This window comes from Nitrospira sp. (assembly GCA_030653545.1).
GTDB lineage: Bacteria > Nitrospirota > Nitrospiria > Nitrospirales > Nitrospiraceae > Nitrospira_D.
In genome coordinates this window covers 57672-114618 of sequence record JAURZE010000022.1, presented here as the reverse complement: position 1 = coordinate 114618, position 56947 = coordinate 57672, and the positions used below count along the sequence as shown (strand labels likewise).

Below are 56947 nucleotides of genomic sequence, written 5' to 3'. Positions count from 1 at the left end.
GTCAAGACGGCTTCCTGTCGTGAAAAGCCCGGAGTATTGACGTTGGAGATGTTATGCCCACTGACCGTCAGCGCTTGCTGAGCGGTGTTCAGGGCAGTCCTGGCGATGTCAAAGAGGGAGTTTAAGCCACCCATAGGCTATCCCTGCTGGTAGAGGACGGCTGATGACGGGTGTGCGAGCGCAGGCTTCCCCGTCCGGTTGTACGCCTTGCCGTCCGTCAGAGCGGCTGCTCCGGCGGTCAAGGCGTGTTCGACAAACCCTCGAATGCCATCGATGAGGACCACGTTCTGCTTGATCTCTTCACGCACATGCTTGGCGGTGGCCATCAAGGTCTCGTGATGACGACGAACGGTGGACGCCTCCGATCCTTGCCAGCGATCGAGCAGGAGGTGCAACGACGCGGTGGAGTCAGGCAACGACAGCGCGAGCACAATCTGGCGGACTGTCTGGTCGCGCGCATCTGCAATGGATTGGAGCTGTTCGAGTATCGCAAGGCGGCGAACATTGATGGGGTGAAAGTCGCCGATGGCGAGTGTTTTGATCGCGTGACGCTCCGCCTCGACCGTTTCAAGGAGGGACTGGCAGGCGGCCAGTTCCCGGAGGAGGATCGTGACTAATTGTGCTGACAGTGCCGTTGAAACCGAAGGCATACGCGCTCCCTGCGAACTTGCTCCGGACGTGACGCCGCCATCCTGGCAGCGTGGTCGATGTGGACCGTACCTGCTACAACACCGCGTCGGTCAGAACTTGCTTGATGAGTGCGTCGCCGACTTTGCGACCACTGACATCATAGGTGCCATGTTCGATGGCTTTCTTGATCTGTTCGACGCGCGCGGTCCGTTCGTGATCGGGGGTCTGGCCCAGCGCGCGAATGCGCTGCAGCTCTTTGGCCTGATCCGAAATCTGGACCCGGTCATTCCCCGTCTCTTTTTGAGACGGTTGCCGTTGCGTCGACGGACCTTTTGTCTCCTGCGTGCCTAAGAGAATTTTGGCCAGTTGATCGGAACGACCTGAACCTGAGATCTGCATATCTCTCTCCTTCTTCTGGGAAACGGCTGAGCCCACCGGGGTTTTCCCCTCTCGGTTGCTTCAACCCCTGTCGCACACCTTATCGGTCTTCACTGTCCGGAACTTTAGCGGTTGGCGGATAATTCTTTTCGATATATTCCTGAACCATTTGGGTAATCCCGATGCCCCCTGACTCGGATGCCCTATTCCCAATCTCCTGGTCATAAAAGGAGTAAAAGTATGAGCCCATCTTGCCGGACATCTCTGATTCATGAACGGTTTCCCGCATGACCTTCATTAAATAGGACACAAAGAATGCTTCATACTGCTTAGCGGCCTTCAATAACTCTTGCCGATCGCCAGGACTCCCCTTTACTTTCAAGGAGTTGACTTCATTCTGGTTCCCCAGTGGATCGGTGAAGACCGGGGAAGAAAGAAACTGCGCCTGAGTCGAATCATGAATATTCATAAGGATTCTCGTATCGTACAACAGCGATTGCCAGCCTATAACTTACTAATACTTTCTAATACAATCATGGCTTTATCTATATAATCTCAAGCGTAGCTTGGAGTGCTCCGGCTGCCCGGAGCGCCGAGAGAATCGAGACCAGATCTCTGGGTGTCACACCAACCGCATTGAGCGCCCTCACAACTTCTCCCAGCGTCACGGTCTCATCCACGACGATTAACCGAGACTCTTGCTCCTTCACCTCAGTCTGTACATCTTCTGTCACAGTGGCTGGTTGATTGCCGGCAGAGCCGATCAGTGGTGCATTTGGCTGAGAAACACTCAAAGTATTCTTCACCGAAATCGTCAGATTTCCGTGGGAAATAGCACAGGTGGAGATTCGCACATGCTCGCCAAGTACGACCGTACCGGTTCGTTCGTTGACCACTACTTTGGCGGCCATATCAACCGAGACATCCAGGCCTTCAATCGAGGCAATGTATTCGACAACTCGACCATGGAAGTTTGCGGGAATCGTGGCCTTCACAAGACCGGCATTGACGGGTAAGGCACTACCTTTGCCGAAGACCCCATCGATTGCTTCAGCCGTCCGAATGGCAGTCGTAAAGTCCGGCTGCCTGAGCATCACCGAGACGGTCTCCCAGGCATCGATATTGACCACCAGCTCCTTTTCGATAATCGCTCCTGCCGGTATAACTCCAGCAGCCTGATGATTCTTGGTGACGGTCGCTCCTCCCGGTCCGCCTGTCCCACCCAGGAAGCCTCCCACTGAGACTGGGCCTTGGGCTACGGCAAACACTTGTTGATTGGCCGCTTTGAGAGGAGTCAGCAAGAGCGTCCCGCCTTGCAGGCTTTTCGCATTGGCCATCGAAGAGACGACGACATCCAGAGTCTGCCCCGGCTTGGCGAACGGGGGAAGCTTGGTCGTCACCATGACAGAAGCAATATTTCTTGTGAGCAACTGGATTGGATCAATCACCAAATTGATCCCCATCTTGTTCAGCATGGACATCATGGCCTGGATCGTAAACTGGCCGCCGATGACTTGATCGCCGGTTCGATCAAGCCCCACGATCAATCCATAGCCGATCAATTGATTTTCCCGAACACCTTCAATGGCCCCGATGTCCTTGATCCTGACCGCCTCCGCAGAAAGCGGCACACACAAGAATCCGACGAGCGCTCCCGCAATCCATGACTTGGTATAACGTGTCTTCATTGGTGCGACGATCCCCTCGTATTACAACTTGTGCGCTGACTGAATGGCCGACTTTCGACCTAAAAGCATTCTTGAAATCCATCCCTGTTCCGAGGCCGATTCTTGTGGAATGCTGACTCTGTTTTTTCCGCGGTGCCAATAGCCGGTTCGACCGGGGTCCTGAGGCGGGTCGAAGTCCGCTCGCCTCACCACGCCGCTCATCACCATCATCTGCAACGACTGGAGCGAGACCGCGCCACGCCAGACGCCCCATTTCGCCGAGACTTTCCGTTTAGGAATCGTTTTCACTCAGGACACCCTTCTTAGAACGGGTAAACCCAATCAAGAATGCGAACCAGCCATCCCGGCCGCTGCACATCGTCCAACACTCCCAACCCTGCGTATTCGATCTTGGCATCGGCGATCGCCGAAGACAGCACGGTATTCTTCGTATCGACGTCCACCCGCCGCACAATACCGGCAATCGTCATCAGTTGCTTCTCACTATTGACCGACACTTCACGACGCCCTTCAACGCGCAAGTCACCGTTCGGAAGCACTTCCATAACAATCACCGAAATCGTACCGGTTAAGGTCCCTTCCCGGCTCGTCGCTCCCTTTCCGGTAAACTTATTGCTTGCGGACGCGTCGACCCCGAATCCGCGTCTGGCTTCATCGCTGATTCTGAAACCAGGGATTCCAAAATATCCCACTCCGGATCCTGCCAGGGAGTTCGAGAGAGTCGAATCTCGTTGCGCTGCGGTATCCGCCGACTTTGACCCTTTGTGCTTCTCGACAATCTTGACCGTGAGAATATCCCCCACCCGCATGGCGCGCAGATCTTCGTAGAGATAGGCCCGACCATTCTCTTCTTGCCACAACGACCCCAGAGTCTTGGGAGGAGGCAGCGGCGGTACGGTCAGCTTGGTTGAGACAGATGGCGCGAGGTTACAGGCGCTTAGGATTACACCGGCCGCCACCACACCCCATGTGCGAGCGATTACACAACGCATGCGTGATCCTAAAAATCTACTTGGACGAGACCCGGAGCGATAATCTTCGCGCGCAGCTCTCGCCCCGAATCAAGGTTAGCCACCATCACGGTTTGTCCGACTTGTCCGCTTCCCTTCGTCACGCCTGATGTTTGAACGGAGAAGTTGCCACGCCGCGCTTCAATCATGACGTGGTCCCCCTTCTTGACCATAAACGGCTTTTTCAAGAAGGTCGGACGCAGCGGAGTATTCGGCTGGAGCGGACGAACCGTGCTCTTCCCAATGACGGCCTCCGGGTCCGTGATGAAGGGATGTTTCACATCGTAGGTGACGATCCGCGCGGTCGTCAGATCATCCGGTTCAATCGTTTCTTCAGACTTCAAGTAGCGGGATGGGACGACCACATCGATCATGGCGGATATGTCGGCCAGCGCCTCAACGGTTTTCCACGGGTTCCCGTTGACTGTCACCTGGATGGCAAAGCTTCTGCGCCCCATCGTCGTGGAGCCTCCGGCGACGGAAGGGATCTGCAATTCGATCACCCCCACCGGAATCTTGATCGGATCCAGCGGTTCCAGAAGGGTAACCTGCACCGATTTCACCCTGGTGCCCCATTCCCCTTCGAGAAATCTCTGAATGGTTTTCTGGATCTGCTCAAAATGCAGCTCCCGCATCGTCGGCCGGGTCGCATCCAGCTTGCCGAGGGCCGGTCCGTTGGGCCCTGGCCCTCCAATCGAGACCGGTTTGGCAAGCTTCTCCGCCGTGGCGCCGATGGCCTGATTGGCCCCGGCGGCGAGCATACATGCGGCGACGATGATGCGAATACTGTTCATGGCTTCTTCCTTATCGTCTGAGATTGTTCGCGATGGACATCATCTCGTCAGACGCTTGAATCGTTTTCGAGTTAATTTCATAGCTCCGCTGCGCAATGATCATATTGACCATTTCTTCGGCCAGGTTGACGTTCGAACTTTCCAGGAAGCCCTGCTGAATGGTCCCGAATCCGGTGGAGAATCCGCCGGTCCCTTGGGTCGGAGGGCCCGACGCAAAGCTGTCGATGAACAGATTGTTTCCCATCGCCACGAGTCCGGCCGGATTGTCGAATCGCGTCAATTGAATCTGGCCGACCTGGGAAGCCTGCGTCACGCCAGGGAGCAAGACGGAGACGGTCCCGTCCTGGCCGATATCCATTTTCAAGGCCCCGGAAGGAATGGTAATCACGGGATTCAACAAGTCACCGTCGCCCGTGACCAAGTTGCCGACGTTGTCGCGCTTGAATGACCCGTTCCTGGTGTACATGATGGTGCCATCCGGTCTGGAGACTTGAAAGAACCCCGGTCCATCGATTGCGATATCCAGGTCGTTGTTGGTCTGACGCATGTTCCCCTGGAGCCATTCCTTTGAGACGGTCGTGGGGCGAACACCGGCGCCGACTTGAATGCCCACGGGAAAGACGCCCACGTTGGATGCGCTGGTGCCCGGCAAGCGCTGGATTTGGTAGAGCAGATCAGCAAACTCCGCCCGGCTGCGCTTGAACGAGTTGGTGTTGACGTTGGCCAGGTTGTGGGCCACGGTATCCACGTTGATCTGTTGTGCCGTCATTCCGGTGGCGGCTGTCCACATTGCCCGAATCATAATCGCCTCCTAAGCCACTCGTCCGACTTCTTGAATGGCCGTTTCAGCCATCCGGTCCAGGGTTTGAATCAACTTCTGAGCCGATTCATATCCGCGCATGCCCTCGATCATCTTGACCATTTCACCGATAGAATTGACGTTGGAATCTTCGATGTGCCCGACCTGGACTTGGGGAGCTTTTGCAGGGAACCCCTTATCGGAGATGAACATGCCTTCCGCGTACTTTTGCGGCATGTTGGAGTCGGGAAAATCCATGACCTTGATGGTGCCGACGGGATTGCCGTTGACCTTGATTTCGCCCTGATTGGAAATATCCATTTTCCCGACGGGAATCTTCAATTCCCCCTTCGTGCCCATCACCGGATACCCGAGATTCGTGACAAGCCGGCGTTGGTTATCCAGAGAAAGCATGCCGTTGCGGGTATAGCGTGTGCCTTGAGGGGTTTTGACTTCTAAGAAGCCGCGGCCTTGGATGGCGAGATCCAGGGGATTTCCGGTCAGCCGAATGCGTCCCGCGTCATAGGTTGTTTTGACTGTATTGGGAGCCGCATACACGCGTTCAGTCGGGCCGAAGGGTTTGGCCACGATCTGATTGGCGAGAGACACGGTTCCTGGAATTGCGGGAATCGCAAGATGCGCCTTGGGGAAGACCGCTTTGAAGGTCTGCTCATCCTGCTTAAACCCGGCGGTGTTGACGTTCGCCATGTTGTTCGCAAAGACTTGCATCCGGCGTTCGTGCGCCAGGGCTCCTGAGAGAATTGGATAGATACCTCGATTCACGGTCTTGGCTCCTTGGTAGTTCGTTTCGCAAGGAGATACAGCAACGTGCATGCCAGGCCGTGACACTCAGACGGCGTAGGCCTGTTCGATGTGGGAAGTAAGAAATGCTGGGGAATCTGGCAGGCTGTCAAAAAGTCGACGGTCTGACGGAAAGAGAACCGGACACGGTCTCTCCTTCGATCGGCGAATACTTCCGCTGACGAGGTAGAAGTTGCCTAGTGCAAAAGGGATTCGCTGGGAGCTGATTGCATCGCCATGGAAGATGGGCTGGGTGCGGCAGTGAGGGAATCGGAAAACCGGATGGGATTCTCAGAGGTCGCGAGGGCGAGTGATTTGACGGCCTGACTCAGCAAGGTTTCTCCTGATGCGCCAGAGGAGGCATACATTGCTCCCCCAATCTGACAGGTCAACAGGACCTCCTGTCCTTCAATCATCAGGGGTAGCGACATCGTGCGATAAATATTCTGTGCGAGCGTATCGATCTCCTCCCGTGCGACCACGTTTTCAATCAGGATGGCAAAACGCCGGTCGCCGATCCGGGCAACGGTATGGTTCGAGGGCAGCGCGCTCTTGATGCGGGCGGCCTGCACGCGCACGATCAACGAGATATTGGAGATATTGGGAGTGGGTATGGAGGTCGGAAGCGGACGAAATTGATGAAGATCTGCAACGAGGACGCCGATACTGCGGCCCATATTCGATGCCCGAGTGAGCCCTTGTTCGAGAAGCACGGTGAAGAGGCGTAGCGTGGGCAGGCCTGTCACGTGGTCGTATGCCGCCAAACTGTCTTCACGGGGCTGGCGTCTGGTTCGCCGGCCAAACGGCCAATACCATATTCCGGCAAGGCTGAGGCTGATGCTTACGAACAGTCCTACTCCGCCAACGAGTAATTCGGGAGCGATGAGGGACGCACTGCCCAGAGAGCTGCCGATGCTCGTGCCGGAAGGGGTTCTCCCCGGTGAATTCATGAGCCATTGAGCAGCCACTAGGCCGGTCGTGAGGGCTAGCGCAAAATAACAGATGGCCTTCGAGCGAGACGATACGCTGACTCTTGAGCGAGAACGACCCAGGCGGGAGAGACCCAGGGTGAATGGCCCGCGGTATCCGACGGAAGCACTGAGGGTCGTCGAGCGAGTTGATGGAGGCTGTTCTCTATCCATGAATGAGAGGCGGAGACATCCTTCTAAGTGATGCCTCTGTCTCGGCTATTCAGAGAGAGAACTGAAGCCCTGCTAGGGGAAGGATGCAATCCGGCACCAACCGTCACGAACAATCACGGGAAAGGCTGCCTGAAGGCAAGCGAGTCGCTCCCCTGCGGTTTCCGTCGGGCCCTACCCGTCAGCATGAAGAAAGGCTTTCAGTCGGAGGATGGCCTTGGTGTGAATTTGGCACACACGGGACTCCGTGACTTTCAACAGCTCGCCGATTTCCTTCATCGTCAGTTCTTCATAATAGTAGAGGGTCAGGACCAGCCGTTCTTTTTCAGGCAATCCTTGAATGGCATCGCCGATCGCTTCGCGCTCTCGCTCGTTCACTAACGTGGACAAGGGATCCGGGTGATGCGTATCGGCGAGCATCTTGACGACTTTGTGTCCATCCGGCTCTTGAAGTCCCAGGTCGTCGATACTGATCATCACGGCCCCTCGGGCCCGCGAGATAAAGTCGTCGAGTTCCTCCAGGGGCATCTTGAGTTCGGACGCCACTTCTTCATCCAACGGAGGGCGTCCCAGTCGATTCAACAACGTGATATGGGTCTTTTGCAGGAGGCCGATGCGTTCGTGTACGGATCGTGGAATCCAATCCATCGAGCGGATCTCGTCCAACATGGCGCCGCGAATCCTGAACTCCGCATAGGTCTTGAATTTCGCTTCTCGATTGGGGTCGTATTTCTCCATCGCATCCATCAGGCCGATGGTCCCGACGGAGATCAAATCCTCGGCATCCAGGTACGCGGGCAATCGAAAGGCCAGGCGATGGGCCATTGCCCGAATCACATGCGCAAATTCTTTGATCAGTTGCTCCCGATGAGCATCGCCGCTGGGAATCGCTTGATGAACACGATGAACTGCCGTTTTACTCATAGTAAGTATGCCTTTGACTCCATCACATGACTGCGGTGGTCTGAAGTAAGCGTTGCCACAACAGCTGCACAGCGCTCTTAGGAAAATTCGGCTTCGGCCACTGCAAAACTTGCCCAGCGAGCCGCGTCAGCGCCAGGGCCGCCGGCGAGCCTGGAAACAGCTCCAGCAAAGCCTTTTGCTGCTTCACAGCGAGCGGAACATAATCATCCTGAGGGATATAGCCGACATATTCGAGGACAACATGCAGGAACCGGTCCGCTGCGGTGTCGAGCTTTCTGAACACTTCAGCCGCTTCTCTCGGGCTCTTGGCCATGTTGACCAACACCTTGAAGCGACGTTCCCGATATTGTCTGGTCAACACCTTAATCAGGGCGTAGGCATCTGTGAGGGAGGTAGGTTCGGGAGACACGACGACAATGGTATCTTGAGCCGCGGAGGCAAAGAAGGTGACATTCGGCGAAATCCCCGCCCCGGTATCGATCAGCAGGACGTCGACGTCCCGCGAGACCGCCTCCAATTGCTCCATGAGCAACATTTGTTGCGATTCACTCAATGCCGTCAGCTGAGGCACCCCGGAGCTGGCGGGCAAAACCCGGATTCCACCGGGACCGTCGACAATCACGTCATCCAAGCAGTGAGTCCCGGCCAGCACATGCTCGATCGTATGCTCAGGAACCAAACCCAGCAGCACATCCAGATTTCCCAATCCGAGGTCGGCATCCAAGACCAGGACACGCTTTCCTGCTTTACTCAGTCCCATCGCCATATTGGCCACGATGTTGGTCTTTCCCACGCCGCCTTTGCCGCTGGCCACGGCGATGACGTGCGTCAGCGACGAGGCTCGCTCCGACACGTCCCCTGCCGTTGGTGTATACGATCCGCTCTGCATAGTGTTTCCTCCTACCGCGTAACAGTGTCCATGGTCACTTCGTGTGCGCTGCGTAACGCTGACCGCTCCGCCGAAGCCTGAGAATCCAGCGACGATCGGAACGGAACGGTGTAGCGACGGCTGACGAGAAGCTCGGCCAGCCGTTGCGGCGTCGCGACTTCAAGATCTTCTGGAACCCGCTGACCGGCGCTCCAATAGGACAGTGGAATGCCTGATTGGTGACTCAATTCGTACAGGGCGCCGAAGGAGTCCGTCTCATCGAGCTTGCTGAACAGGAGTCGCAAGAGCGGGAGCGCATGGATCTGCGCCACCTGACGTTGCAAATCCTGCTCACGTGTCGAGGCCGAGACCACAACGTGCGTCTGCACTTCCGGTTCGGTCTTGAGGAGCTGGTGCAGGGTATGCACCAAGGCAAGATCTTTCTCTCCAAAACCGGCCGTATCGATCAGGATCAGATCGGCATCGGTATGCTTGTGGACATAGGCCGCAGCCTGCTTCGCAGACATCGCCGATTCGCATGGAATACCCAACACATCGGCATACATCCGGAGTTGCTCGACTGAAGCCAATCGATAGGTGTCCAGCGAGACAATGGCGACGGACTTCTTTTCTTCCAACTGATAGTGGGTTGCCAGCTTTGTGATCGCGGCCGTCTTGCCGGCCCCGTTTGTTCCGATCATCATGGCGATAGTCCGATCTCCCTGACCGGAGAGCAGAGATCCGCTCACGCGCATGTCCTGAGCCAGGCACTTCGCCAACGCATGCTGCAGGTCGTACGGCGCCGTCGAGTTGCGACGAGCCAGTTCCACGCCCACGGACCGTCCGATCCTGTCGGCGCTCGACGGGCGCAGCCCTTGTGCCACAAGATTGCGGCACAACGATGCGATGGCCGGCTCCGCATGTTGACTCAACGATTGTGAGGCCGCCGGCAAAGACGCGCCGATCTCCCGGCTTAACTCGCGTAAGTCTTTGCGCAGATCTTGTAAACGACTCTGTTTGATATCCGATGAACGCGGCGCAGTCGGGCGTGTCTGCCGAGGCGCAGGAGCCGTCACCGGCGGCTGATTCATGCCATACACATGAGATGCAGATGCTGGTTGCGCTAACATTCCCTGCAGGGTGTCACGAAAGACTTCCGGCCCGACCGGCTGGGTCCATGTGCTGGCCGAAGATGGCGCCTGCGAAGCTTTCCGTGGCTCGCTCGGGGCCGATGTATCCCGCGACGGCTTGATCCGGGGCAACGGATCATATTCGGCCGCCGCCATGACCTCCAAGACCGGCTTATTGAAATAACTCATCAACCGGCCGCCTTGATGCACTTCCTTGGATGAAAGAATGACGGCATCCGGCCCCAGCTCTTCCTTGATCGCTCGAATCGCATCCTGCATGGTCAAGGCATGAAACGTTTTCACTTTCATGATTCACCTCACGACGGTTGTGGGAGCTCTGAGTCGAGCCGGATGGTATCCAGCGACTGCAAGCGCACCATGGCATCGATTTCATTCAGTCCGATCACCGGAACAGAGTGCAAGAGCCGGTCCGTCAATCGTCGCAAGTGTCGTCGCACGGCCGGGGAACAGAGCAGAATCGGCTGCTGGCCGCGCGCAGCCACGCGTTCCGCTGATTGCTTGAGCGCTGTCAGAAGTTTGTGCGACAGCGCGGGATCCAGATTCAGCATGGCGCCCTGCGGCAATATTGACGCTTGCTCCGCCAGCGTTCGATCGAGGCGCGGATCGAGTGTAATGACCGGGAGCGAGCCGTCCGGCGCCTGATACTGCTTGGTAATGGTCCGGGCCAGTGATTGGCGGGCCATTTCCGTCAACAGTTCGGCATCCTTGGTCGTCATGGCATGATCGGCAATGGCCTCCAGGATGGACCGAATATCCCGGATGGGAATCCCCTCCTTGAGAAGATTGCCCAAGATCCGGACCACCGTACCCAGGGAGACCATGGTCGGAATGAGTTCTTCCACCAGCTTGGGATGCGTCCTCCCGACTTCGTCGAGCAAGGCTTGGGCTTCCTGCCGGCCCAACAATTCATGACCGTGCCGTTTGATGATTTCGGACAGATGCGTGGTGATGGCCGAGCTGGCATCGACGACGGTATAGCCGGCCATCTGGGCCTGCTCGCGCTGGTCCTCAACGACCCACAATGCCGGCAAACCGAAGGCCGGTTCCTTGGTGGGAATGCCTTGGACCATCCCACGTTGCGCCGTGCCGGGATCGATCGCCAGCACATGGCCCGGAAGCACTTCAGCCTTGGCGACTTCAACGCCTTTGAGCATGATCGCGTATTCATTCGGGCGCAGTTGCAAATTGTCCCGGATATGAATGGGAGGAACGACAAATCCCATGGATTCGGCAAACTGCCGCCGCAGACCCTTGATGCGCTCCAGGAGCGTATTGCCCTGCGTGCCTTCAACGAGGTTGATCAGGCCGTATCCCACTTGCACTTCCATGAGATCGAGCGGCGCGATGTGGGCGACCGGTTCTTCAACCTTTGCGGTTACGGGCGGAGGAGCCTGAGTCTCCGGCGTCTGCTCCCGTTGATAGAGATGGTAGGCGATCCAGCACACGCCGGCTCCGAGGACCAGGAAGGCCAGATGCGGCAGCCCCGGCACCAGGCCGAGGGCCAGCAGGATTCCTCCGGCCGTTCCCACAGCTCGGTGTGAATTGAGGAGTTGCTGTGTCATCTCCGCGCCAAGATCGTTCTCTGAGGCCGCGCGCGTCACGATCATACCGGTGGCGGTCGAGACGATGAGGGCCGGAATTTGAGCGACCAGGCCTTCGCCGACAGTCAAGAGCGTGTACGTTTGCGCCGCCAGGCCTGGGCTCATGCCCTGCTGCAGAATGCCGATGGTCAGCCCGCCGACGATATTCACCACCACAATGATGACGGCCGCGACCGCGTCCCCTCGCACAAACTTGCTGGCACCGTCCATGGCTCCATAAAAGTCGGCCTCTTCCGCGATATCCTTCCGCCGCCGTCTGGCTTCATCTTCTTTGATGAGGCCGGCGTTCAAGTCGGCGTCGATGGCCATCTGCTTACCAGGCATGGCATCCAACGTGAAGCGGGCGGCGACTTCAGCGACGCGGCCGGCACCCTTGGTGACGACGACGAAATTGATGATCACCAGGATGGCAAAGACCACGAGACCGACGGTGTAATTTCCGCCGACGACAAAGGTGCCGAACGTGCGGATGACTTCCCCTGCCGCCGCCGCCCCCTCATTGCCATGCAACAGAATCAGGCGGGTCGACGCAATATTCAGGGACAGCCGGAGGAGCGTGACCATCAGGAGAATCGAAGGGAATACCGAAAAGTCCATCGGCCGGCGGACCTGTAGTCCCACCAGCAAAATGATGATGGAAATCGTGATGTCGAAGCTGAGCAACAGGTCCAATAGAAACCGCGGAAGCGGTAACAGCATGACCATGAGCACACCGACGACACTCACGGACATGACGATGTCGGGATGCTTAAGGAGTGGTGGATGCTCGACTGGAGACACAGTTGTCGTGGATGCCATGTAATACAGCCCTTCTTATAACTGTCCGGGGTTGATCCCTCTGGCCCGGTAGACAAAGGCCAGAATTTCGGCGACGGCGCGATATAAATTCGACGGAATTTCTTTTCCGATATCGACCAACCGGTACAGCGTTCTGGCCACCAGCTTATTTTCGACCACCGCCACTCCATGATGACGAGCCAGTTCGCGAATACGCTCCGCGATAAAGCCAGCCCCCTTGGCCACCACGAACGGAGCGGCCTTTTGGGTGGCGTCATACTTCAACGCTACCGCCAGGTGCGTGGGGTTGGTGACCACGACATCGGCGGTCTTCACCGCCGCCATCATGCGTTTCTTGGCAAGATCGCGTTGCGCAGATCGGATACGGCCACGGACTAACGGATCGCCTTCCGATGCCTTGTGCTCTTCCTTCACTTCTTCTTTGGTCATGCGTAGGTCACGGGACCACTCAAACCGTTGGTATATGTAGTCCACGGCGGCGAGGACGGCCAATGCGCCCACGACACCCGTCGCCACTTTTAGCGTGAGGTGCCCGGCCATTTCGATCGCCGCCGGCAGGTCGTAATCCATGAGGCCTGGTACCATGAGCAGATCGCGACGGGCGGTAAAGAGAGCCACCGCCATGATGATGGCAATCTTCACGAGACCCTTGACGAGCTCCATCACCGACCTGGTGGAAAACAGTTTGCCCAACCCCTTGAGCGGATTGAGCTTGCCGAAATTCGGCTGCAGCGCGTTCGGCCGCCACATAAATCCTGTTTGCGCCAGTGATGCGCCGGTCCCCATGAACAGCACGACGCCGAGAATGGGTAGAATCAGAATCATCGTCGTCACACTGATCTGCACGACAATGGTATGGATATGTTCAACCGTCAGCGCTTTCCAGAACGTTTCATCGAACGACAACGACAGCCCGCGCCGCGTCACGTCGGTCAATTGGCGCAGTCCGATCGGCACACCGATTGCCAGAAATCCGACCCCTCCTATAAGGACCGCCGCAGTCCCGACGTCGCGGCTCATGGCGACCTGTCCATCGGTCCGGGCCTGCGACTTACGTTTCTCAGTCGCCTCTTCTGTCCGGCTGCTCTTATCTGACTCTGACTCAGCCACGTCCGAGACTCCTCAGTAAAGCTTCAATCGTGAGCTGGAGCTGTTCGAACTCCGACCCGATTAAGGCGACCGTAAAGGGCATTCCGAGACTGAGGACGAGCAATCCCCCGGCAATCGTAATAGGGAAGCTTAAGACAAAGACCTGGACTTGCGGAACAGCGCGACCGAGCAAGGCCATAAGGACATTGATGAGCAAAATCGTAATCAGCCCCGGCGCGGCCAATTTCATACCGATCGTAAACATTCGCTGTGACAGCAGGAGAATCTCTTCTCCCAGGTGCGAGGAGAGATGGGCGCCGAACGCCGGGATGGCCTCATAACTGTGGATGATGGTCGCCATGGCAAATAGGTGCGCATTCAATGAGAGGAAGATCAACGAGGCCAACATGGTGAAGAACTGCGCGATCATCGGAGTTTGGTGAGAGGTTGTCGGGTCGAACAGATGGACCGCCCCGAACCCCATTTGAATACCCAGCAGCTCGCCGGCCACCTCCAATGCGCCGAACATCAACCGCACCGCCAGGCCGATGGTGACGCCAATCGCCATCTCGCTGAGCATGCCACCGACCAAGATCATGGGATCGAGCGACAGGGTAGGCATCGGTATCGACGGAGCCAGCATCAGGCTCAGCGTCAGCACCAGGCCGAGCTTGACCTTGACAGGAATCGTCCGTCCGCTGAAGACCGGCAGCGCGGCCAGCAGCCCTCCAATGCGGGAGATCAGGACAAGAAACGCCTGGAACTGCGGAAGAAGGATGTGAATGGTCTGCGTCAGTCCCATACCGTCCTAGCGAATGTAATCAGGAATATTGGTCAGGAGATTCGTCATGAAACTCGTCATGATGCCCAACATCCAGGGTAAAAAGACGAGAATGGCGCCGAAGAGGGTTAAGACCTTGGGCACAAAGCTCAGGGTCGGCTCATTCAACTGTGTCATCGCTTGAAAAGCGCTCACGGCCAAGCCCACCAGCAAACTCAACCCCAAGATGGGGGCCGAGACCATGAGGGTCGTTTCCAACGCCTGCCGTCCGAGTTCCGTGACTAATTCCGGTGTCATAGGATTACTGGAAGCTCCTTACCATTGAGCCGACGACGAGATACCATCCATCGGCCAGGACAAATAAAATGAGTTTGAACGGCAATGAAATGACCGCCGGCGGCAAGAGCATCATGCCCATCGACATGAGAATGCTGGCCACCACCATGTCCACGATCAGGAATGGGATATAGATCAAGAAACCGATCTGAAAGGAGATACGGAGCTCACTGAGAATGAAGGCCGGGATGACGACATGCGTCGGTACATCCGCGAGCTTTTCCGGTTTCGGGATCTTGCTGAGCGTAATAAACAGCTCCAGGTCCTTGTCCCGGAGCTGGCGCAACATGAATCCTCTGACCGGTTCGATACCTTTCTTCCAGGCATCTTCATAAGAGAGCTGTTCGGCCAAGAGCGGTTGCAACGCTTCGCTGTACACTTGCTGTCCCACAGGGGCCATGATGAACATCGTGAGAAACAAGGCGAGCGCCAGCAGGACTTGATTCGGCGGAACCGACTGCGTCCCAAGGGCCTGGCGGAGGAACGAGAGGACGATCACGATCCGCGTAAATGACGTGACCATGATAAAGAGGGCCGGCGCCAGCGACAGCACCGTCATGAGGATCAGAATCTGAATGACGACGGCCGTCTGCTTGGGCGAATCCGATCCCAGATCGATGCTGACCGAGGGACCCGCTGCCCAGACCGGCTCCGGCGCCGCCAGCCCCAGGCCAAGAAGGATCAGAATTCCCATCAGCATGAGCCTGGTCCACGACGTTGCCACCTGCGTCAGGCTATACATGCGGTCCGCCTTGCTTTCCCTGCCCGAATACGTTGGCCACATGCTGCCACCAGTCAGCCGACAGAAGGTTGTGAGGAGAGATTCCGCACGACGTACCGGTCTGACCGGAGGCTGATACGAGGGTCGCCAGATGCTCTGTGGCTTCGATACGACCGAGCGGAATCAACGTCTCTGACGTCACTCCGACGGCAAAGTATTGACCGGCAATGGCCACGAGGGCGATCGATTGTCGTGGGGCTAGGTAACTGTTCGCGATAACCTGGATGAGGGGCGTGCCACCGGGCGTGCCGATGCGTTGCGAGAACACTCGCCGGGCAACCCAGGCGACGGCTCCCATGAGAAGCAGGACCGTCCCCAACGCCAAGATTGTTCGGCCCATGCTGTCCCACACGTCAACCACGGTATCGCTCCCCTATTGCTTAGGCCAGCTGCTTGACACGTTCCGCTGCGCTCACCACATCGGTGAGCCTGATACCGAACTTTTCATTCACCACCACCACTTCGCCTTTGGCCACCAGCTTATTGTTCACCATGACCTCCATCGGTTCCCCGGCCAACTTATCGAGTTCGATGACCGAGCCCTGCGCGAGCTGCAAGAGGTCGCGAATGGCCATCTTCGTCGAGCCGACATAGATGGATACCTTCATCGGAATATCGAGGATGAAATCGATATTCTTCGTCTGTTCCGCCACCGCGGTGTTCGTCACCGGCGGAAACGAGGCCGGCGTTGCGGCGACCGGCTCCTGAGTCGTGGTGTCAGCGGATTGATTGGCATCGTCGTCAGCCATACGGTCGTCTCCCCTACGTACGAGTTAAGTCAGCACCTTCGTGACGCGACAGGCGTGATTCCCCTTAAATACCCCAGGGCTTCCCAGAAACTTGAGATAATCCTCGACATAACACTCCAACGGATCACCGGGGCGCTGGTCCAGCATCACCACATCGCCGGGCGCGAAATTCAGCACGTCCTGGACGGTGACGGTGGTGGAACCGAGCTTCACGGCGATCGGCAGTTCGCACTCGTGGATCAAGTCGCGGAATTTGCTGTTCCAGGATCCATCCTGTTCCAACTGATCCGACACCAGCCCCGAGTAGAGCTTTTCCTTAATGGGTTCGAGCATCGAATAGGGATACACCACGAACAAATCCCGCGTGGTCTCGCCGATGATGACTTGCAGCGTCACCACGATGACGACCTCTGAGGCCGTCACGACCATGGCAAATTGGGGGTTGCTCTCGGAGCGCACATAGTCCACTTTCACCGGCATAATCGCCTGCCAGGCTTTCTCAAGATCGGCGAGCGCCAGCATGAGCAGCTTCTTGATCATGCGTATTTGGACGGCTGTAAAATCACGCCCCTCCGGCTTCACATGAGTTTGTCCCTTGCCGCCGAAAAAATAATCGACCAGGAGGTAGACCAGAAAGGCATCCATCACAAACAGCCCGCTGCCTCGCAGGGGAGCCATGTGAAAGACGTTGAGGGACGATGGCATCGGAATCTTTTTCAGAAACTCGCCGAATTTGATCACCTGCGTTCCGACCACCACAAATTCAATCGCTTCGCGCAACACGCCGGTCCACGCCACGGCCTGGCGTCGGACAAACCGGTCGTTAATCATCTCCAGGGTCGGCATGCGTCCCCGGATAATGCGTTCCTGATTGAGGAGATCGTACCCCTTCACGCCGGTGGTCGCTTCAGCCGCAGCTTCCGCCGGTGGCGCTGTTTCGACCTCGCCGGAGACCACGCCGTTCAACAGCGCATCGATCTCATCTTGTGAAAGAATCTTTTCCATAGTCTTCGATCTACTGGACGACGAAATCCGTAAAGTAGGCGGTTTTCACGCCTGGCTTAGGCAGCAGGCCGTTGATCCGCTGGGTAATCTCATCGCGGAGTTGGAATTTGCCTTGCGGACTCCGAATCGACGTAGAGTCTTTGCTCGACAGCAACACCAGGATGGTGTCGCGCAATTGAGGAATGCGAGCGGCGAGATTCGCCGAAACCCCTTCATTCTCCACCTCTAACTTAATAGTCATCTTGAGGTAGCGGATATCCGGCGCGTCGGCGAGATTGACAATGAACGGGTCCAGATCGAACACGACGCCTGGCGCAGCTCCGGCGGCGCCCTTTCCGGCCGGTTCGCCATGTCCCTCCGACTTGGCTACGGCTTCTGTCTTATGTTCATCCCCTGCCTCTCCTCCTCCGCTACTGTGACCGCCCATGAATTTCACGATCACAAAAGCGCCGCCGAGTCCGGCGACGAGCGCCGCGGCGACAACGATAATGAGAAGCTTAATAGGAAGCGCGGGCGCCGGTGCTGCAGGCTTGCCTGCTTCTGGGGTTGCTGCTGGTTCGTCTGACATGGAGACCTCCTCAATTCGCACGCACAATTGTCGTCACAGGGGTTTGTGCAATGGATATGCCATCTGAGATTGGGTCGCTCGTCATGGAGTTGGCGGACAACTCCACGCCAAATGCAGGTGATGAGTGGGCTATTCGGAAGAAATGATCAGAAGACCGCCCGTGAGGAGCCGGTCCCTTGACGCTGTCAGAAATCTGACGGTGAAGTGAGGTGAGGCCCCGTGGCCTGCTAGTGCTCTACGGGAGATTCAAGAATAGAAAGAGGGAGAGGGAAGCCGGGGTGAGTTCTTGTAGGAACTCACCCCGGCAGAGGCGTGCTATTTACCGTTTCAAATTCACGAGTTCTTGAAGGATTTCGTCTGACGTCGTGATGACGCGGGAGTTAGCCTGGAAACCCCGTTGCGCGGCAATCATATCGATGAAGCTTTGACCGAGATCGACGTTCGAGAGCTCCAGTGAATTCGCGAGCACCCGTCCCAGGCCCGCACTATCCGGAGAGCCTGTGACCGGCTGGCCGGAATTTCCTGATTCGGCGAAGGTGTTCTTGCCGGTCCGGGTCAAGCCGATCGGATCCGGGAACCTCGCAAGAACCACCTGAGCCAACGCGCGCAGTTGTCCATTGGAGAACCGGCCGCTGATGGTGCCGTTCGTATCGACGCTAAAGGCCTGAAGAGATCCGGCGGCATACCCGTCCTGGGTCTGCTGGACCAATGCGGAAGTGGAGCCGAATTGCGTCGATCCGGTGAGGCCGTTCCCTCCGTCCGTAATGACGCTGTCGCCGAAATTGAACGCTATGAGCTGGTCTTGCGTGGCTCCGACAAAGTCGATCTGAAGTTCTCCCGCTGTGGTTCCCACTGTCCCCGCGGCTGTATTCGTATCGAACCGAATCACCGGCCCTTCACGCTGTAGTGTCCCATCGGTCCCGAACGTCAATGTTCCGGCTCCGACTCGAACGATTCCGAGTGTCGAATCGATATTGCTGGAGTGGTAGTTAGCCGTATTGATATCAACGGTGGGTGACACCACATTATAATTCCAGGTGTTCGCTCCGACCTTGGTGAAATAGGTGGTCAGCAGATGGTCGTTTCCCAGTGAGTCGTAGACGGTGAGCGATGTGGTGAAGTTGGACGTGCCGACTGGATCGCTCACATTGAAATCTGTGCCGGTGGTTGAGGCGCCCGCGAGCATGTTCAAGTTTGCAGCCAGCGTGTTGGCGCCGCTGGCGGCGACCACCACAGTACTGGTATTGGTGGCTACATCGTTGGTTGTGCCCGAGATACCGGATCGGAATGTAAAGATATTGCTGGCGCCCACTGTGGCTTCAAAACCATCATAGGCCGATTGCAAGTACGGGTTCGTTGCCGTCAAGCTGCGCACGGCGCTCTGGATGGCGCTGGCGAGCGCCGACCCAGTCAGGCCGTTCGCAACCGTCACGGTCTGGACTCCATCGCCGTTCAGATTGATGGTAAAGGCATTATTGCCGGCTGCCGAGGTCGTCACCGAAGCGGACGATCCGATAATGTTGGCTCGGATGCCGGTCGTCGGCGTGCCGGAGTTCAAGTTGGCGGCCAGTAGTGCCGTGGTCGTGGGGTTTGGCGACGCCGTGGTGGTCGGCAAGGCGATGTCCCCGATATTGCCGGTAATGGTCCCGGTCGTGTCAGCGAGGAACCCCTGCAGTTTGAATCCGGTCGGGTCAACCACGACACTGTCTTTGTTCAAGCGGAAGAGGCCGTTCCGTCCATAGAACGTCCCGTTCTGCGCATCTTTCATGACAAAGAACCCGTTGCCGTCGATCGCCAGATCGAGCACGTTTGAAGAGGTCGCCAGCGAGCCCTGGGTGAAATCCCCCTGCACGGAGGTGAGGGCCACACCGATTCCGGTCTGCACTGAACCTGACCCTCCCGAGATCGAGGAACTGATCAAGTCGGCAAAAGTCGCACGACTCCCCTTGAACCCGACAGTGCTGAGATTGGCGATGTTGTTACCGATGACCGACAACGCCGTGCCGTTGGCATTGAGACCGCTGACACCGGCAAACAGGGACGACAGAATACCCATGGATCAGACCCTCCTTTGTAGCAAATGCTCTCTTGTTCGATTTATCGCAGTTCAATAATGTCTTTGCGGTCGATCACAAAGTCCCCGGCGGCAAGCTGCGGGGTTCCATTGACCATCCGCACACCGGAGATTTTCAAGATGGAACTCGGGGCCGCGATGACCGCTCCACCTTTCGCGTCCTTTGCCAGGACTTGATACTGATAGGTTCCGTTCGGCATCGCTTGACCGTTCTGATTGTGCCCGTCCCACTGTACTTCCTGCTTGCCGGCGCTCTGTGTACCCAAGTCGAGAATGCGAATGGCCTTTCCCTGCTTGTCCTGAATGGTCACCCGCACGGTGGTCGCTTCGCGCTCCAACGCGTAGGTGAGTTTTGCCGGTCCGTTGTTCAAGTCAATAAGCGAGCCTTCGACCTGCACGTTGCGCCCAATCATCGGCAACAAGGTGTACTGCATCGAATCCGTTTGTTGCGCAATACTCTTTTCCAACAGTTGGACTTGCTTGGTGCTCTGGTCCAACTGACTGAATTGGGCCAACTCCGCAACAAACGCAGTATTGTCCATCGGCTTCAGTGGGTCCTGATTCTTCAGCTGCGTGACCAAGAGCTTGAGGAAATCGTTCTGGCCCAGTTGTTGGTTCCCGCTCAACGCGCCGGCGATCCCGCCGCTCGCTGGGGTCGTGACACCGGGGGTCGTTTGTGATGTTGCTGGGGTAATGGTTGCCATAATCCGATTTCCTTATCGCTATGCCACAAGATTCAACATGCCGCGGCGCGGGGCAGTGTCGCGCGCCGCCTCTTCACGCCCCGGTCCTGAGTTCCGCCCTTCTCCCTGTGGCGTATGGCCATGAGACTGTCCCTGGGATGTCGGCTCTTGGAAGGACCGTCCGGCGCTCTGGCGATCAATGTCGACCTGGAATCGCCCCAGATCCAATCCTGACGCGTTCAACGCTGACTGCAGTCGGTCTTGCCCATTCATCAGATACTGTCCTAACTCGTTCCGCTCTGATACGAAATGCGTGTGCACGGTATCCTGATTGACCGCGACGCGAATATTCACCCGACCCAGATCGGCTTGAGAAAGCTCTAGCATCATCGACTTGGTCTGGTTCGTTGAAGGGCCTGGCATCCAATCGGTCGGTTGAACAGGAAGAGTTGGCGTCGCAGGCTGGGTGTCGGCGGGAAGCTTGGCCGAAGGCGCGGAAGAAAACGCCCGGTGATCCACCCCGTTGGTCATCAGCGAGGAGTGTGATGGCGTCGCCGGCGCAGAGACCTCCGGCGTAGCGGACTGTGCCATGGCCTGATCTGCCGCCTGGCGTTCGCGATGGTCGCGGCCGGACCATTCCATCCCGCGTTCATCATCCTGCTGTGTGGGCTCCTGCCAACCGGTCGAGGGAACCGCCAGCCGACGAGACACTACATCTTCTTTAGGTTCAGGGGCCTGTTGTGCCGGAATCGGGCGCTCCAGGACAACTGGTCGATTGTCTTCTGGCTGCTGAATCTGCTCGGCTGCGAGCGCTTTTACGGCATTCGGATCATCCCGCACTTGAGAGCGCTGATCATTCGGCTGGACCATGAACTCAGTTTGCACCTCACTGTTCGATGAAGCCTGCGGTCGTTCATCACGGGTGAGCGGGAATGTCGATTTCTCCTGCTGAAGATGGCGAAGGTCCTCGGGAGTCGGCTGAACCGGACTCCTCAACGTGGCATCCTGGTCCGTCGAAGCACTCTGCAGCATGTTCGTATCGTCAGCAGCGAGAAGGCCTGTCCCTGCTTGAATGGCTGTCGTGGGGTCTGCGGGCTTCCCCGTCATCTCTTTCTTCTCGATCTGTGGAAATGTGGAGGAGTCCGCCGCCGTGACCGGCAACGATGTCCCGTCCTCCATGACAGAAGGCATCACGGACTCCACGGGGTTGTTCGTCTGTTCATCCGATAAGGTCTGCATCATGGCCGTCCCCTCGGTTTCGGCAATGGGCTGGGCGATCAGAGCGAGTAAAACGCTTTGGGTCGTCACATCGGGCAATGGCGATGCGGTGACGGCATCGGAGTCGTGCCGGGAAGGTTCAGCCGACCTGTCGCCCGCCTGTTCATCCCTGGCTGCGCCGGAGGCCGGCGATGCCGTTGTTGTGGGCGCCGACTCGTCCGAAGACATGGGGACATCGGTCTCGTCGCTCTCTGCCTGGCTGCGCCCCATCTCGTGACGCGGCTCCTTAGCCGTACGAACCTCACGCAATTCAGACGAGAACGATTTGCCGGATCCGGCTGATTCTCGTTTGCCTCCCCCTTGTCCTGGGCGAGGAGCGCTCTGGGTGCCGGAGGCGCCGGATGTACCGGGAGTGGTGGAAGAGGCGATCTGAGGTAGTTGAAGGTCCATCATGGCTTCAGGTTTCCCTATGATTGTCAGATGACACGCACCGGCATAGTTCAAGCCTCGTGCCAGTTCGCCTCACCGAAAACTCTGCGCCAATTGATCGAAACGAACGGGGCGTGCTGACCGGGTCTCAAGGAGGAGGAAAGAACTTCCTATCCTGTAGGCAAGATGCATCCACCTGCGGGCGGAGAGGCCTAGGGGGCTTGAACGAGCAACTGCTCGGTGAGCTTTGCGGCCCGTTCCACACGGACCTGAGCGAGAATCGCTCCGGCGGTCTTCGGCTTGACGATGCGGAGAATTTCGATCGCCTTGTGTTCCGGCATCTTTTCGAGTCTGGCTGCGGCTTCTTCGGACGGCATGGATTCGTACATCTTGGCGAGCTGCGCCTGGCTTTGCGTCTTCTGATCCTGGGCATGCTTGGAGTACAGAGCTTTTCGATCGGCGATAAACTGGTCCTGCTGGACTTTCTGCTCCGTCGTTTGTTTCTGATGCAGTCGCCGAGACTCTTCAAGCTTCTTCTGCATCGCTTCATTCCGCGTAAGAATCCCCTCCAGTTCCGTCTTGAGGGCGAGGAGACGTTCTTCTTCTTGCCGGATGACGGCTTCACGGCGATCGAGATCCTTCTTACGCTGATCTAACATCTCGATGATTTCTCGTGGCGTCTCGATTGCCGGTCCTTGCGTGGCAGATGCGGCCGTCGTGTCGGCAGGCGTTTCGGCCCCCCCGGCAGGTCCCGGCGAGGTCGACGAGGCTGCCGCAGCCGCCGGCTTCGCCGGTTTCGGCTGCGGCTCAGACGAAGCCTGACCAAGCTGCACCATCACCCACAGCAGAAAGACCGATCCGGTGACGCCTCCGGCCAAGGTCCAGAGATTGGAGCGCCGCGCTGACACTCCCGGAGCCGGTCGAGACTGCACGACATGCCGGAATGTGATGCGATCTGAGACTGCACTCGCGGGTCTCTGTTTCATGACAACGCATCCCCCTGGCCGGCAAAGCGATGATGGGCTGACTCATCCGTCGCCAGTTGCTCGCGGCGACGCAGTTCCGTTTGTGCCGCCTCCCGGTACCGCGCGATCAGGCGATCCAATGTGCGGCGATCCTGGCTCGCGGCCACCAGCTTGGTGCGGGCCTCGTCCCATTGCAGTTGCCAATGCGCCATGGTTCGACGGGCCTGCTCCGTTGCGGACGCCTGCGCTTCAAAGCGGGATTGCCACTGCAGCAATTGCTCAATCGTCAATCCTCGGCGAGTCTCCTCATGGTACCGTTCTTCCTGCAGCCGCTGGTCGTCCGCCAAGCGTGCAAGCGATTGTTCGGCCTGGAGAAGTTGCTGAGTCACCTCTGCGAGCTCCATTTTGAGCTGCTCCTCGACTTGGACACGATAGTGCTGCAGTGATTGTACGCTCATGTCTGTTGTGCCAAGGTCAGAAGGTCCTGTCTCGACGAAGCGAAATCAGCCGGTTGTTCAACCGCCTGACGGAGAAACCCGTTGATGGCGTCTTGTCCCCGCACGGCCCGATCCAGTGCCGCATTCATCCCCTGCTTATAGGCGCCGAGAAGAATAAGATCTTCAGATTGCCGATACCTCGCCATCAACTCGATCGTTTGGCGCGCCGCGGCCTCATGCTCACGCGTCACAATGTCGCGCATGACGCGGCTGGTGCTTTGGAGCAGGTCGATGGCCGGGAAGTGGTTTTGCGCCGCGAGGGCGCGCGACAGCACGATATGTCCATCCAAGATAGAGCGCACCGTATCCGCAATCGGGTCGGATAGATCATCGCCGTCCACGAGGACCGTATACAGCCCTGTAATCGTGCCGACTCCGGGTCCCGTCCCCACCCGTTCTAATAGCTTGGGCAGCATGGCGAATACCGACGGCGTATAGCCTTTCGTCGTCGGGGGTTCGCCGATCGCCAACCCCACTTCTCGTTGGCTGTAGGCCAACCGAGTCAGTGAGTCCATCATCAGAAGGACCTGCCGCCCTTGATCGCGAAAGTATTCCGCAATGCAGGTGGCCACAAGGGACGCCCGCAACCGAACCATCGGCGGTTGGTCCGATGTGGCCACAATGACGACCGATCGCTTCAGAGCCTCCGCTCCCAGATCGCGTTCAAGAAACTCGTTCACCTCACGCCCGCGTTCGCCGATCAGCGCGATGACATTGACATCCGCTTGCGTATAGCGGCTGATCATGCCGAGCAAGACGCTCTTCCCGACGCCCGATCCGGCGAAAATCCCGACTTTTTGTCCGCGCCCGCAGGTCAGGAAACCATTGATCGCCCGCACGCCCAGATCCAAGGGGGTCGTGATCCGGTTCCGAGAGAGCGGATTCGGCGGACTCGTCCGGAGTGGGTAGTGCGCCTGTGCGACAAGAGGGCCTTTGCCGTCTAACGGCTCCCCCAATCCATTCAAGACCCGTCCGAGCAGGGCCGGTCCCACCGCGAGTCCGGCCGCTTGACCGGTCATCGCGATGCGGCTCGAAGGTCCGATCCCTTGCATTTCCCCAAGCGGCATCAGCAAGACACGATCCCCTCGGAAGCCCACCACCTCCGCCGGAATCACTCCTTTGCCGTCTTCTCTCGTAATGTGACAGATATCACCAACGGTCGAGCGGGCGCCGGTTCCTTCAATGACCAGACCGACGGCCTGAGCCACGCGGCCCGTAATATCCAATGGTTCAACCTGATCAAGCAGATCACTGAGCGACATGTGATCCTCGTGCGCGAAGCGCTTCGCCTAGTCGAGTCAGTTGCGTATCGAGCGACGCGTCCACCACGCGGTTGGCCGTCTGCACGATACACCCCCCCCTGGACAGTGTGATATCCGGCTCAATATGAAGCGAGAGCGTGAGATCGCCGACCTGGCTCAATTCGCCCCGCAGCGCTTCGAGCGTTGCGGCGTCGGCGGGATGCACCGTGATCGTCACTCGGCCGGACTCTTTCAACGCCGCCAGCGCCGTCTTGGCCTGCGCCACCACTTGTTCTTTGACCTGGTCGGCGCGGTCGTGAAGGACTTTAGTCGCGATGTGAAAAGCCAGGCTCACCACTTCTTCTTCCACCGTTTGATGCAAGGCCAACCAGGCTTGATCGAACTTTCTCACGGCATTCGAGAGGACCGTCCGTTCATGGCGCCGGCGCTCCTCGTCTCGGGCGCAGGCGCGGCGTTCGCCTTCGGCAATGCCGCGTTCAAATTCAGTGAGTCCGTCTTGGCCCCGTGTCACACCGTCTTCGCCGAATGATTGCAACACCATACTTTGCACGCGCAACCCGCCGGCTCGCACGACGGCGTGTTTCAAGACCGTGTTTTCCGCGCGCAATGCATGCAGTTCGAGCAACCGTCGAGCGGTCATCAGCACGACATCATTCTGAATCGGCTTCATGAAGAATTCGGCGGCGCCGGCTTTCATCGCCCGTACGGCCAGCTCGACGCTCGGCGACCCGGTCATCACGACGCTGATGACTCGCTGGTCACAGGCCTGGATCTGCTCCAATAGCTGAATCCCATCCATATCGGGTAATGTCACATCGACCATCACGAGAGCCGGCGGGGCTTGTTTCACCATTGCCAGCGCTTCTCCGGCGGTCCCGGCGACACGAATGGCCACTCCTTCCGATCGAAAGAGCTCGACAAAGAGATTCCGTATGATCTCATCGTCATCGACGACGAGAATGGAACCATGTAGTTTCGGAGACCCCGTCGCCGACGGCGCCGACGCTCTCGCAGGAAGTGAGACGCTCGTAGCCATTTACAGCATCTCCTCGCCGGCTCCGGCGACCACGATGCGGCCTTCTTCTTCCAGCTTGCGGCAGACTTTGAGGATGTTCTGCTGAGATTTCTCCACATCCGTAATCTTGACCGGCCCCTTGGACTCCATGTCGTCCTTGAGCATCTCAGCCGCCCGGCTCGACATGTTCTTGAAGAATTTCTCTTTAATATTCGGGTTGGCGCCACGAAGTGCCATCGGCAGATCTTCTTTACTGATTTCCTTCATCAATTCCTGCATGCCGCGATCATCGAGCTTGATCAGATCGTCGAAGACGAACATCAGGGCTCGGATGGCATCGGCCAGCGGCTGACTCTTCTCCGCAATTTTGGCCATGATGTTGCCTTCGGTATTCTTGTCGAGCCGGGTCATGATGTCGGCCATCATCTCCGTCCCACCCAGCGATTGAGCCCGCATCCCGGTGTTCGACAACAGCGCTTCCTGCATCGTGTTGCTGAGTTCCTCCAAGACGTCGGGTTGGACCTCTTCCATGGTCGCCAGCCGCAAGGCGACATCGCCTCGCAGGAACTCCGGCAGTTGGGCGAGCAACTGACTGGCTTGCTCACTCTCCAGATGCGCCAGAATGACGGCGATGGTTTGGGGATGCTCGATTTTGATCATGCTAGCTAACGATTTGGCTTCAACCCACTTCAACGCTTCCAGGCCGGGATAGGATTTCCGCGTCATCGATTCGATGATGGCTTTGGCCTTTTCTGGTCCCAGCGCCTTGATTAAGACACTGCGGATATATTCGTTCCCCTTGAATTGCACCTCTCCCGTCGCACTCGCACTTTCGAATTCAGAAATCACCACCTCTTCATCTTCTTTTGAGATGTTCGCGGTCCCATTCATGTAATGTCCAAGCTTCTTGATCTCTTTGGGATCGAGTTGCTTCATGACCTGGGCCGCCGCTTCTTCTCCGATGGCTCGAAGCAAAATCGCGGCCTTCTGTTCGCCGGACATCTGTTTGGGTTCACCGGCCATGGCTAGGCATTGCCTTTCAACCACTGTTTTACGACCACCGCAGTGCCATCAGGATTCTTCCTGGCCATATCGACGATTTGAGCGCGATTGGCACTCGCTTCCAGCGAAGCTTCTACGGCGCTGACAGGAGCGGGCAAGGCCGGCGAAGCGGCTTCCGCCGCCGTCGCATCCACCGCCGAGACGCCCAGCATTGCAATGAGGGGCCGGACGACAAAGAAGAGGATGAGCAGGAATAACAACGCTCCGACGCCATATCGCATATACGGCATCCAGGGTTGAGTAGTCTCGGAGACCGCCTCGACCGTCGCCGTCGCCGGTTCTTCAGGACCAAACCCGAATTGGACATTTACGACCTGAACCTGATCCTGGCGTTCGGTCGAATAGCCCATCGCCTTTTTGACGATGTCTTCGATGCGCTTGAGGTCTTCTTCAGTTCTGGGAATATACTTCTTGACGACCTCCCCGGTCGGCTTGTCGGCCGTCTCCCCTTCCCCGGCTTTAGGCGTTTCGTAGGTGCCATCCACCAGGACCGCCACCGAAAGTTTCTTGATGGCCCCGATCGGCTCGACGATGCGGGAGACGGTACGGCTGATTTCGTAATTGACCGTTTCATTCTTCGTTTGCGTCGCATTGGAACTCGTCTGCGTCGGCTCCGCTTCCGTTCCCGGAGGCACGTTGGATTGCACGCCCGGCACGCCGCCGGACAAGCCATTGACGCCATTGGCCTTCTCTTGGCCGCGCTGTTCGCTCCGGACGACTTGCCCGTTGGGATCGTACCGTTCTTCCGTCGTCTCCACTTTTCGGAAGTCGATCAGGCTGGAAACCCGGACCTCAGCTTTATTCACTCCGACGATTCGTTCGAGCATCGACTGAATCCGGCCTTCGATATCCTTTTCAATCGTGCGCTGATATTCGAGCTGGGTATTGGTCAGGCCGGCCGTTTCGTCCTGGGCCGTTGATGAGAGGAGATGGCCGTGGCCGTCGACGACGGTGATATCACGGGCCTGCAATCCTTCCACGCTGCTGGCCACCAGATGCACGACGCCCTGCACTTGCCCCTTGCTTAACGTTTGAGCATTTCTGAGTGAGACAACCACGGAGGCCCTGGGTCGCTCTTGCTCCGCGGCAAACAGCCGCCGTTCCGGAATCGCCAAATGGACGCGAGCGCGTTCCACTTCAGGCATCTGCGCAATCGTGCGTGCTAACTCTCCCTGGAGTGCGCGCCGGTAATTCAGCTTTTGAACGAATTCAGACATCCCGATGTTCGTGCGATCGAAAATCTCGTAGCCGACGCCGCCGCCTTTGGGGATCCCTTGGCTCGCCAACGTCAACCGCAGGTCATGGACTTGCGCGGTGGGAACCAGAATCGTGGCCCCTCCGCCCGTCGTGTCGTAGGGGGTCTTCGCTTCCTTCAATTTATCGATAATCGACGAGGCGTCTTCACTATTGAGATTCGTGAAGAGCACCTGCATATCCGGCTGTTGCGTCCACAGCGCGAGCGCAATCAGGCCGGCGACGGAGCCCGCCAGCGCAACCAGGATGATCATGCGTTGATTGATCGAGAATTTCGAAAACATACAGCTGGTTTACCTCATCCGCCTCAACAGGCTTCGGTCACACTTGCATCCGCTGAATTTCTTCATAGGCCGTCAGGAGCTTGTTGCGAATCTGCATCATCAGTTGGAACGAGACGTCGGCCTGCTGCAACGCGACCATCGTGCCATGGACATCCTGTGTTTGGCCGGTGACCAGGGCATCGACGGCCTGATTGGCTTGCATCTGCACGTCATTCGCCTTGCCGATGGCGTTCTTGAGCGTATCCATGAATCCGCCTGGTCCGGAAGCTTCCGGAGCTCCGACCGGGGTAATTCTGTCCGTGATTGATGGAATAACCGGCGAGATGCCTTGAATAGGTGTCATGGTCTACCTCCCGATCTCCAGCGCCTTCGTCTTCATCGTCCGCATCGCATTAATCGCTTGCACGTTCGCTTCGTAGGCCCGCGAGGCGCCGATCATATTGACCATCTCCTCCATCACATTGACGTTGGGAAGACGGACAAACCCTTTCGGATCCGCATCAGGATGATGCGGATCATAGATCAACTGGCCCGGCTTCTGATCCTCGACGACGCGCGCCACCGCCACGCCTTCCAAGGCATGAGCCGTCGTGCCCATGGCGACCTGTCGAAACGCTTTTTGGAACGCACTGGGCACCGGAGCGGAGTGAAACACCACATCCCGGCGCTTGTAGGGTCCACCGCCGGGTGTCCGCGTGGACTGGGCGTTGGCCAGATTGCTCGCAATGACGTTGAGCCGACGCCGTTGAGCGTCCAACCCGGATACCGACACCGCCATCGAATCAGACATATCCATCGTCGCGTCTCCTTTCTCAGTTAGCGGGCGTCGCGAATCGCGCTGAGGAGTTGGCGGAACCGTTGAGCGGCTATGGTGGCCGCCGTATTGTATTGCCCCGCGTTATCAGAGGACTTGGCCATCTCTAATTCCAAATTGACGGAGTTCGCATCCATAGGAAGATCGCCGGCCGGCACTTCCGTCAGTTTCCCCGTGACGGTCTGATATCCCTGCCCGCGCAATCCGATATGGTGTCCTTGTGTCATCGCCATCGTGAGCGGAAACCGACCCTTGTGGGCCGCTTGCAGTTGTTGGGCGAACTGCAGATCGGAGGCGCGATACCCCGGCGTTTCCTCGTTGGCCAGGTTGGACGCAATCACCCGCTGCCTGGCGCTATGCAGATCGAGACTCCGATGTAGCAACTGCATGGTCTTATCGAGCAGTTCCATGGCCGCCTCCTCCGGTGTGAATACCCATCTCACGTTCTATAGCAACGTCGATGCCTAAGAATGCACCGTCTATCGCCCGATCATTTCGCCGGCCTCGGCAAGGATTGCCGGGGCACAAGATGCCGATGGGAAGATCTGGCACCGGTTAGTGCTCCAACATCGTCAGCGGCTGTTCCGTCTCACGATATTCCCGAAGTTTATTCCTCAAGGTGCGGATGCTGATTCCCAGCTCTTTCGCCGCATGGGTCCGATTATCCTTTACCCGCGATAATGTCTTGAAAATCAGCTCCCGCTCCATTTCCCAGAGCGATCCGTTCACCGGTGTAGGCGCGCCGGCTGGAGCCGGGCTGGTGGATGCCACCTGATCCTGACGGGCCTCGGGAAGGTGCATCGGGAGAATGGTTCCCTGTCCGGCGAGCAAGACGGCGCGCTCCATCACATTTTCGAGTTCCCGTACGTTCCCTTTCCAGGGCAGGGTTTGGAGATGCGCCACGGCGGCCTCAGACAAGGCCGGTTGAACGACGCCATTTCTGACGGCGGAGGCGCCAGTAAAATGACGAGCCAGCAAGGCGATATCGGCCGGCCGTTCTCTCAGCGGCGGGACGGTGATGGGGAACACGTTGAGCCGGTAATACAAATCTTCCCGGAAGCGCCCCTGTTCCACTTCGCGATACAACGTGCGGTTCGTGGTCGCAATGACCCGGATGTTGACGGCGACGGGGTCCCGTCCGCCGATACGGTCGACTTCCCGTTCCTGCAAGACCCGCAGAAGCTTTGCCTGCAAGCCTAAGTTCATTTCGCTGATTTCATCCAACAGAATCGTGCCGGTGTGCGCCATTTCAAACTTGCCGATCTTCTTCATCATGGCACCGGTAAACGCGCCTCGTTCATGTCCGAAGAGCTCGCTTTCCAGCAAACCATCCGGCAGGGCGGCGCAATTCACCGCAATGAACGGCCGGTGGGCACGAGGGCTGCGCGTATGGATGAACCGGGCCAGCAATTCCTTTCCGGTGCCGCTCTCCCCATTGATCAAGACGGTGGCTTGGCTGGCCGCCACACCTTCCACGGTGCTCAGCAATCGGATCATGCCCGGATCTTGGGTCAGAATCGCGCGCCCTTCGACGGCCGTCGACGTCCCGGGAGATTCGAGATCCCGTCCTTCTTTGAGGTTGGTGATGACCCGTTCAAGTAAATCCATGGAGAACGGCTTGAGTATGTAGTCACTCGCCCCGAACTTCATGGCATCGACAGCCGTCTCTACGGTCCCATAGGCCGTCATTAGTACAATCACCGTCTGCGGGGCGCGCGCCTTAATGTCTTTGATCAGATCCAATCCGGTGATGCGCGGCATCTTGAGATCGGTAATGACCAGCCAGGGACGGAAGCGAGTGACCCGTTCCAACGCATCGGCCCCATCGATCGCCCCTTGCACCTCATATCCCAGTCGTCGCACGGACTCCATGAGCGCCGTACGCATCGAGGGTTCGTCGTCGACGATCAGAATGCGGTCATGGCTCTCAGAGCCTTCTATTGCGGTCTCACGGTCATTCATGGGCGCGTTCCTCCATCATTTCGATATGAGCGACAGGCTCCAGTTCAGGAGAGGGTCTCTCCTCTTGACCAGTCCATGCTTGCCACTCGTCATTTGTCCTGGTGGGTTCCATCGGATGAGGCAGCAGGATCGTAAACGTCGTGCCTTCTCCCTGCCGGCTCTCGACATCAATCCGCCCATGATGGGCATCGATGATCGCATGCACAATCGCCAGACCTAACCCGGTTCCCTCATCCTTCGTCGTAAAAAACGGATCGAATATTCTGGACCGATGGGCCGGATCGATCCCGGGGCCGTTATCGGTGACCGTCATGCAGATCGCGTCCGTGCTAAGGGACTGATCGTCCGCCTTCACGAGCTTGAGCGTCAGAATGCCTCCGGCGGGCATGGCTTGAATGGCGTTCAGGATCAGATTCAACACCACTTGCTTGAACTGCCCTTCGTTGCACCAGATCGCCGGAATGCGGGGATCGAGATCCAGCCGAATATCCACGGGAGTCTTGGTGATGGCGTGGGCGGCTAAGGTCAAGGCATCCAACACCAGCGTTTCAACGGTCTGCCACCCGCGCGCGGTCCGTTCGGGTTGGGTATAGATCAGCAAATTCGACAGCAAACGATCCAGGCCATGGACCGCCTGCGAAATCTGTTCAGCATAGGTCAGGCTGGCAGGCTGCTCTTGCAGGTCGCGCCGCAACATGGACGCGAACAGCTCGATGCTGCCCAGCGGGTTGCGAATCTCATGGGCGATGCGGCCGACCATTTCACCCATGGCGACCAGGCGGTGCTGGCGCTGCAGGCGTTCCTCCAATTGACACATCTTCGTGACATCGTGAATGAGGATCAGTTGACCGGACGACTGTCCCGCAGAGGTCTCCAATGAACGTTGGGCAATGGTCAGCACATGAGACTCGTGCCGCTGCGGCTGTTCGCTCACGGTGAGCTGGAGGTCAGCCAAGAGCTCGCTGGCGGATTGCCCCCGAAGCGTATCGGCGTGGCGACCGAGCAGCACACTGGCCGCCGCGTTGACTCGCGTCACACGACCGCCAAGATCCAGCACCAAGACGCCCGTCGTCAGGGAATCCAGAATTCCGCTCAGGTGAGTCCGCATCGCTTCATTGTCCTGAAGCTGCTGCCGCAAGGCGGCATTGCTCTGCGAGAGTTCGGCATCCATCTGCTCAATGCGATCCGTCAACGTGGAGTAAGACTGTTGCAGCGTATGCGCCGCTTGATCAAACGTGTGAAAGGCCTCTTGAAGCAGGTCTCGCTCAGCGGGATGTAATGCGGTTGACATGGTCATAGTCCCTCCTGCGGCAACTGCCGCTCCTGTTTGATGCTTTCATGGAATGAGCTAGAAAACCTGGTTACGAGAGAGTCATCGGTCTGTCCGAGTTCCGCGAGCGCCACCGTGGCGCGGTCGTATTGCTTCAAGGCCTGCCAGCCACGGACAATCTGCAGGCGAGCCCATTGGAGCTGAGATTGATCGGGCTTCTTATCGACGACGGTGTGGTAGACGTCGATGGCCTCTTGATATCGCTTCATCTGCGCCAACAGATCGGCATAGTTGAGCAGGGCGACGATGGTCTTCGGTGCCCCGGCTTTAAACGCTTCTTCCGTCGCAATCACCGCTTCCTCATGCTTATTGAGACGCAGAAACACGGTGGCCATCTGCTGATACATCCAGGGCCGCTCCGGGTGCTTGGGATGGTGGAGCATCCAGGCCCGACAGAAATGCAGCAGACCGGCCAGATCCCCTTCTTCCGCCATGGTCTGGACAAGCAGATGAAGCGCTTCCTGCTCAAAACGGCCCGCAGGATACTCCAAACGATAGCGCTCCAAGACTTTTCTGGCCGCCGAGGCATCGCGTTGCGCGAGATACACCTTTGCCAGCCCCAGGAGCGCCTGTTCAGTGACCAGAGGGCGCTTGGTCCCTTTCGCCATGAGTTGATAGAGCCGACCAGCTTCTGTCGTAAATCCTAGACGATCGTGCGCCTCGGCAATTTCGAGCAAGAGCGGAGACGACAGATAGTGCCGTTCAGCAGCGGGCCCATGGCGATGAAACAGCGTGGTCAGCGTCAAATCGTCGTGTGATTTCACCGCGGCTTCCATCCAGGGATGCAAGATGACGGCGAGCCGATCGCCGGCTTTGGTCGGCCAGGGATCGTCGGGTCCCGCACTGCTCCGATTGGCGACTTGCTGATAGGCAATCAACGCCGGGGCAATCTCGTCAGACTGTTCAAGACGCGCGGCCACATGAAACAGCGCTTCGCTCCCGATAGCATCGTGATCGTGTTCTGCGGCAATCGCCTGCATGTGTTTGATATAGTCGGCCACATTCTGATCCGGAGAGGGGGTGTCATACATGAGCCCCGCAGTATTCCGCGTCACCGGATTGTTACCGGCTGCGACCTTCTGCTCCACTCTCAGGGTGGCCAGGCGGACAGTAGCTAACGCCGCTTGTGGGCTGTCTGCGTAATGGGTCGAAATAAATCCGTAAAATAATTCCGCGCTTGGCAGGTGCTTCGAGGACTGAAGACTATCCGCCAATCGCAAGAGCATGGTTGACGCATCCTGGTGAGCGGGATAGAGATTGTAAAACTGCAGCAGCAAGCCCCGGCCGATTACCTCACGGTGCAAATCCAGTTGAATCCAGGCATAGCGTCCCAGGGCAAGTGGATTCATTCGCAGGGCCTTTGGCCAGCGTCGATACGCCAAGTCATACATGGCCGAAGCATCGTGAACCCGTCGTTGATGGAACAGAGAAGCGGCGAGTCCCACGGTGGCATGCAGAAGAATTTGATCGTGATTGCTTCGCTTCCGCAAATCCTCGAACGTCAGCTCAGCATCCCTCCATTTGGCCAGAGCCAACGCGGTATAGCCGATCCCTAACAACGCCCGCTCCCCGTCGGGCGTTTGCGCATTATGCGACAGCGCCCGTTCGTATAAGGATTGCGCTTCCTGATGCCATCCTTGCGAGAGATACACATCAGCCATACGCCATTCCGCGCGTTTCGCGTTGAGGGATTGAGGATAATCGCGTATCAGCGTCTTGTATCGGTCAAGCGCTTCCAACCGGTTGCCATTCGAGGTGTTTTCCTTCAACGCGGTCTCGGCGAGGAACGTCATCGCCGTGGGAGTCAGCGCGCTTTCCGGTTGTTGAGAAACCACTTTTTCGAATAGCCGGCGCGCCTGAGGCCACTCCCCCTTGCCATACGCGTTGAGGCCCTCCTGCAAGGCCAACGCATCCATTCCTTGCGATTGCCCTTCGAGCCGCGGTCCGTCATCCGGCAAGATTGCGAAAGCGAGTTCAGTCGATTCAGACGTGTGAGTCGGAGTGGAGGCAGCTGCTACCGGAGGGCCGGCATGGACCAGCGCGAGATTTCCGGGCGCCAGCGGGCGCAGGCAAAACCAGGCCAGAAGAAATAGGGTCAGTTGTGTCCAATATCGGTGTGATGAGTACACGGCAAGGCTACTTCAGCAAAGACCGTGCCTTTAGCCTCGCGGAGCGGATTTGTTTGAATATCCGGCAGGACGGACGGGATTCAGCTGATAGAACGAGTCGACCGTCAATTTGGTCGCCACGTATTCATGAGGGTCGTCAACGATTTGACGGCAGCGAACGGATTAATTCGGCAGCGCTTCGACGCGGGATTTCGAGTCGATCCCTCTGCGCTTCAACTTCTCAACAAGTGTCGTACGATTGACGTGGAGCAGCTGCGCGGCGCGTGCGGTGACGCCATTCGCCTTCCGCATGGCTTCGCCGATCAATTGATTCTCGTATTGCTCCACTTCATTGGATAGATGAATTCCGTCTTCGGTAAAACGGATGAACTGGTCCTTCATCTCGGGCTGACTTGCCGTCTTCTTGTGCAGCTTCTCGGGCAAGTCGGCCACGGTCAAGAGCCCCTGTTTCTTGAGTACGACCAAACGCTCGATCATATTTTCCAGCTCGCGAATATTCCCGGGCCAATGAAACGCCGTCAACACCTCCAGCGCCTCAGGGGCAAACCCCGTGATGGCGGTTTGTTTCATATGATTGAAGCGCTTCAGGAAATGTTCGATCAGCAAGGGAATATCGCTTTGCCGATCGCGCAATGGCGGGGTAACGATCGGAATGACGTTGAGGCGATAAAAGAGATCTTGCCGGAACCGCTTCTCCTCGACCATTTTCTCCAGGTCCTGGTTGGTAGCCGCGACAATTCGGACATCGACCTGAATCGTCCGACTTCCCCCCACCCGCTCAAACGATCGTTCTTGAATTACTCTGAGGAGTTTAACCTGAAGCGAGAGACTCATTTCGCCGACTTCGTCGAGAAAGATCGTTCCGCCATTGGCGAGTTCGAATCGGCCCATTCTGGTCTGGGCTGCGCCGGTGAAGGCTCCTTTTTCATGCCCGAACAGTTCAGATTCGAGCAACGTTTCCGGAATGGCGCCGCAGTTGACCGGAACCATCGGGCGATCTTTGCGGGAACTGTTGAAGTGGAGCATCCGTGCCACCAACTCTTTTCCCGTTCCGCTTTCTCCCTGAATCAAGACGGTGCTGTCGCTATCAGCGACTTTTTGGACAAAGTCCAAGACCTGCTGCATTGGTTCGCTGACGCCGATCAATTGCTCGAGGCGGTACTGCTCGCGCACGGCTTTCCGGAGAAATTGGTTTTCCTGGCGAAGACGTTGGAACTCGATGGCTTTTTTCACCACCACCACGACGGTATCGGGATCGAAAGGCTTCGTCACAAAATCGAATGCGCCCGCTTTCATGGCCTGGACCGCACACTCAACGGTTCCAAATCCGGTCATGACGATAGGAATGATTTTCGAGTCAATCCTGGTCACTCGCTCAATGACTTCGAGACCGTTAAAGTCGGGCAGCTGGAAGTCCGTGACCAGAATCTGAACAGGATGCTCTTTGACGACTTGCATGCCGGTCGTGGCATCGGCGGCGACTGAAACAGTATATCCTTCAGAAGACAGGGTCTCCTGCAGAACGTCGCGCACCGCTTGGTCGTCATCAATGACTAAAACATGAGGAGCAGTCATCAGGTGTTTATTCCGAGGGACGGCCAGAAGTATCGCGCATAGAATAAAGATCCTGTGGCATCATTGCAAGCATGACCAAGCATCAATAGCTGAATCGTCAGCCGCACGTTTCTCGGCCTATTCCTTGACAGAATATTTGGTGAGTTGCTAGGGTGCGCGTGGTGGCTTGCCCTGTGGTATCAGGGGTCTCTCATGTGGCTGGCGTAGCTCAATGGCAGAGCAGCGGTTTTGTAAACCGCAGGTTGGAGGTTCAATTCCTCTCGCCAGCTCCATAAAATCCGCCGACGATTCGACCGCTTTGCGACTTGCGAATTATTGCTCTCCCCTCCCACTTTGAGGAACACAGGCTACTCAGGGCCTTACCATTAATGGAAGGCTGAAGCTGAACGTGCTTCCCTTCCCCAATTCAGACTTCACCCCAATATGTCCCCCATGCGCCTCCACGATCCACTTGGCGATAAACAGTCCCAGACCCAGGCCACGGCGGTCGTTCCTATTAAGCTGCGAGAACCTTTCAAAAATCTGGTGCTTCTCATCTTCGGGAATCCCAGGCCCATTATCGGCTACTGAAAGTTCCACTTGAGCATCCTGTTTCTGCACAGAAAGCTCGATGGTGCCACCATTGGGCGTGAACTTCAGTGAATTGCCGATCAGGTTGGACAACACCTGAAGAATCCTGTCGTGATCCATATCGGCGAATATCGGCTCAGGGGCTGTGCGAAGGGTCATGGAAAATGACTTACTTGAAACGATCGGAGCAAATAGGTCTATGCACTCTTGTAGCAAAGCGCGAACGTCGATCTGTTCAGGCTTAAGTATGAGCTTCGTATGTGAGAATTCCTCCACATCAAGGATATCGCTGATCATCCGGTCCATACCTGTGGCGGCCTGCTCGATTAATGTAAGGTGTTCAAGCACACTGCCAGCCTCCACTGCACCTTTAGAAAGCCCCCCCCGCATCAAACGAGCGCCGATCGCAATTGCGACGATGGAATTTTTCAAGTCGTGACTGACTATTGCGAGAAATTGATCCCGCGTAATCAACTCTAGATCCCCGTGGAGCCGTTCTTCGAAGAGAGTGTTGTCCGTTTTCTTACGCTCCCGTTCAAGGAGCGTCTCGGCAATGACTTGCTTTTGTTTCCGTTCATTTATCCGAGCACGATCTTCTGCTTCTCGCTCAAGCGCCTTCGATTTGTCTGACATTTCGCGCTCTTGAACGAGAAGCTTCTCGGCCATGTGTGAGGGCGGGATGCCGGTTACTTCACGCTGATGCTCTTTGTTGAGATCTACTTCTTCACGTTGACTTTCGACAGCCTTATCGGTGGCCTGCCGAATCGACTGGACTTTCTCGGTAGTCTTTTTTTCGACCATTGCAATAGTTTGATCGAGAAATTCGTCAGTTTTTTCCCGCTCCTCCTCTAAGCTCTGATCGGTGTTATCGCGCAGCTCCTCGGCGGATTCTTTTTTGTCAGTGTCCATAATGGTTAGACTCCGCTTTCGGATTGGAAATATCCACCAGGCATCTGTGTAAATGTTTGCAAATTATCCGACTGGGTCCTATCACATTGCAAGCGTGCCCCACAAATGCGAGAGGCCGGCCACGGTCAGTATTGTCCTGTAATCGAGTAATTCCATATCTTCGCCCACTCTCTATTGCGGAGTATGCGGCCGAGTTGAAACATGACAGATCCAGCACACTGCTACCTGGACAGGTAACCCATCCCTTGCCGCCGGGAGGATGGGTCTACCGAATCGTCAGTTTTCGTGGGTTCACTTGCAAGATAACACAGGGTAAACTTGGCTTCGGCTACCAGCTCTTTCATGAGAGGACCCTCTTTTGGGAGCACTCCTAAGTTGCCCACACTGTTCCTCAGTGGAATGCCGTCGGTCCATTCGGCGTAGCTGGCGAGATTTTGTCTTCCGACTGTTAGGCATGTTCCCATGGCATTGCCATGCGTGCAAGAAGCGCTTTTATCGGCGGAAGCGGTCCCTGATCTGATAGCAGACATGATCGAATGCCATAGTCTCTGCGGCTGTTAATGCCTCTAATCTTGTCCGCTACACCACATTCCGTTGAGCAATCGGCACTGTAAAGGCTTTATAGCCTTGGTGAGGGACCCATTGCGCACAGGGGGGGATGGACGCAAGCTGGGGTATGAACTTAGACGATGCCTCCTCTCCCAGTATAAAAAGAAAAGGGCTGCGCCGTCGAAGGCGCAGCCCCCTTCTCTATTCTCGCCGGTGTAACCGTTTCGCAGTTACAGCCGCACACATAAAGTAATCAAACAGAATAGCCGGAAGTAGCCATTCTCATGATGACGCGAGCATGCTATCGGTCCGCTTCCATCAGAGTCGACTCATCCTCCATCTCTTCGATGTCAGCCTCAATCTTCCCCTTCGTGGTCGAGGGGTGCAGTCCGTATTTTCGCAACATCTTATAAAAGTCTGCCCGATAGCGGCCGGCAAACTGGGCGGCGCGGGAGATATTCCCACCGGTCAGCTGAAGAACATTCTTGAGATATGTCCGCTCGAATTCTTCTTTCGCCTCTGTCAGAGGTTTCAGCGGCGTATCCGGAGACACGCCGACGGACGGCAGAAGATCAGGCGTAATCATATCCTGCCTGGTCATCACCACGGCTTTCTCGATGGCATTTTCCAGTTCGCGCACATTTCCCGGCCAGGGATTCACCATCAAACGATGCAATGCCGTTGGCGTGAAACCACGGACGTCTTTATTCGCCCGCTGGTTGCTGATCTTGAGGAAATGTTGCGCGAGCAACGGAATATCGTCGCGACGGTCGCGCAGCGGCGGAATGAAGAGAGGCACCACGGAAATTCGATAATAGAGATCGTTGCGGAAGCTGCCGTTCTTGACTGCTTCGCCGAGATCTTTGTTCGTCGCAGCAATGATGCGCACATCGATCTTGGTCGAGAGTTCAGAGCCGACTTCGCGGACTTCCCGCTCCTGAACCGCACGCAACAACTTTACCTGCATCGACAGCGGCATTTCTCCGATTTCATCAAGGAAAATTGTGCCGCCATTGGCGCTCTGAAAGAGTCCTTTTTTAGCCCCATGCGCGCTGGTGAAAGCCCCGCGCACATGCCCGAACAGTTCGCTCTCGAATAGGGTTTCAGGAATGGCTGCGCAGTTTAACGCGACGAAAGGCCCTTTGCTGCGGCGGCTGTTGGTGTGCGCCACCCGCGCCATCACCTCTTTACCCGTGCCAGTTTCACCGAACAGAAGAATGGTGGCATCGGAATCCGCCACTTGGGCAATCTGCTGAAAGAGTCGCTGCATCGCGGGGCTGCGCGCGACGACGTTTTCAAGGCCGTAGAGTTCCTTGACCAAAGACTTGAGCCGCTGAATTTCCTTGCTCATGCGCTGTTGCGACAGAGCTTTTTCGATCGTGGCTTTCAGTTCTTTGTCGTCGAACGGCTTCGTCAAATACCCGAACGCTCCGCGCTGCATCGCTTCGACGGCATTCGGAATGCTGCCGTGCGCGGTCAGGATAATCACCGGCAACTGCGGATGAATCCGCAGCAGTTCCTCCGTCACGTCGAGACCATCCTCCCCGCGCAGTCGCAGATCCGTAATGGCCAGGTCGAACATCTTCTTCTTCGCCTCCACCAGAGCCTCGTGCCCGGTGGTGCAGGAGGTGACGGCAAATCCCTCAGCGGAGAGCCGCATCTTCAAGAGATGCAGCAATCCTTCATCATCATCGACGACTAAAATTTGTTCCTTGTCCATAGGCTCCTTACTGCGCAGGTGCGGGCTCCGGCACAGGAACAGGCGCACTCGCTGATGGCGGACGAATCGGTCGAACCTTCTCCCGCATTTCTTGATCGATCCGCTTCAACGCCTCCAATTGGCTAGTAAGCTCTTCGATCTTTTTATCTCGTTCGATGACTTGCTTCTGAAATGATTGGACTGTGCCTTGCTCGGAAGGCGGTTTTGATCCGTCTTTGTCCTTCTTCGATGTCAGCGTCTCGATCTTTCGTTCCTGGTCGGCAATCTGCCGTTGTAGCGCTTCAATCGCTTGCGAATCGGCATCCTTCATCCCCCGAAGTTGCTGCATAATCACTTCTCGATCAAGCAAGTCCCGCACCAGGCGGTCTATCGCTTGATTTAAAGAGCTATTCGCATCCGCCATGGAAGGAGCCGTTAACACAGCCTGCACCCAGGAGGGGTCCTTCGAGCCATTCCAATCCTGCAGCACTTTTAGCCATGCTTTGCTGGAGGTCGCTAACTGACTTTTGGGCGCAACGGCGAGAACCTTTCCAAAGTATTTTTCAGCAACTTCGCGGCTTTCGTACAATCCTAAGAGGCCACGGGTAAAATAGGCATGATCGCACGAACTCGTTTCGTTGCATTTCTGGACTATGGCCTCCTGCTTCTTTGCAAGTGTCTGATAGAGCTTGGATTCTCCTGAATCAACATGAAAAAAAGGCTGATTCAACGGCAATGGAGAAGTCCAGCTCGCACAGCCGCTTACCGCGATAGGAATGATCCACAATATGGCACTCTTCATAGTCACCCTCAGCTTGTCCCGCCAGGTTTGGTCAACCGTAGGATAAACCGTACAGTCGTTCCCTTTCCAGCCTCACCTTCAATCCAGATCCGCCCACTATGGGCTTCCACAATTTTCTTTGCCAGCGCCAATCCAAGCCCGCTCCCTGCGGAGGCATTCTTGGCCTTATTTCGTCCCTGATAAAACCGTTCGAAGATATGGGGAAGATCTTCCGAATCGATACCGGGTCCGGCATCGGATACAGATATCTCCAAGACCCCCGCCTTAGGATCGGGAGCCATGTGCAGCTTGACGATGCCTCCTTCAGGGCTGAATTTCAAGGCGTTTGACAAGAGATTATCCAGTACCTGTTCAATGCGCAGCGCATCGGCCTTCACCCAGAGACGTTCTTTCGGGTGTTCCGTCAGGAGCTGAACGTGTTTGGAATCAGCCAAAAGTCTGACTTTGTTGACTGAAATATCCGCAATGCGATTCAGATCGATCGGGACAATGCGATACTCCATCATTCCGGCTTCCATCTTTGAAAGATCGAGAATGGTCGAGATCAGATGAATCAACCGTCGACTGCTATCGGCCATGATCCGAAGCGTGGTTCGCTGCTCTGCTAGGAGCGGTCCGGGAATTTCATCGAGGAGCAGATGAGTCCCTTCCTGAATTGAAGCCATCGGCGTGCGTAGTTCATGCGACACGTGGGCGAGAAATTCCGACTTCATGTCGTCCAGCTCCTGGAGCTTCCCCCCCATCCAGTTCACAGTGTCGACCAGATCGCGAAGTTCCGAAGGTGCGGTAATCTCCAACGGTGTGCCGAATTTTCCTTGCCCGATCAGCTTGATATGTCCCTGCAACTGACGAAGCGGACGCAGAATACTATAACTGGCAATCCCCGCGAGTCCAAGTCCGAATACCAAGGCAACCAGCACTAACTGCTCCGTGACGGCTTCCGCCCGCGCGGCACTCGCACGTGATTCGCTGACCCCCACACTCACCCGTGCTTCATGTACGTCGATATAACTTTGAATCGTCGCAGACATCCGATCCATGATGGCATCTCGACGGTTCTCGTATCCTGCCTCATGCCCGCCCACCCGATCGCCGGGTTGCTCGAATTCGTCATGAAAAAGAACTAGGCGCTCTTGCAGGAGCTGCCCGGCCTCCTGAAGCAACGTGATGGCATGAGGCGCGATTTCTTGATCACGAAGATGCTGAAGATTTCGCTGGAATTCTTCAACCTCTTCATTGAAATTCGTGAGAAACGTTCCATCTTTCGTCGCCAGATATTTTTTTTCACTATTGAGTTGGGCAAACAAGGACTCCTGCAGTCTCTTGGCGGCCTCAACGGCCGGATAGTGAAACGAAGCCATTTCTGTACTGAGCGCCGTGAGCTGGCGAAGCTGGAATAAGGCATAGAGATTCACCCCTGCCATGACCACAATAATCACCAGGCAGGTGAGAACCAATCGCCAAAATATGGAAAGTCTCATGATCCGGGATGCCTTCGTCTGATGAGCAGGAATCACTCAAAGAGCAAGTGTAGGTAAAACCATACACTATTTCACTCTTCGCTACAACCGTTGCGGTACTGTTTCCAGTGAAATCCAGAATGTTTTATGAAGTCGCACGCTCTCAACCATGAAATCTGAGCGAGTATCGCACCGGCAGTCGCAATCCGACTAGCTATCGCCCGTCATCAAATCGACGGGCGAACGCGCGCTGCCGGTGAGATGAGCCATGGAGTAATGCAAAGAGATGGCCGCGGAACAGAAGGATGCTCATGGCCACAGGAGGAGTCAGAAGAATCGCCAAAACCCAGTAGGCGTCGGACGGGATTCCCAGATAGCCGAACCACCCGCCAAGGACAGTGAATGGGAGAATCAAGAGTTGGAAAAAGTCGAGCCCGGCTCCTCGACCCAGACGACTGGACAACCGGACAAACTGTTCAAGCCCGGAGGGCGATAGCACGACTGGAAGTATCAGCAGTCCGAACGGCAAGAACCATTCGATCCAATTTTCCAGCACAAACTCATAGCAGGTCTTCAACACATCCAGCGGTGAATCCTGCCGTACCTGATAAATCACCTCAGGCGCCGGATTCAGTAAAATGAAGAGCAACAGGAGCGCCGCCGACGAGAGAAATTGCCCATAGGGGCTCGCCTGTGTGCCAAGATCGAGCGCCATGATGGGGAGCCACAAGACAAACCCTACCCCGATCACTTCCCAAAAGTAGCAACCCAGACTTTCCTGGATGTCATGCAGTTGAAGGGAACGCGCGCCGCCGAGCGAGTGCTCGATCAAAGACAGCGTCGCTCCCACCAACAGCGCATTGAGCGCCCCGAGCAGAAAACCGCCGGCGATCCCTAATGCGCCTGCAACCTGCGACACCCCGGCAAACAGCAGCGCAAATCCCACCAACGCAAGCATGGCGATCCAGCCATGACGGAGCGAACGTACGGTGGACCGAATCGCTTGCCGATAGAGTTCAAACAGTGAGGAAACGTGGCTGGGCATCTGTAACTATTACCGCCTCATCCTATCTTCTACCTTGCGGACAGGCCGGCTTTGCCGGCCCATCGACTATTTGACGAACACAATACTGCACGGGTCCGCACCTTAATCCTGAACGGCTGGCCGGTCAAGAACCGATAGGCGAAAGGAGAATCTCCCCTCTCATGCCTTGACACGTGTTGACCGATGATTATTAGAGATTCATCAGCAACTCGCGCACCTGTCGAGGAGGAATTCCCGTGGATATGAACACAATGACGATGAAACTCCAGGAAGCCCTGCAAACGGCTTCATCGCATGCCATGCGCCGCAGCCACCAGGGCATCGACGTTGAGCATTTATTGCTCGCGCTCCTCGATCAGGAAGGCGGAACCACATCCACACTACTTGAGCAAGCCGGTGTGGCACTCCCCGCCGTTCGTCAGGCCACCGATCAGGCGCTCGGTAAATTGCCTCAGGTACAGGGTGCGAGCGGTGGTCCCGGACAGGTGCATGTCACCAATCGCTTAAGCCAGGTCCTCAGCAAAGCCGAAGATGAAAAGGCCGCACTGAAAGATGACTTTCTCAGCGTCGAGCACGTATTGCTCGCCATGGTTCAAGAAGGCGGCATTTTCAAAAAGCTGGGGGTGACGCGCGATCGTCTCCTGTCCGGCTTGCAACAAGTACGGGGCAATCAACGGGTGACCACGCAAGATCCCGAAAGCACCTATCAATCGCTCGAAAAATACGGCCGTGACCTGACGCGGGCAGCGGGTCAGGGAAAGCTCGATCCGGTAATCGGACGGGACGATGAAATTCGCCGCGTGATTCAAATTCTCTCTCGACGGACCAAGAACAATCCCGTCCTGATCGGCGAGCCCGGTGTGGGCAAGACCGCCATCGTCGAAGGATTGGCCATCCGGATCATCAAGGGAGATGTTCCGGAAGGGCTGAAACAGAAACGAGTCATCACCTTAGATATGGGGTCGCTGGTCGCGGGCGCGAAATTTCGCGGCGAATTCGAAGAGCGGCTCAAGGCGGTGCTCAAGGAAATTCAATCCTCGCAGGGACAGATTCTGCTGTTCATCGACGAGTTGCACACCGTCGTCGGAGCCGGCGCGGCCGAGGGCTCGATGGATGCGGCGAACTTGCTCAAGCCTATGCTCGCGCGCGGAGAGTTGCACCTCATTGGCGCCACAACGCTCGATGAGTACCGTAAACATATCGAAAAAGACGCGGCGCTCGAACGGCGGTTCCAGACCGTCCTGGTCGATCAACCGTCGGTCGAAGATACGATCTCGATCCTGCGCGGCCTGAAGGAGCGATACGAAGTTCACCATGGCGTGCGTATTAAGGACGGCGCCCTGGTGGCGGCGGCAAAGTTATCGAACCGATATATTGCGGACCGCTTCCTGCCCGACAAAGCCATTGATTTGGTCGATGAGGCGGCGGCGCGGTTGAGGACCGAGATCGATAGCCTGCCGGCCGAGCTGGATGAAGTCTCCCGCAAAGTACTGCAACTGGAGATTGAACGCGAAGCGCTCCGGAAAGAAAAGGATCAGGCGAGTGCCGCCCGCTTGACCACGCTCGAAACGGAACTGGCCGAAAAGCAGAGTGCCGCTCAGGTTCTCAAGACGCAGTGGGATTCAGAAAAGGCCTCGGTCGGGCGTCTCCGGAAGACCAGAGAAGCCATCGAAGAAGTGAAACTGAAAATTGAACAGGCCGAGCGGGCCTACGATCTCAATCGGGTGGCCGAACTCCGCTATGGAGACCTCCCCCGTCTGGAACGTGAACTCGCCATCGAACAAACCTCTTTGGGGAAAAAGCAGGATCAGAACCGGCTGCTCAAGGAAGAAGTCGATGAGGATGAGATTGCCGCGGTCGTGAGTCGGTGGACTGGAATCCCCGTCTCACGGTTAATGGAAGGCGAGTCCGACAAACTGCTCAAGCTGGAGGATCTGCTGCATCAACGGGTCATCGGTCAAGACGAAGGCGTGCGCGCGGTGGCCGACGCGGTACTGCGGGCGAGGTCCGGCATCAAAGATCCCAACCGGCCGATCGGATCGTTCCTCTTTCTCGGCCCGACCGGTGTGGGGAAAACCGAGTTGGCGAGAGCGCTGGCGACCGTGCTCTTCGATGATGAGAGCAACCTCATTCGTATCGACATGTCGGAGTATATGGAAAAGCACACGGTTGCCCGTCTGATCGGAGCGCCGCCGGGATACGTAGGCTTCGAGGAAGGTGGGCAGTTGACCGAAGCGGTGCGCCGTCACCCCTTCTCCGTCGTGCTCTTCGATGAAATCGAAAAGGCGCACCACGACGTCTTCAATGTGTTTTTGCAAATCCTGGATGATGGGCGGCTGACGGATTCCCAAGGCCGGACGGTCGACTTCAAAAATACCGTCCTAATCATGACCTCGAATATCGGCAGTCCCCAAATTCTTGAGTCGCAACAGACCGGGGCCTCGTATGATGAGATGCGATCGGTCGTCATGGGAGAACTCCGGCAACATTTCCGCCCGGAATTTCTCAATCGCGTGGACGAAACCGTCGTCTTCCACCCGCTGGCGACCGAGCAACTCGTGAAGATTGTGGAGATTCAGCTGGAACGGTTGCGGGGACGACTGGCCGAACGGCGCATTCAGCTGGCCATTACCCCGGCTGCTCTCGCCTATCTGGGAGAACGCGGCTACGATCCGGTCTACGGCGCGCGCCCGCTCAAGCGGCTCATTCAGCAGGAGTTGGAAACGCCCCTCGCACGACTCCTCGTGAAGGGTGAACTGCGCGACGGGGACACCGCATCAATCGATCGGAAGGAACAGGCGCTGGTGATTGTTCCGACCGTGACAGCGGAGGGCTGATCGCTGATTGGCCGTCGGACTTGCGCTACCCGAGTTTGACGGCTCCGCCCGAGGCGTCCTGTGTCGTGCCGCTGGCTCGAAGTTTGTCGATTTTCCATTCCTTCGAAGACACTTCCAGGAGGTGACCCTTCATCGTGGGGAATTCACCCTTGGAAAATACCACCACGTTCGGCGCTTTCACGTCGAACTGGAGCAAGACTTTCCCAGAGGTCGATTCCTTCAACGTCACCGTCTTGGGTGTTTTCGTCACATCATAGGCACGACGCTCGTTGAACATGATGGTGCTGTCGACTAACTTGACGAGCATTTTCCCCGTCTGGTCGAACAGCGCGAAATTCAGCAGGATCGCTCCCGTCGAGCGGTGTTGCGCGACCTGGATGAGCGGCACCCCCTCAACTTCTATGGTGCCATCTGTATTGCGATAGAGATTCGATCCGACTTCAAGATCCATGTTTCCCCTCGTGTGACCAACTGTCAGTAAAAAGACAGACCGCGTTACGACTTCTTGATGCGATCGAGAATCAAGGCGATGCAGCCGCCGAGCAGGCCCCCACCGATGATGGTCGTCAGCAGTTCCGCCAGTTTGAGCGTCCAGACCGACCCTTGCGCCTGCATGACATCGCGTATGCCGCCTTGCAGCATCAGCACCGAGAGCGCCATCGTCGCCCCGACGACGAACCACCAGAGAAAGACTTTCATGGTCGTCAGCACTACCCGTCACACCTCAATCGCCCGATCGAGCGCCCGATACTGAATCGCTTCCGCGACATGGACGGTCTCAATCTTATCAGAGTCCGCTAAATCAGCAATGGTCCTCGCGACGCGCAAAATGCGTCCATGGGCGCGGGCTGACAGATTGAGCCTGGCCATTGCCTGCTCCAGCAACTCTTGGGGTCCGGCCGCAAGCCCACAATACCGCTTCACGAGTCTGGGCTTCAACTGGGCATTGGTGTAAATGCCGTCGTCCCGATACCGTACCTGCTGCCGCCCGCGCGCTGCGAGCACACGGGCACGAATCGCGGCGGAACTTTCCGTCGGAGGCTGTTCATGGCGCAACTCCCGAATCGGCACCGGCGGTACTTCCAAGTGCAGATCCAGCCGGTCGAGCAAGGGGCCGGAGAGCTTGGCGCGATAGCGACGAATCTGCGGCACCGTGCACACACAAGGCCGGGACCGGTCACCATAGTATCCACAGGGACAGGGATTCATGGCCGCGATCAGCATGAAGCGGGCCGGATACCGTATCGTGCCGCTGGCTCTCGTCAGCGTTACATGACCATCTTCGAGCGGTTGGCGCAATCCCTCCAACACCGGACGCTTGAACTCCGGAGATTCATCCAGAAACAGCACGCCGTTGTGCGCGAGCGACACCTCGCCCGGTTTCGGAACGGCCCCTCCGCCCACAAGGCCGGCGTCCGAAATACTATGATGCGGGGATCGAAACGGCCGCACCATGAGTAACGGATGATCCGGCGGCAGCTGGCCGGCCACACTATGGACTCTGGTGGTTTCAATCGCTTCGTCCAGCTCCATGATCGGGAGAATCGATGGGAGACGGCGCGCCAGCATCGTCTTTCCCGATCCTGGCGGTCCCACCATCAGAAGATTGTGGCCGCCGGCCGCGGCGACCTCCAGCGCCCGCTTGGCGTGGTCCTGCCCGCGTACATCGGCATAGTCCTCATCATCCGCCGGCCGTAAGGACTCGAGATGGTTCAAATTCGATGGGCAGGCATTGAGCGGCTGGCTTCCGTTTAGGAACTCGACGGCTTCCGGCAAGGTATGGAGCGGATAGGCATTCACCCCATCAACAAGCGCCGCTTCGGTCCCATTGGCGGCAGGCAACAGGAGGTCATACCCTCTGCGGCAGGCGAGTCCGAACGATAACGCCCCGGTGATCGGTTTGATTCGTCCGTCCAGAGAAAGCTCGCCCAATAAGACCCGCCGGTCCAAGGCCTCTTGCGGGATCACCTCTTCCGCGACGAGGATCCCGATGGCAATGGCCAAATCGAGGCCGGAGCCTTCTTTCTTGATGCCTGCAGGGGCCAGATTGACGGTAATGCGTTTGGCAGGAAAATGAAAACCCGTGTTCTTCAGAGCGGCGCGGACGCGATCACGACTTTCGCGCACGGTCGCATCCGGCAATCCCACCACAGAGAATTGTGGAAGCCCTCCGGAAATGTCGACTTCGACGTCGACAAGATGAGCATCCAGCCCCACGAGTGCAGCACTCGCGACCTTGGCCAGCATGGAGCATCACACCTTTCTGTGCCCGACGAACGCGGGATTATAGAAACTCCTCAATGGTGTTGCAAGCGAATGATCGACCGGCATGACGCCGGTAGCTGCCCTCCGCATAAGACTGTATAATGCCCGCCATGCGTCTCTCTCTTCGATGCCTCTCACCGGTGCCGCAATCTTCCGCGTCCATCATGACGCTCTTCCTTCCGCCCCTCATGCTCAGCGGACTCCTGGCGATCTGTGAGCTTCAACAGGCGTGGGCTGACCCTGTCCAGAAACCGGACCTGACCCAAGCACAACGATCCACCAAGACCGCTTCGCCGCACATCGGTTCAGCGATGGCTGTGCTGGCCACGCTGCAAGACGCGGAGGTCTTACCCCCAGAAGGCACGCCTGAGGCCAATCACATTATCCGGTTCGTGATTCAGTTCCAGTCGGTCTTTGCCAAAAGCGGTGATGCTGCGGTCCTAGAGTTTGCTCGACAGGCGCTTGGGCAGAAGTATGGCGACCAGGCTGAGGACATCGTCAAAGCCCTCCGGACAACCGGATGGACAGCGGACGTTTTGGAGCGGCTCTCCGATGAAGAAGCGCGACGCTCGCCTGAAGACTTACACGTTCTCGCGCAAGGGTTCGCACCGTTTAATCTGTCGGTCGAGGAGTTTCACCGGTTCATGCATTTGGTCCGAGATGCCCGGCAAGCTCTTCACGCGCGCGGGCTCGAGTTTCAGCAGATATTTTCATCACGCAGAAAGGAGATGCCTGGGGCTGGATCAAGTTAGTATCCGATGCGACCTTTGAGACGAATCACTGCAGCACACCAAGGAGGAAGCTATGGCAACACGCGCGTACATCCTGATTAAGGTCAAGGCCGGCAAGACCAAGGACGTCGTCCAGGCACTCAAAAAGATTACCGGAGTTGAACAGGCCCATTCCTGCTTCGGTCGGCCGGATATTTTCGTCTTCATCAGCGTGCAAGACGAGCGAACCCTGTCAGACGTCGTCATTACAAAGGTGCATGCGATTGAAGGGGTCGAGGAAACGGATACCCATATCGTAGCGGACGCCTAGCGTCCGGCTGGCGCAAGGATAACGGGGAAGACGTTCGAGTCGTAGCCTGGATGATATGGAGCTAGGCTTTCAATGGGAGAGTGATGGTCACGCCATCAGCCTCGGCGGAACGGTAGCAGGCTTCGGCGATCTCGACAGCTCGGCAACCGTCGTCCCCGGTAATCGGCATCGATGTGTCATGCTGCAGCGCACGGACAAACTCCCGCAGCGTGGTGAGGATGGTCGGACTCAGTGCGGTCGACCACTCCTCGCTGCGGGAGGCTCTGTCTGTATACCGAATCTTCCGGTTCGTCCAATCGGCTAGAAGTTGGCCGTCTGAGCCGATCCATTCGGCCCGCCCTACCCGCCCTGCCTCCACACGTGCGACGTCGATGCTGCACGGTATCCCGCTCTTCGTTCGGAGCTGGACCTTCGCGCATGTCTCCGGGTGAGCCGGCGGCATATGATCCAAGACACATTGCACCGTTTCAATTTCCTCCCCGGTGAGCACGCGAACCAGATCCAGCAGATGCACCCCGAACTCCAGGAGCGCTCCACGCCGGCCATAGCCATCCGCATGGTCCGCACTCCGCCCTTTCGTCTCGATGTGGCTCGTCAAGCCGAGCTGTCGGGACTGGCCGATTCGTGAGCGAGACGCGAGTAACGATTGAATCGTCGCATCGAATCGGAGGGTGTGAGCCGTCATCAACGGCACCTCCGCCCGTGCAGCCGCCTCAACCATGACGCATGCATCAGGGTAGGTCGTTGCCAGAGGTTTCTCGATAAGCACCGGCTTCCGCGCTGAAACCGCGGCCAGGCATAGATCTTTATGGAGTACCGGCGGAACGACAAGGATGATCGCATCGACCAGGGGATCAGCGATCAGGTCTTCAGGCCGCCCATAGATCCTGACGGCCTCGCTCCCGGGAACGTCCAGTCCCTGCTCCGGGTGTTGCCGACAGACCGCGTGCAGTCGAGCTTGAGGCATGTCCTGAATCAGATGGCGGGCATAGCGAGTGCCATGGCGCCCGGCGCCTATGAGCCCCAGGCTGATTTGTGGCGGTACCGTCATATGAGCTCCTCCTGTTTGGCACTGTAGAGTGGATGTCCTTACGGGTCAATGAGTTCACGTCATGACACTCCGTTGACATTCCCGCAAACGGTTCCCTATAGTCGGAACCCAGGTTCGATACGGATCAGCTTTCTGAAATACGCGCGGGGAAAGGGTTTAGCACCATGACCACGACACATTCGGCACCGTATACCTTGGATCAGATCGGCACGGGAATCGCCCGATTCCCGAGCGGGGTGCCCATCCCGACCCATAGCGATGCCATGGTGGATCCCTACATCAAGACACGCATGCCGAAAGAAGTGCAGGTTGAAACGATCTTGTTTTGGCCGCAGACAAAGATGCTCTATCCGAGTCTCGTGCTGCTGCACGACCGATGGGGATTAACCGGGCAAATCAAGGATCTCGGCGCTCGGCTGGCCTGTGAAGGGTACGTGGTCATCATCCCCAATCTCTATGGACGGATCGGCGGCATGGTCACCGCCAATGATGAGGTCGGCGAAGCGCTGATGGCAAAAATCGACGAATCTCTGGTGCTTCGGGACATCAACTCCTGTTGCGAATATCTGAACACGAAAGATTTCACCAAGCGGAATATTCACGGAGTGGTGGGCTATGGGATGGGGGCCTCGCTGGCACTCCGTTTTGCCGCCCAGCGAAAGCGATTGCGTGCGACGGTCGCCTACTATGGGAAAATGTTCCAGCCTCGCGAGCTGATGAAAGAAGTGATCTCCCCGATTCTCTACCATCAAGCCGGGCGAGATACCTGGGCGACCGCAGACGATGCCGAACAGTTACGCGCCGCCGCCGCTGAATATGGCAAGAAGGTCGAGATTGCTAATTACCCAGATGCGCCACATGCCTTCAGCAATGAAATGAAGGCCGACTCCTATCGCGCGGATATCACCGCCACAGCCTGGGAACGATCGGCCGTCTTCCTCAAGGCCTGCTTTCAAGGAACCTAGCGAACATCTCCATCACCCTCGCATTCATCCCTATCCTGGTGACCTATGAGTCGATCCCTGAACATCGCAGGTTGGTTTGTCAGTCTGCTCCTCCTCGTCTCCTCTAGCCACGCAGCAGACCCTAGTTCCGGACCTGCTGAACTGTATCCGTTAGTCCAAGCTCAGTCGGAAGCGCTGGGGACCCTGTCGGACAATGCGGCTGCATTGTCCCTCTTCACAACGAAAGTGGGACCGGCGCTGGGCCTCCAAGATGTCGCGAGTACCGTCGCCGCAAAGAACATCCCCGCCAAAGTTGCCAAAGAGCTGGGCGTCCAAGAACTGACGGCGTCTGCCCAACGGCTCATTGCCAACTTGGCTGCCTGGCAGACAGCCGACCGCATCACGCAATCCTTGAGTCAGCATGCGGACCTCGTTGCCGCTCCGTCGGCCACAGTTGTGAACTGGATCCAGACGACGGCAGCCATTCCCAGTCTCGCTCAGACGATGAAAGAATTGACGCAACTGGCCGACGTGAAACCGGATACCACCGCAGCCGACCGCGTGCCTCTCGCCCTTACCGCGGGACGCTTGGCCCTCGATGCGCAACAGCGGGCGATCGCGGAATGGTGGCAACTCAGGACCTGGAAAGATCGGGTACGAACGGTGCGGGGACGCAATAAACTCTGCGGAACCTGGCAATGGATCATTCACAATCACCAGCAGCATCATCAAGAGCAGAAGCTGGCCATGCTGTTCCCTCCCCCGGGGCCTGAATATCCCCAGGTCTCCGGGCTGGTCGAAACCGTCGTGCTGGGAGAGAACGTCTATCTTCGTTGGGAAAGCAACGGCCAAGTCCAGGAAGACAGCCTGCAATTCACCAAAGAAGGAAAAGGCTTAGAAGGCACCTTCGTGAACTCACAAGGCGGATGGGGATCGATCAGCGGAAAACGGACCAGCGACTGCAAGCCGTAACCCTTCAACCCGGGTATTCTTACTCTTGCGTGACAACCTGTTCGCGCCAGACATACCAGCCGAGCAAGCTCCAGCCCGTCATAAACGCCAGCCCCCCGATCGGCGTCATGGCTCCTAACCAGCGAATACCCAACAACGAGACACCGTAGAGACTCCCGCAAAATAGGAAGATCCCGGCTGCGAAACACCAGCCGGCGCGCGCCACCTGAGGGCAACCAAAGACCTGCCCCGCCAATCCAACCGCGATCATGCCCAGAGCATGATACATCTGATAGCGAGCCGCCGTTTCAAACACGGCCAGCATCGGCGGATCCAATATCGACTTCAACATATGGGCGCCGAACGCTCCCGCGGCAACGGCCAGCGCGGCAAAAAGGCTCCCCAGAGCAATGAGCGTTTGACAGGATCTACGTGACTGCATCGTGGTCTCGCGGTATGGTGGCGGTGGAGAGAAGCTTCGTTCGAATGCATTCTAGCAGACTGCGGATATTGTCACATGTCGATTGAATGCCCACGCTGCCTTCAAATGAACCCCGACTCGTCGTTATCGTGTGATTGCGGATACGATCTCACTCCGCTCGTCCGACGTCGCTTGATGTCCCGCACGGATCTGCCTCCCCAGACCGGCAACCAGGATTCTGAAAAGCCGCTGACGCACTGGCATTTCTCGATCGGCGTGGCCATTGTTGGCCTTCTACTCATCGTGGGGGAAGGCATCCGCCTCAAACTCGATCTCGGTTCTCGCGCCACCTCGCGACTCATCGTCGACAGTGTCCTGATCGGGCTCACCGATTTAGCGGGAGCCCTGGGAATCGGCGCCTTGGCCTGGATGATTGTGTGGGTGCTGCGCTCATATGACGAGGGCCGCTTTCGTCCCTGTCCCAAACGCACCACCTTAGGAGCCACGATCAGCGCAGCCGCCCTGATCTTCCTTGGCCGGTTAACTCCGCCGGATATTGCCAGCCACTACTTTGTTCAGGGGCTGGTCTTTCTCGCCATTGGCATCCCGGCCTACCTGGCCGGATCCCGCCACTGGCTAGGAAAGTGGTAACGACTCCGCACCGGATTCCCGTCTTGCGCCTATCCCCGTCCTTTAAACTTACAACAACCGTCTAGTCGCAGACACCATCGATCAATGGGTCGCACAGGAGTGCTCCGATGGTCGGTGGACGCATGTAGGCTGACGAAGGATCTTGTGCACCGAGCGCCCCTTTGATGGGTGGGCCTCCCGGCATTCCGGGTAATCCCCTCCCCGCAGAGCCCAATGAGCCTGGTTTCGTGGAACTTGGTATGGTTCCAATCCCTTGCACCACGGATGGCGAGGAGAGAGGCGCAGCTGGAACTCCGCCGGATCCACCGGAAGGATCGAGTCCATTTTGCAAGCTGAGTGAGGACGGATTCTGCGGATTCGCTGAGGAGGCACTGCTTTGCGCGCTCACGGAAGGAGCGTTATGACAAAGGCAGAGCAAGAAGAGAAGTGCATACCGGATGACTCGCGTCATGGAAGCAACGCTTGCTTGGGGATGGGGCCTTAAGAGGTGGCACATACGCAACCAATGAGCACTCGTGGTGCGCGAGGCGGGAATTGAACCCGCACGCCATTGCTGACCCAGGATTTTAAGTCCTGTGCGTCTGCCGATTCCGCCACTCGCGCATGCCGCGCAGTGTAGCGGGAAAGGCGCCTGAGCCGCAACACCTTGCTCAGGCCCGCACTGGAATGTGTGTGACCTATTGAACCACGAAGAAGCTGAAGCCTAGGTTGAGCGGGAGTCCGGACCTCTCGCTCAACCGTAGCTTCGACTGCGTGCTTCACCTAACAGGTTTACGCTGCTTCAATCACAGGCCGCGCCTCGCGACGCTGCACCAACTGCTTGCTCCGATTCATTACGTCCTGCACGCCCGATTGAACGGTGCGGCCCCAGCGGGTGGCCTGCACTTGGGCCTTCTTCGCATAGCGTCCGATGTCCCGGCGTGTTTCCGCTCCGGCTTTAGGCGCAAACAGGATTCCTAATCCGGCTCCGATCACAGCTCCACCGGCGATCATCGCGGCGACCTTGGCTGCCTGCTTTCCCTGTTCTGACATCGCATGCCTCCTGGTGATTGATGAAGGTTTGTGGAGGGTCTTGTTCTCGCCCTCTTGTCTAGTCAGTACAGCAGATACCGTGCCAGGTCATATTCTGCGCAATTTCACCGGGATTTCCTCGATCACCCCTGCCAGCGTTAGGACCGTCTCATGAAGGGTGCCGTTTTCTCTACAGTCGGCAACACACCCGTTACAGAAATCTTACAGTCCTGGGCCAATCTCGACAAACCGGCCACAGCATTCACCTTCCGGCTATCGTCGCCCTGCGTGTGACGCGCGCCTTGCTTTGAAAGGTGGTCTTCCCTATGATCCCGACCAGTCATTCGTTGGAGGTCTCATGGGTTCGTTCGCCGCACTCCCCTATCCGCATATCAATCCGGTCTTCCTCGATCTCGGTCCGCTCCAGTTCCGCTGGTATGGGTTGATGTATCTGATCGGGCTGACCGCCGCCTATTTCTTGATTCGCCACCGAGTCCGCGCGCAGCACATTCCCCTCACGCCGGATCAGATCTACGACATGGTCGTGTTCGCCGCCTTCGGGGTTTTTATCGGCGGGCGCATCGGGTACACGTTGTTCTATAATTTTTCTTACTACGCCCAGAATCCGTTGAAAGTCTTCGCCGTGTGGGAAGGCGGGATGTCCTTCCATGGCGGCCTCATTGGGACGATTGTCGCCTTGATCTGGTTCAGCAAACGACAGGGCTTACCCGTCTACACCATTGCGGACCTGGCTGCCGCAGTGACCCCGATTGGACTGGGATTTGGCCGACTCGGAAACTTTATCAATGGAGAACTCTTTGGACGGGCGACCGATGTGGAGTGGTGCATGGTCTTCCCATCGGGAGGACCGGTGTGTCGCCACCCTTCACAACTCTATGAAGCAGGACTGGAAGGTATTCTCTTGTTCACGATCCTCTGGTTGCTCGCGCGCACGTCACCGCCACCAGGGTCGTTGTGCTGGACATTCATCGCCGGCTACGGCGTCAGCCGGATGATCGTCGAGCTCGTCCGCGAGCCCGACCAGCATATCGGCTTTGTCCTTGGACCGATCACCATGGGCCAGTTGTTGTCGGCTCCCATGGTCATGTTGGGTCTGTTCATGCTGATATGGGGATATCACAAACGGTCACTGGAACGATCACGTTCAATGCCGCACCTTCAATAGGGCATCTCGTCGTCATCCAGACCGACATGGTGCCCCAGTTCGTGCACGAGCGTATCGCCGATTTCCTGAATCATCTCCCTCTCTGTGTCGCATTGCCGGAGAATCGGTCCGCGATAGAGTGAGATCTGTGCCGGCGCCTGGCCTCCAGCGCGAAAAAATGAGTCGTCGTGCAGTGAGAGACCATGGTACAGACCGAGTAGTTCCTCTCCGTCCTCCATCTCCAAATCTTTCAGCACGCTCGGAGGAGGCTCGTCTTCCACGACGACCGCCACGGCATCGAGCAACCGGGCATAATCGTCAGGCAAGTCCGCGATGGCCTTTTCCACGAGATGGGCAAAGGACTCCGCCGAGATTCGCTGAGACACATCCCACCTCGCTAGAATCGTTGCCCAGGAGTAGGATCCAGATAGGATTTTTTCCGCAAGTTGTGATTCAGTCCCGTCTCGCGAAGCGGTGGTGAATCCCAAATCACTTTGTTTCCCGGTGCCAGGTTCGCGGCCTCCAGATAGTGTTTCTTCGCGTCCGCCTTGCTCCCCATACGATCCAACGACACCGCCAAATTGTAGTGTGCCTCAGCCAATGTCGGTTGCAGAGTGGCTGCGGTTTGATAGGCCTGAGCTGCACCGGCCCAGTCGCCCGACCGGAACAGGCGATCTCCTTCAGTCATGGCGGCCGCCGCCCGCGCCGAAGTGCCGGCCGGACTCGCCAGAATGGTCGTCGGCACTTTCGCCGGGCTCGCACAGCCGCCGGTTAATCCACAGAGCAACACCAGCATGAGATAGGATCGCATGGTCCGTCTCCTGTTACAGTTCGTAGCCAACGCCGCAGCGAAGAAACATGAGCTGCGCGGATACGGCTGACACCCCTAAACTTTTCTGAGCCGCGGCCTTATAGAGTGCCATCTGAGGTCGATACCGCTCCGCCCGCTCGGGCACATTCTGCACCGTCACCTGATCGGTCTTATAGTCCCCAATCCAGATTCGGTCGTCAAGACGGTAGATGACATCCATCATCCCATGGACGATCTGGCCCTCTTCCCAAGACATGGCAAACGGCACCTCGCGACCCAGAATGGTGGCCAGGGCCAGCCGCTGATACAGGTCAGACCGCGC

At 57.3% G+C, this 56947-nt stretch carries 60 protein-coding genes and 2 tRNA genes (2 of these 62 only partly in view); 8 read left to right on the top strand and 54 right to left on the bottom strand.

The features are described 5' to 3' along the window. From flgK to Q7U39_07155, 39 genes are all read right to left on the bottom strand, one after another. Nucleotides 1–134, bottom strand: the 5' end (the start) of a protein-coding gene (gene flgK, locus Q7U39_07345; GenBank protein MDO9117753.1) for a flagellar hook-associated protein FlgK. The gene continues 1894 nt to the left of window position 1, outside the view; only the first 134 of its 2028 coding nucleotides appear in the window; it begins with the start codon at nt 132–134; its stop codon lies beyond the left edge, outside the window. Between the two features lie 3 nt (nt 135–137). Beyond that, nucleotides 138–650: a flagellar export chaperone FlgN gene (flgN, locus tag Q7U39_07340; protein MDO9117752.1), complete on the bottom strand. Its 513-nt coding sequence runs from the start codon at nt 648–650 to the stop codon at nt 138–140. Between the two features lie 73 nt (nt 651–723). Then, nucleotides 724–1029 carry a flagellar biosynthesis anti-sigma factor FlgM gene (flgM, locus tag Q7U39_07335; protein MDO9117751.1) on the bottom strand — a complete coding sequence of 102 codons (306 nt, stop codon included), beginning with the start codon at nt 1027–1029 and terminating at the stop codon, nt 724–726. A 79-nt stretch (nt 1030–1108) separates the two neighbouring features. After that, nucleotides 1109–1477, bottom strand: a complete 369-nt coding sequence (locus tag Q7U39_07330) for a rod-binding protein (protein MDO9117750.1) — start codon at nt 1475–1477, stop codon at nt 1109–1111. A gap of 76 nt (nt 1478–1553) precedes the next feature. After that, nucleotides 1554–2696, bottom strand: a complete 1143-nt coding sequence (locus tag Q7U39_07325) for a flagellar basal body P-ring protein FlgI (GenBank protein MDO9117749.1) — start codon at nt 2694–2696, stop codon at nt 1554–1556. Nucleotides 2697–2717: 21 nt separating this feature from the next. Continuing rightward, complete coding sequence (locus tag Q7U39_07320) at nt 2718–2984, bottom strand: hypothetical protein (protein MDO9117748.1); 267 nt, start codon at nt 2982–2984, stop codon at nt 2718–2720. A 14-nt stretch (nt 2985–2998) separates the two neighbouring features. Continuing rightward, nucleotides 2999–3688, bottom strand: a complete 690-nt coding sequence (locus Q7U39_07315; GenBank protein ID MDO9117747.1) for a flagellar basal body L-ring protein FlgH — start codon at nt 3686–3688, stop codon at nt 2999–3001. An 8-nt stretch (nt 3689–3696) separates the two neighbouring features. After that, nucleotides 3697–4500 carry a flagellar basal body P-ring formation chaperone FlgA gene (flgA, locus tag Q7U39_07310; protein ID MDO9117746.1) on the bottom strand — a complete coding sequence of 268 codons (804 nt, stop codon included), beginning with the start codon at nt 4498–4500 and terminating at the stop codon, nt 3697–3699. 10 nt (nt 4501–4510) lie between these two features. Next, nucleotides 4511–5302, bottom strand: a complete 792-nt coding sequence (flgG, locus tag Q7U39_07305; GenBank protein ID MDO9117745.1) for a flagellar basal-body rod protein FlgG — start codon at nt 5300–5302, stop codon at nt 4511–4513. Nucleotides 5303–5311: 9 nt separating this feature from the next. Beyond that, the gene (locus Q7U39_07300) at nt 5312–6082 is read right to left on the bottom strand and encodes a flagellar hook basal-body protein (GenBank protein MDO9117744.1); all 771 of its coding nucleotides are present in this window, start codon (nt 6080–6082) and stop codon (nt 5312–5314) included. A gap of 215 nt (nt 6083–6297) precedes the next feature. After that, nucleotides 6298–7068 (bottom strand): GGDEF domain-containing protein, encoded by a 771-nt coding sequence (locus Q7U39_07295; protein ID MDO9117743.1) that lies wholly within the window; start codon nt 7066–7068, stop codon nt 6298–6300. 345 nt (nt 7069–7413) lie between these two features. Further along, nucleotides 7414–8163, bottom strand: a complete 750-nt coding sequence (locus tag Q7U39_07290; protein MDO9117742.1) for a FliA/WhiG family RNA polymerase sigma factor — start codon at nt 8161–8163, stop codon at nt 7414–7416. Nucleotides 8164–8185: 22 nt separating this feature from the next. Continuing rightward, the gene (locus Q7U39_07285; protein ID MDO9117741.1) at nt 8186–9052 is read right to left on the bottom strand and encodes a MinD/ParA family protein; all 867 of its coding nucleotides are present in this window, start codon (nt 9050–9052) and stop codon (nt 8186–8188) included. Between the two features lie 11 nt (nt 9053–9063). Beyond that, the gene (gene flhF / locus Q7U39_07280) at nt 9064–10470 is read right to left on the bottom strand and encodes a flagellar biosynthesis protein FlhF (protein ID MDO9117740.1); all 1407 of its coding nucleotides are present in this window, start codon (nt 10468–10470) and stop codon (nt 9064–9066) included. 8 nt (nt 10471–10478) lie between these two features. Next, nucleotides 10479–12581 (bottom strand): flagellar biosynthesis protein FlhA, encoded by a 2103-nt coding sequence (flhA, locus tag Q7U39_07275; GenBank protein MDO9117739.1) that lies wholly within the window; start codon nt 12579–12581, stop codon nt 10479–10481. Between the two features lie 15 nt (nt 12582–12596). Beyond that, complete coding sequence (gene flhB / locus Q7U39_07270) at nt 12597–13691, bottom strand: flagellar biosynthesis protein FlhB (GenBank protein MDO9117738.1); 1095 nt, start codon at nt 13689–13691, stop codon at nt 12597–12599. Further along, on the bottom strand, nt 13684–14472 hold the full coding sequence (gene fliR, locus Q7U39_07265; protein ID MDO9117737.1) for a flagellar biosynthetic protein FliR: 789 nt from the start codon (nt 14470–14472) through the stop codon (nt 13684–13686). Before fliR ends, flhB begins: the two co-directional genes overlap by 8 nt. Before the next feature lie 6 nt (nt 14473–14478). Continuing rightward, the gene (fliQ, locus tag Q7U39_07260) at nt 14479–14748 is read right to left on the bottom strand and encodes a flagellar biosynthesis protein FliQ (GenBank protein ID MDO9117736.1); all 270 of its coding nucleotides are present in this window, start codon (nt 14746–14748) and stop codon (nt 14479–14481) included. A 4-nt stretch (nt 14749–14752) separates the two neighbouring features. Beyond that, the gene (gene fliP / locus Q7U39_07255; GenBank protein ID MDO9117735.1) at nt 14753–15529 is read right to left on the bottom strand and encodes a flagellar type III secretion system pore protein FliP; all 777 of its coding nucleotides are present in this window, start codon (nt 15527–15529) and stop codon (nt 14753–14755) included. Next, entirely contained in the window at nt 15522–15908 is a 387-nt protein-coding gene (locus Q7U39_07250; protein MDO9117734.1) for a flagellar biosynthetic protein FliO, read from the bottom strand. The genes fliP and Q7U39_07250 overlap by 8 nt, the downstream gene beginning before the upstream one ends. A gap of 40 nt (nt 15909–15948) precedes the next feature. Then, complete coding sequence (gene fliN / locus Q7U39_07245) at nt 15949–16317, bottom strand: flagellar motor switch protein FliN (protein ID MDO9117733.1); 369 nt, start codon at nt 16315–16317, stop codon at nt 15949–15951. A 24-nt stretch (nt 16318–16341) separates the two neighbouring features. After that, entirely contained in the window at nt 16342–17322 is a 981-nt protein-coding gene (gene fliM / locus Q7U39_07240; GenBank protein MDO9117732.1) for a flagellar motor switch protein FliM, read from the bottom strand. A 10-nt stretch (nt 17323–17332) separates the two neighbouring features. Further along, nucleotides 17333–17890: a flagellar basal body-associated FliL family protein gene (locus Q7U39_07235; GenBank protein ID MDO9117731.1), complete on the bottom strand. Its 558-nt coding sequence runs from the start codon at nt 17888–17890 to the stop codon at nt 17333–17335. 319 nt (nt 17891–18209) lie between these two features. After that, nucleotides 18210–19946: a flagellar hook protein FlgE gene (locus Q7U39_07230; GenBank protein ID MDO9117730.1), complete on the bottom strand. Its 1737-nt coding sequence runs from the start codon at nt 19944–19946 to the stop codon at nt 18210–18212. Nucleotides 19947–19987: 41 nt separating this feature from the next. Further along, entirely contained in the window at nt 19988–20668 is a 681-nt protein-coding gene (locus Q7U39_07225; protein ID MDO9117729.1) for a flagellar hook capping FlgD N-terminal domain-containing protein, read from the bottom strand. A gap of 18 nt (nt 20669–20686) precedes the next feature. Beyond that, a complete protein-coding gene (locus tag Q7U39_07220) occupies nt 20687–22135 on the bottom strand; it encodes a flagellar hook-length control protein FliK (GenBank protein ID MDO9117728.1) in 1449 nt (482 codons plus the stop codon). Between the two features lie 371 nt (nt 22136–22506). Beyond that, nucleotides 22507–23280 (bottom strand): hypothetical protein, encoded by a 774-nt coding sequence (locus Q7U39_07215; GenBank protein ID MDO9117727.1) that lies wholly within the window; start codon nt 23278–23280, stop codon nt 22507–22509. Next, the gene (gene fliJ / locus Q7U39_07210) at nt 23277–23717 is read right to left on the bottom strand and encodes a flagellar export protein FliJ (protein ID MDO9117726.1); all 441 of its coding nucleotides are present in this window, start codon (nt 23715–23717) and stop codon (nt 23277–23279) included. The genes Q7U39_07215 and fliJ overlap by 4 nt, the downstream gene beginning before the upstream one ends. Further along, the gene (locus Q7U39_07205) at nt 23714–25018 is read right to left on the bottom strand and encodes a FliI/YscN family ATPase (protein ID MDO9117725.1); all 1305 of its coding nucleotides are present in this window, start codon (nt 25016–25018) and stop codon (nt 23714–23716) included. The genes fliJ and Q7U39_07205 overlap by 4 nt, the downstream gene beginning before the upstream one ends. Next, complete coding sequence (locus Q7U39_07200; GenBank protein MDO9117724.1) at nt 25005–26054, bottom strand: F0F1 ATP synthase subunit delta; 1050 nt, start codon at nt 26052–26054, stop codon at nt 25005–25007. The genes Q7U39_07205 and Q7U39_07200 overlap by 14 nt, the downstream gene beginning before the upstream one ends. Beyond that, a complete protein-coding gene (gene fliG, locus Q7U39_07195; GenBank protein MDO9117723.1) occupies nt 26055–27056 on the bottom strand; it encodes a flagellar motor switch protein FliG in 1002 nt (333 codons plus the stop codon). A gap of 2 nt (nt 27057–27058) precedes the next feature. After that, nucleotides 27059–28633 carry a flagellar basal-body MS-ring/collar protein FliF gene (gene fliF, locus Q7U39_07190; GenBank protein ID MDO9117722.1) on the bottom strand — a complete coding sequence of 525 codons (1575 nt, stop codon included), beginning with the start codon at nt 28631–28633 and terminating at the stop codon, nt 27059–27061. Nucleotides 28634–28670: 37 nt separating this feature from the next. Beyond that, complete coding sequence (fliE, locus tag Q7U39_07185; GenBank protein MDO9117721.1) at nt 28671–28976, bottom strand: flagellar hook-basal body complex protein FliE; 306 nt, start codon at nt 28974–28976, stop codon at nt 28671–28673. A 3-nt stretch (nt 28977–28979) separates the two neighbouring features. Further along, entirely contained in the window at nt 28980–29429 is a 450-nt protein-coding gene (flgC, locus tag Q7U39_07180) for a flagellar basal body rod protein FlgC (protein ID MDO9117720.1), read from the bottom strand. Between the two features lie 20 nt (nt 29430–29449). Beyond that, nucleotides 29450–29857, bottom strand: a complete 408-nt coding sequence (gene flgB / locus Q7U39_07175; GenBank protein ID MDO9117719.1) for a flagellar basal body rod protein FlgB — start codon at nt 29855–29857, stop codon at nt 29450–29452. A 145-nt stretch (nt 29858–30002) separates the two neighbouring features. Further along, entirely contained in the window at nt 30003–31409 is a 1407-nt protein-coding gene (locus Q7U39_07170) for a sigma-54 dependent transcriptional regulator (GenBank protein ID MDO9117718.1), read from the bottom strand. Beyond that, on the bottom strand, nt 31402–32706 hold the full coding sequence (locus Q7U39_07165; GenBank protein MDO9117717.1) for an ATP-binding protein: 1305 nt from the start codon (nt 32704–32706) through the stop codon (nt 31402–31404). The genes Q7U39_07170 and Q7U39_07165 overlap by 8 nt, the downstream gene beginning before the upstream one ends. Then, complete coding sequence (locus Q7U39_07160; GenBank protein ID MDO9117716.1) at nt 32703–34868, bottom strand: tetratricopeptide repeat protein; 2166 nt, start codon at nt 34866–34868, stop codon at nt 32703–32705. The genes Q7U39_07165 and Q7U39_07160 overlap by 4 nt, the downstream gene beginning before the upstream one ends. A gap of 162 nt (nt 34869–35030) precedes the next feature. Beyond that, entirely contained in the window at nt 35031–36443 is a 1413-nt protein-coding gene (locus Q7U39_07155; GenBank protein ID MDO9117715.1) for a sigma-54 dependent transcriptional regulator, read from the bottom strand. Nucleotides 36444–36640: 197 nt separating this feature from the next. Between Q7U39_07155 and Q7U39_07150 the strand changes: the two genes are divergently transcribed. Then, nucleotides 36641–36715 (top strand) — tRNA-Thr (locus Q7U39_07150). Nucleotides 36716–36794: 79 nt separating this feature from the next. Here Q7U39_07150 and Q7U39_07145 read toward each other — a convergent pair. The 5 genes from Q7U39_07145 to Q7U39_07125 all read right to left on the bottom strand — a co-directional run bounded on the left by Q7U39_07145 (nt 36795) and on the right by Q7U39_07125 (nt 43477). Then, nucleotides 36795–37922 (bottom strand): ATP-binding protein, encoded by a 1128-nt coding sequence (locus tag Q7U39_07145; GenBank protein MDO9117714.1) that lies wholly within the window; start codon nt 37920–37922, stop codon nt 36795–36797. 850 nt (nt 37923–38772) lie between these two features. Next, nucleotides 38773–40191 (bottom strand): sigma-54 dependent transcriptional regulator, encoded by a 1419-nt coding sequence (locus Q7U39_07140; GenBank protein MDO9117713.1) that lies wholly within the window; start codon nt 40189–40191, stop codon nt 38773–38775. A gap of 7 nt (nt 40192–40198) precedes the next feature. Next, nucleotides 40199–40957, bottom strand: coding sequence for a hypothetical protein (locus Q7U39_07135; GenBank protein ID MDO9117712.1), 759 nt, complete (start codon nt 40955–40957; stop codon nt 40199–40201). 23 nt (nt 40958–40980) lie between these two features. Further along, the gene (locus tag Q7U39_07130) at nt 40981–42453 is read right to left on the bottom strand and encodes an ATP-binding protein (GenBank protein ID MDO9117711.1); all 1473 of its coding nucleotides are present in this window, start codon (nt 42451–42453) and stop codon (nt 40981–40983) included. A 193-nt stretch (nt 42454–42646) separates the two neighbouring features. Then, nucleotides 42647–43477, bottom strand: coding sequence for a hypothetical protein (locus Q7U39_07125; protein MDO9117710.1), 831 nt, complete (start codon nt 43475–43477; stop codon nt 42647–42649). Between the two features lie 242 nt (nt 43478–43719). On the opposite strand from Q7U39_07125, the gene clpB reads away from it, so the two are divergent. Next, nucleotides 43720–46314, top strand: coding sequence for an ATP-dependent chaperone ClpB (gene clpB, locus Q7U39_07120; protein MDO9117709.1), 2595 nt, complete (start codon nt 43720–43722; stop codon nt 46312–46314). Between the two features lie 25 nt (nt 46315–46339). Here the strand turns inward: clpB and Q7U39_07115 are convergent, their stop codons facing one another. The 3 genes from Q7U39_07115 to Q7U39_07105 are packed head-to-tail and all read right to left on the bottom strand — an operon-like array spanning nt 46340 to nt 48561. Continuing rightward, complete coding sequence (locus Q7U39_07115) at nt 46340–46765, bottom strand: hypothetical protein (protein MDO9117708.1); 426 nt, start codon at nt 46763–46765, stop codon at nt 46340–46342. A 44-nt stretch (nt 46766–46809) separates the two neighbouring features. Further along, a complete protein-coding gene (locus Q7U39_07110) occupies nt 46810–47025 on the bottom strand; it encodes a hypothetical protein (GenBank protein ID MDO9117707.1) in 216 nt (71 codons plus the stop codon). A gap of 6 nt (nt 47026–47031) precedes the next feature. Next, nucleotides 47032–48561, bottom strand: coding sequence for a YifB family Mg chelatase-like AAA ATPase (locus tag Q7U39_07105; GenBank protein MDO9117706.1), 1530 nt, complete (start codon nt 48559–48561; stop codon nt 47032–47034). 128 nt (nt 48562–48689) lie between these two features. Here Q7U39_07105 and Q7U39_07100 point away from each other — a divergent pair, with 128 nt between their 5' ends. Both Q7U39_07100 and Q7U39_07095 read left to right on the top strand, forming a co-directional pair. Beyond that, nucleotides 48690–49331 (top strand): hypothetical protein, encoded by a 642-nt coding sequence (locus Q7U39_07100; GenBank protein ID MDO9117705.1) that lies wholly within the window; start codon nt 48690–48692, stop codon nt 49329–49331. Between the two features lie 52 nt (nt 49332–49383). Next, on the top strand, nt 49384–49620 hold the full coding sequence (locus Q7U39_07095) for an Lrp/AsnC ligand binding domain-containing protein (GenBank protein MDO9117704.1): 237 nt from the start codon (nt 49384–49386) through the stop codon (nt 49618–49620). Between the two features lie 61 nt (nt 49621–49681). Here the strand turns inward: Q7U39_07095 and Q7U39_07090 are convergent, their stop codons facing one another. Then, on the bottom strand, nt 49682–50671 hold the full coding sequence (locus tag Q7U39_07090; GenBank protein ID MDO9117703.1) for a Gfo/Idh/MocA family oxidoreductase: 990 nt from the start codon (nt 50669–50671) through the stop codon (nt 49682–49684). Nucleotides 50672–50835: 164 nt separating this feature from the next. Between Q7U39_07090 and Q7U39_07085 the strand changes: the two genes are divergently transcribed. Together Q7U39_07085 and Q7U39_07080 are read left to right on the top strand one after the other, a co-directional pair. Further along, nucleotides 50836–51636 (top strand): dienelactone hydrolase family protein, encoded by an 801-nt coding sequence (locus tag Q7U39_07085; protein MDO9117702.1) that lies wholly within the window; start codon nt 50836–50838, stop codon nt 51634–51636. A 45-nt stretch (nt 51637–51681) separates the two neighbouring features. Beyond that, nucleotides 51682–52587 carry a hypothetical protein gene (locus Q7U39_07080; protein ID MDO9117701.1) on the top strand — a complete coding sequence of 302 codons (906 nt, stop codon included), beginning with the start codon at nt 51682–51684 and terminating at the stop codon, nt 52585–52587. Nucleotides 52588–52606: 19 nt separating this feature from the next. Here Q7U39_07080 and Q7U39_07075 read toward each other — a convergent pair whose 3' ends face one another. After that, nucleotides 52607–53008, bottom strand: coding sequence for a DUF423 domain-containing protein (locus tag Q7U39_07075; protein ID MDO9117700.1), 402 nt, complete (start codon nt 53006–53008; stop codon nt 52607–52609). 174 nt (nt 53009–53182) lie between these two features. Here Q7U39_07075 and Q7U39_07070 point away from each other — a divergent pair, with 174 nt between their 5' ends. Next, nucleotides 53183–53638, top strand: coding sequence for a hypothetical protein (locus tag Q7U39_07070; protein ID MDO9117699.1), 456 nt, complete (start codon nt 53183–53185; stop codon nt 53636–53638). A gap of 516 nt (nt 53639–54154) precedes the next feature. Here the strand turns inward: Q7U39_07070 and Q7U39_07065 are convergent. Then, a tRNA-Leu gene (locus Q7U39_07065) sits at nt 54155–54241 on the bottom strand. A 168-nt stretch (nt 54242–54409) separates the two neighbouring features. Further along, nucleotides 54410–54670, bottom strand: a complete 261-nt coding sequence (locus Q7U39_07060; GenBank protein ID MDO9117698.1) for a YtxH domain-containing protein — start codon at nt 54668–54670, stop codon at nt 54410–54412. 337 nt (nt 54671–55007) lie between these two features. Between Q7U39_07060 and lgt the strand changes: the two genes are divergently transcribed. Next, nucleotides 55008–55835 carry a prolipoprotein diacylglyceryl transferase gene (gene lgt, locus Q7U39_07055; protein MDO9117697.1) on the top strand — a complete coding sequence of 276 codons (828 nt, stop codon included), beginning with the start codon at nt 55008–55010 and terminating at the stop codon, nt 55833–55835. On the opposite strand, the gene Q7U39_07050 is transcribed toward lgt, so the two are convergent. The 3 genes in view from Q7U39_07050 to Q7U39_07040 are tightly spaced (at most 13 nt apart) and all read right to left on the bottom strand, a layout consistent with a single transcriptional unit that may run on beyond the window. Then, nucleotides 55829–56200, bottom strand: a complete 372-nt coding sequence (locus Q7U39_07050) for a metallopeptidase family protein (protein MDO9117696.1) — start codon at nt 56198–56200, stop codon at nt 55829–55831. The two genes, lgt and Q7U39_07050, sit on opposite strands and share 7 nt — an antisense overlap. 11 nt (nt 56201–56211) lie before the next feature. Beyond that, nucleotides 56212–56625 carry a tetratricopeptide repeat protein gene (locus Q7U39_07045; GenBank protein MDO9117695.1) on the bottom strand — a complete coding sequence of 138 codons (414 nt, stop codon included), beginning with the start codon at nt 56623–56625 and terminating at the stop codon, nt 56212–56214. Nucleotides 56626–56638: 13 nt separating this feature from the next. Continuing rightward, on the bottom strand, nt 56639–56947 hold the 3' end of the coding sequence (locus tag Q7U39_07040; protein MDO9117694.1) for a UvrD-helicase domain-containing protein. Its footprint extends 3033 nt past the window's final position; 309 of the gene's 3342 nt are visible here — the last part of the coding sequence; the start codon falls outside the window, past its right edge; the stop codon is at nt 56639–56641.

Excerpts from the sequence above, each read along its gene's own strand:
- flgN (MDO9117752.1), bottom strand. The coding sequence starts at position 650 with ATGCCTTCGGTTTCAACGGCACTGTCAGCACAATTAGTCACGATCCTC.
- flgM (MDO9117751.1), bottom strand. The coding sequence starts at position 1,029 with ATGCAGATCTCAGGTTCAGGTCGTTCCGATCAACTGGCCAAAATTCTC.
- Q7U39_07330 (MDO9117750.1), bottom strand. The coding sequence starts at position 1,477 with ATGAATATTCATGATTCGACTCAGGCGCAGTTTCTTTCTTCCCCGGTC.
- Q7U39_07325 (MDO9117749.1), bottom strand. The coding sequence starts at position 2,696 with ATGAAGACACGTTATACCAAGTCATGGATTGCGGGAGCGCTCGTCGGA.
- Q7U39_07315 (MDO9117747.1), bottom strand. The coding sequence starts at position 3,688 with ATGCGTTGTGTAATCGCTCGCACATGGGGTGTGGTGGCGGCCGGTGTA.
- flgA (MDO9117746.1), bottom strand. The coding sequence starts at position 4,500 with ATGAACAGTATTCGCATCATCGTCGCCGCATGTATGCTCGCCGCCGGG.
- flgG (MDO9117745.1), bottom strand. The coding sequence starts at position 5,302 with ATGATTCGGGCAATGTGGACAGCCGCCACCGGAATGACGGCACAACAG.
- Q7U39_07290 (MDO9117742.1), bottom strand. The coding sequence starts at position 8,163 with ATGAGTAAAACGGCAGTTCATCGTGTTCATCAAGCGATTCCCAGCGGC.
- Q7U39_07285 (MDO9117741.1), bottom strand. The coding sequence starts at position 9,052 with ATGCAGAGCGGATCGTATACACCAACGGCAGGGGACGTGTCGGAGCGA.
- flhF (MDO9117740.1), bottom strand. The coding sequence starts at position 10,470 with ATGAAAGTGAAAACGTTTCATGCCTTGACCATGCAGGATGCGATTCGA.
- flhA (MDO9117739.1), bottom strand. The coding sequence starts at position 12,581 with ATGGCATCCACGACAACTGTGTCTCCAGTCGAGCATCCACCACTCCTT.
- fliR (MDO9117737.1), bottom strand. The coding sequence starts at position 14,472 with ATGGGACTGACGCAGACCATTCACATCCTTCTTCCGCAGTTCCAGGCG.
- fliQ (MDO9117736.1), bottom strand. The coding sequence starts at position 14,748 with ATGACACCGGAATTAGTCACGGAACTCGGACGGCAGGCGTTGGAAACG.
- fliP (MDO9117735.1), bottom strand. The coding sequence starts at position 15,529 with ATGTATAGCCTGACGCAGGTGGCAACGTCGTGGACCAGGCTCATGCTG.
- Q7U39_07250 (MDO9117734.1), bottom strand. The coding sequence starts at position 15,908 with ATGGGCCGAACAATCTTGGCGTTGGGGACGGTCCTGCTTCTCATGGGA.
- fliN (MDO9117733.1), bottom strand. The coding sequence starts at position 16,317 with ATGGCTGACGACGATGCCAATCAATCCGCTGACACCACGACTCAGGAG.
- fliM (MDO9117732.1), bottom strand. The coding sequence starts at position 17,322 with ATGGAAAAGATTCTTTCACAAGATGAGATCGATGCGCTGTTGAACGGC.
- Q7U39_07235 (MDO9117731.1), bottom strand. The coding sequence starts at position 17,890 with ATGTCAGACGAACCAGCAGCAACCCCAGAAGCAGGCAAGCCTGCAGCA.
- Q7U39_07230 (MDO9117730.1), bottom strand. The coding sequence starts at position 19,946 with ATGGGTATTCTGTCGTCCCTGTTTGCCGGTGTCAGCGGTCTCAATGCC.
- Q7U39_07225 (MDO9117729.1), bottom strand. The coding sequence starts at position 20,668 with ATGGCAACCATTACCCCAGCAACATCACAAACGACCCCCGGTGTCACG.
- Q7U39_07220 (MDO9117728.1), bottom strand. The coding sequence starts at position 22,135 with ATGGGGCGCAGCCAGGCAGAGAGCGACGAGACCGATGTCCCCATGTCT.
- Q7U39_07215 (MDO9117727.1), bottom strand. The coding sequence starts at position 23,280 with ATGAAACAGAGACCCGCGAGTGCAGTCTCAGATCGCATCACATTCCGG.
- fliJ (MDO9117726.1), bottom strand. The coding sequence starts at position 23,717 with ATGAGCGTACAATCACTGCAGCACTATCGTGTCCAAGTCGAGGAGCAG.
- Q7U39_07205 (MDO9117725.1), bottom strand. The coding sequence starts at position 25,018 with ATGTCGCTCAGTGATCTGCTTGATCAGGTTGAACCATTGGATATTACG.
- Q7U39_07200 (MDO9117724.1), bottom strand. The coding sequence starts at position 26,054 with ATGGCTACGAGCGTCTCACTTCCTGCGAGAGCGTCGGCGCCGTCGGCG.
- fliG (MDO9117723.1), bottom strand. The coding sequence starts at position 27,056 with ATGGCCGGTGAACCCAAACAGATGTCCGGCGAACAGAAGGCCGCGATT.
- fliF (MDO9117722.1), bottom strand. The coding sequence starts at position 28,633 with ATGTTTTCGAAATTCTCGATCAATCAACGCATGATCATCCTGGTTGCG.
- fliE (MDO9117721.1), bottom strand. The coding sequence starts at position 28,976 with ATGACACCTATTCAAGGCATCTCGCCGGTTATTCCATCAATCACGGAC.
- flgC (MDO9117720.1), bottom strand. The coding sequence starts at position 29,429 with ATGGATATGTCTGATTCGATGGCGGTGTCGGTATCCGGGTTGGACGCT.
- flgB (MDO9117719.1), bottom strand. The coding sequence starts at position 29,857 with ATGGAACTGCTCGATAAGACCATGCAGTTGCTACATCGGAGTCTCGAT.
- Q7U39_07170 (MDO9117718.1), bottom strand. The coding sequence starts at position 31,409 with ATGAATGACCGTGAGACCGCAATAGAAGGCTCTGAGAGCCATGACCGC.
- Q7U39_07165 (MDO9117717.1), bottom strand. The coding sequence starts at position 32,706 with ATGACCATGTCAACCGCATTACATCCCGCTGAGCGAGACCTGCTTCAA.
- Q7U39_07155 (MDO9117715.1), bottom strand. The coding sequence starts at position 36,443 with ATGACTGCTCCTCATGTTTTAGTCATTGATGACGACCAAGCGGTGCGC.
- Q7U39_07145 (MDO9117714.1), bottom strand. The coding sequence starts at position 37,922 with ATGGACACTGACAAAAAAGAATCCGCCGAGGAGCTGCGCGATAACACC.
- Q7U39_07140 (MDO9117713.1), bottom strand. The coding sequence starts at position 40,191 with ATGGACAAGGAACAAATTTTAGTCGTCGATGATGATGAAGGATTGCTG.
- Q7U39_07130 (MDO9117711.1), bottom strand. The coding sequence starts at position 42,453 with ATGAGACTTTCCATATTTTGGCGATTGGTTCTCACCTGCCTGGTGATT.
- Q7U39_07125 (MDO9117710.1), bottom strand. The coding sequence starts at position 43,477 with ATGCCCAGCCACGTTTCCTCACTGTTTGAACTCTATCGGCAAGCGATT.
- clpB (MDO9117709.1), top strand. The coding sequence starts at position 43,720 with ATGAACACAATGACGATGAAACTCCAGGAAGCCCTGCAAACGGCTTCA.
- Q7U39_07115 (MDO9117708.1), bottom strand. The coding sequence starts at position 46,765 with ATGGATCTTGAAGTCGGATCGAATCTCTATCGCAATACAGATGGCACC.
- Q7U39_07105 (MDO9117706.1), bottom strand. The coding sequence starts at position 48,561 with ATGCTGGCCAAGGTCGCGAGTGCTGCACTCGTGGGGCTGGATGCTCAT.
- Q7U39_07100 (MDO9117705.1), top strand. The coding sequence starts at position 48,690 with ATGCGTCTCTCTCTTCGATGCCTCTCACCGGTGCCGCAATCTTCCGCG.
- Q7U39_07095 (MDO9117704.1), top strand. The coding sequence starts at position 49,384 with ATGGCAACACGCGCGTACATCCTGATTAAGGTCAAGGCCGGCAAGACC.
- Q7U39_07090 (MDO9117703.1), bottom strand. The coding sequence starts at position 50,671 with ATGACGGTACCGCCACAAATCAGCCTGGGGCTCATAGGCGCCGGGCGC.
- Q7U39_07085 (MDO9117702.1), top strand. The coding sequence starts at position 50,836 with ATGACCACGACACATTCGGCACCGTATACCTTGGATCAGATCGGCACG.
- Q7U39_07080 (MDO9117701.1), top strand. The coding sequence starts at position 51,682 with ATGAGTCGATCCCTGAACATCGCAGGTTGGTTTGTCAGTCTGCTCCTC.
- Q7U39_07075 (MDO9117700.1), bottom strand. The coding sequence starts at position 53,008 with ATGCAGTCACGTAGATCCTGTCAAACGCTCATTGCTCTGGGGAGCCTT.
- Q7U39_07070 (MDO9117699.1), top strand. The coding sequence starts at position 53,183 with ATGTCCCGCACGGATCTGCCTCCCCAGACCGGCAACCAGGATTCTGAA.
- Q7U39_07060 (MDO9117698.1), bottom strand. The coding sequence starts at position 54,670 with ATGTCAGAACAGGGAAAGCAGGCAGCCAAGGTCGCCGCGATGATCGCC.
- lgt (MDO9117697.1), top strand. The coding sequence starts at position 55,008 with ATGGGTTCGTTCGCCGCACTCCCCTATCCGCATATCAATCCGGTCTTC.
- Q7U39_07045 (MDO9117695.1), bottom strand. The coding sequence starts at position 56,625 with ATGCGATCCTATCTCATGCTGGTGTTGCTCTGTGGATTAACCGGCGGC.